48 protein-coding genes and 1 pseudogene (1 of these 49 running past the window's edge) are annotated in these 57,671 nt (G+C 70.9%); 27 read left to right on the top strand and 22 right to left on the bottom strand.

Annotation, left to right across the window (positions count from 1 at the left end; translation table 11 throughout):
* The 9 genes from AB0M03_RS25820 to AB0M03_RS25780 all read right to left on the bottom strand — a co-directional run.
* Positions 1–920 carry the 5' portion of a condensation domain-containing protein gene (locus tag AB0M03_RS25820; protein WP_363494783.1) on the bottom strand. It extends 727 nt beyond the left edge of the window, so the window shows 920 of its 1,647 coding nt (coding positions 1–920); it begins with the start codon at positions 918–920; its stop codon lies off the left edge, out of view.
* Positions 917–1,462, bottom strand: coding sequence for a flavin reductase family protein (locus tag AB0M03_RS25815; protein WP_363494781.1), 546 nt, complete (start codon positions 1,460–1,462; stop codon positions 917–919). The genes AB0M03_RS25820 and AB0M03_RS25815 overlap by 4 nt, the downstream gene beginning before the upstream one ends.
* A gap of 19 nt (positions 1,463–1,481) precedes the next feature.
* On the bottom strand, positions 1,482–1,937 hold the full coding sequence (locus AB0M03_RS25810; RefSeq protein ID WP_363494779.1) for an SRPBCC family protein: 456 nt from the start codon (positions 1,935–1,937) through the stop codon (positions 1,482–1,484).
* Positions 1,934–3,172 carry an aminotransferase class III-fold pyridoxal phosphate-dependent enzyme gene (locus AB0M03_RS25805; protein ID WP_363494777.1) on the bottom strand — a complete coding sequence of 413 codons (1,239 nt, stop codon included), beginning with the start codon at positions 3,170–3,172 and terminating at the stop codon, positions 1,934–1,936. The genes AB0M03_RS25810 and AB0M03_RS25805 overlap by 4 nt, the downstream gene beginning before the upstream one ends.
* Complete coding sequence (locus AB0M03_RS25800; protein WP_363494775.1) at positions 3,169–4,215, bottom strand: SDR family oxidoreductase; 1,047 nt, start codon at positions 4,213–4,215, stop codon at positions 3,169–3,171. The genes AB0M03_RS25805 and AB0M03_RS25800 overlap by 4 nt, the downstream gene beginning before the upstream one ends.
* 11 nt (positions 4,216–4,226) lie before the next feature.
* Positions 4,227–5,354, bottom strand: a complete 1,128-nt coding sequence (locus AB0M03_RS25795) for an acyl-CoA dehydrogenase family protein (RefSeq protein WP_363494773.1) — start codon at positions 5,352–5,354, stop codon at positions 4,227–4,229.
* A 56-nt stretch (positions 5,355–5,410) separates the two neighbouring features.
* Entirely contained in the window at positions 5,411–9,334 is a 3,924-nt protein-coding gene (locus AB0M03_RS25790) for an amino acid adenylation domain-containing protein (protein ID WP_363494771.1), read from the bottom strand.
* Positions 9,335–9,381: 47 nt separating this feature from the next.
* On the bottom strand, positions 9,382–12,987 hold the full coding sequence (locus tag AB0M03_RS25785; RefSeq protein WP_363494769.1) for an amino acid adenylation domain-containing protein: 3,606 nt from the start codon (positions 12,985–12,987) through the stop codon (positions 9,382–9,384).
* 132 nt (positions 12,988–13,119) lie between these two features.
* Positions 13,120–15,369: an MMPL family transporter gene (locus tag AB0M03_RS25780; protein ID WP_363494767.1), complete on the bottom strand. Its 2,250-nt coding sequence runs from the start codon at positions 15,367–15,369 to the stop codon at positions 13,120–13,122.
* 357 nt (positions 15,370–15,726) lie between these two features.
* Between AB0M03_RS25780 and AB0M03_RS25775 the strand changes: the two genes are divergently transcribed.
* The 4 genes from AB0M03_RS25775 (at position 15,727) to AB0M03_RS25760 (ending at position 19,147) form a co-directional block, all read left to right on the top strand.
* Entirely contained in the window at positions 15,727–17,145 is a 1,419-nt protein-coding gene (locus AB0M03_RS25775) for an MFS transporter (RefSeq protein ID WP_363494765.1), read from the top strand.
* 32 nt (positions 17,146–17,177) lie between these two features.
* Entirely contained in the window at positions 17,178–17,804 is a 627-nt protein-coding gene (locus tag AB0M03_RS25770) for a TetR/AcrR family transcriptional regulator (RefSeq protein ID WP_363494763.1), read from the top strand.
* 84 nt (positions 17,805–17,888) lie between these two features.
* On the top strand, positions 17,889–18,680 hold the full coding sequence (locus tag AB0M03_RS25765; RefSeq protein ID WP_363494761.1) for an SURF1 family protein: 792 nt from the start codon (positions 17,889–17,891) through the stop codon (positions 18,678–18,680).
* A 293-nt stretch (positions 18,681–18,973) separates the two neighbouring features.
* Complete coding sequence (locus AB0M03_RS25760; RefSeq protein WP_363494759.1) at positions 18,974–19,147, top strand: helix-turn-helix domain-containing protein; 174 nt, start codon at positions 18,974–18,976, stop codon at positions 19,145–19,147.
* A gap of 50 nt (positions 19,148–19,197) precedes the next feature.
* On the opposite strand, the gene AB0M03_RS25755 is transcribed toward AB0M03_RS25760, so the two are convergent.
* A complete protein-coding gene (locus AB0M03_RS25755) occupies positions 19,198–19,563 on the bottom strand; it encodes a hypothetical protein (RefSeq protein ID WP_363494757.1) in 366 nt (121 codons plus the stop codon).
* Positions 19,560–20,081, bottom strand: a complete 522-nt coding sequence (locus AB0M03_RS25750) for a hypothetical protein (RefSeq protein WP_363494755.1) — start codon at positions 20,079–20,081, stop codon at positions 19,560–19,562. Before AB0M03_RS25750 ends, AB0M03_RS25755 begins: the two co-directional genes overlap by 4 nt.
* Positions 20,082–20,324: 243 nt before the next feature.
* Here AB0M03_RS25750 and sigK point away from each other — a divergent pair, with 243 nt between their 5' ends.
* Together sigK and AB0M03_RS25740 are read left to right on the top strand one after the other, a co-directional pair.
* A complete protein-coding gene (gene sigK / locus AB0M03_RS25745; RefSeq protein ID WP_363494753.1) occupies positions 20,325–20,939 on the top strand; it encodes an ECF RNA polymerase sigma factor SigK in 615 nt (204 codons plus the stop codon).
* Between the two features lie 337 nt (positions 20,940–21,276).
* Entirely contained in the window at positions 21,277–22,317 is a 1,041-nt protein-coding gene (locus AB0M03_RS25740; RefSeq protein WP_363494751.1) for a MerR family transcriptional regulator, read from the top strand.
* A 254-nt stretch (positions 22,318–22,571) separates the two neighbouring features.
* Here the strand turns inward: AB0M03_RS25740 and AB0M03_RS25735 are convergent, their stop codons facing one another.
* Entirely contained in the window at positions 22,572–23,162 is a 591-nt protein-coding gene (locus AB0M03_RS25735; protein WP_363494749.1) for an NAD(P)-binding domain-containing protein, read from the bottom strand.
* Between the two features lie 23 nt (positions 23,163–23,185).
* Complete coding sequence (locus AB0M03_RS25730; protein WP_363494747.1) at positions 23,186–23,968, bottom strand: type 1 glutamine amidotransferase domain-containing protein; 783 nt, start codon at positions 23,966–23,968, stop codon at positions 23,186–23,188.
* 92 nt (positions 23,969–24,060) lie between these two features.
* Between AB0M03_RS25730 and AB0M03_RS25725 the strand changes: the two genes are divergently transcribed.
* The 4 genes from AB0M03_RS25725 (at position 24,061) to AB0M03_RS25710 (ending at position 27,781) form a co-directional block, all read left to right on the top strand.
* Positions 24,061–24,879 carry a MarR family transcriptional regulator gene (locus AB0M03_RS25725; RefSeq protein WP_363494745.1) on the top strand — a complete coding sequence of 273 codons (819 nt, stop codon included), beginning with the start codon at positions 24,061–24,063 and terminating at the stop codon, positions 24,877–24,879.
* Entirely contained in the window at positions 24,876–25,541 is a 666-nt protein-coding gene (locus AB0M03_RS25720; RefSeq protein ID WP_363494743.1) for a TMEM175 family protein, read from the top strand. The genes AB0M03_RS25725 and AB0M03_RS25720 overlap by 4 nt, the downstream gene beginning before the upstream one ends.
* A 133-nt stretch (positions 25,542–25,674) precedes the next feature.
* On the top strand, positions 25,675–27,360 hold the full coding sequence (locus AB0M03_RS25715; RefSeq protein ID WP_363494741.1) for a glycosyltransferase family 4 protein: 1,686 nt from the start codon (positions 25,675–25,677) through the stop codon (positions 27,358–27,360).
* A gap of 181 nt (positions 27,361–27,541) precedes the next feature.
* The gene (locus AB0M03_RS25710; protein ID WP_363494739.1) at positions 27,542–27,781 is read left to right on the top strand and encodes a hypothetical protein; all 240 of its coding nucleotides are present in this window, start codon (positions 27,542–27,544) and stop codon (positions 27,779–27,781) included.
* A gap of 606 nt (positions 27,782–28,387) precedes the next feature.
* Here the strand turns inward: AB0M03_RS25710 and AB0M03_RS25705 are convergent.
* Positions 28,388–28,633 carry a hypothetical protein gene (locus AB0M03_RS25705; protein ID WP_363494737.1) on the bottom strand — a complete coding sequence of 82 codons (246 nt, stop codon included), beginning with the start codon at positions 28,631–28,633 and terminating at the stop codon, positions 28,388–28,390.
* 571 nt (positions 28,634–29,204) lie between these two features.
* Here AB0M03_RS25705 and AB0M03_RS25700 point away from each other — a divergent pair.
* The 3 genes from AB0M03_RS25700 to AB0M03_RS25690 all read left to right on the top strand — a co-directional run bounded on the left by AB0M03_RS25700 (position 29,205) and on the right by AB0M03_RS25690 (position 33,232).
* Positions 29,205–29,591 carry a hypothetical protein gene (locus tag AB0M03_RS25700; protein WP_363494735.1) on the top strand — a complete coding sequence of 129 codons (387 nt, stop codon included), beginning with the start codon at positions 29,205–29,207 and terminating at the stop codon, positions 29,589–29,591.
* Positions 29,592–29,732: 141 nt separating this feature from the next.
* Positions 29,733–31,166 carry a glycoside hydrolase family 43 protein gene (locus AB0M03_RS25695; RefSeq protein ID WP_363494733.1) on the top strand — a complete coding sequence of 478 codons (1,434 nt, stop codon included), beginning with the start codon at positions 29,733–29,735 and terminating at the stop codon, positions 31,164–31,166.
* 77 nt (positions 31,167–31,243) lie between these two features.
* Positions 31,244–33,232 (top strand): autotransporter-associated beta strand repeat-containing protein, encoded by a 1,989-nt coding sequence (locus AB0M03_RS25690; RefSeq protein ID WP_363494731.1) that lies wholly within the window; start codon positions 31,244–31,246, stop codon positions 33,230–33,232.
* 892 nt (positions 33,233–34,124) lie between these two features.
* Here the strand turns inward: AB0M03_RS25690 and AB0M03_RS25685 are convergent.
* Complete coding sequence (locus AB0M03_RS25685) at positions 34,125–34,925, bottom strand: endonuclease (protein WP_363494817.1); 801 nt, start codon at positions 34,923–34,925, stop codon at positions 34,125–34,127.
* Positions 34,926–35,201: 276 nt separating this feature from the next.
* Here AB0M03_RS25685 and AB0M03_RS25680 point away from each other — a divergent pair, with 276 nt between their 5' ends.
* From AB0M03_RS25680 to AB0M03_RS25670, 3 genes are all read left to right on the top strand, one after another.
* Positions 35,202–35,768: a hypothetical protein gene (locus AB0M03_RS25680; protein ID WP_363494729.1), complete on the top strand. Its 567-nt coding sequence runs from the start codon at positions 35,202–35,204 to the stop codon at positions 35,766–35,768.
* Positions 35,769–36,016: 248 nt separating this feature from the next.
* Positions 36,017–36,703, top strand: coding sequence for a DUF488 family protein (locus tag AB0M03_RS25675; protein ID WP_363494727.1), 687 nt, complete (start codon positions 36,017–36,019; stop codon positions 36,701–36,703).
* Between the two features lie 90 nt (positions 36,704–36,793).
* Complete coding sequence (locus tag AB0M03_RS25670) at positions 36,794–37,609, top strand: hypothetical protein (protein ID WP_363494725.1); 816 nt, start codon at positions 36,794–36,796, stop codon at positions 37,607–37,609.
* A gap of 318 nt (positions 37,610–37,927) precedes the next feature.
* Here the strand turns inward: AB0M03_RS25670 and AB0M03_RS25665 are convergent, their stop codons facing one another.
* Positions 37,928–39,715 (bottom strand): cation:proton antiporter, encoded by a 1,788-nt coding sequence (locus AB0M03_RS25665; RefSeq protein ID WP_363494723.1) that lies wholly within the window; start codon positions 39,713–39,715, stop codon positions 37,928–37,930.
* A 569-nt stretch (positions 39,716–40,284) separates the two neighbouring features.
* On the opposite strand from AB0M03_RS25665, the gene AB0M03_RS25660 reads away from it, so the two are divergent.
* The 3 genes and pseudogenes from AB0M03_RS25660 to AB0M03_RS25650 form a co-directional block, all read left to right on the top strand.
* Entirely contained in the window at positions 40,285–41,121 is an 837-nt protein-coding gene (locus AB0M03_RS25660; RefSeq protein WP_363494721.1) for a class II glutamine amidotransferase, read from the top strand.
* Positions 41,122–41,685: 564 nt separating this feature from the next.
* Positions 41,686–42,273 carry a GNAT family protein gene (locus AB0M03_RS25655; RefSeq protein ID WP_363494719.1) on the top strand — a complete coding sequence of 196 codons (588 nt, stop codon included), beginning with the start codon at positions 41,686–41,688 and terminating at the stop codon, positions 42,271–42,273.
* Between the two features lie 58 nt (positions 42,274–42,331).
* A pseudogene (locus AB0M03_RS25650) lies at positions 42,332–42,561 on the top strand (IS5/IS1182 family transposase); the annotation flags it as partial.
* A gap of 5 nt (positions 42,562–42,566) precedes the next feature.
* Here the strand turns inward: AB0M03_RS25650 and AB0M03_RS25645 are convergent.
* From AB0M03_RS25645 to AB0M03_RS25630, 4 genes are all read right to left on the bottom strand, one after another.
* Entirely contained in the window at positions 42,567–43,004 is a 438-nt protein-coding gene (locus AB0M03_RS25645) for a hypothetical protein (protein WP_363494819.1), read from the bottom strand.
* Positions 43,005–43,373: 369 nt separating this feature from the next.
* Entirely contained in the window at positions 43,374–43,979 is a 606-nt protein-coding gene (locus AB0M03_RS25640; protein WP_363494717.1) for a hypothetical protein, read from the bottom strand.
* 346 nt (positions 43,980–44,325) lie between these two features.
* Complete coding sequence (locus AB0M03_RS25635) at positions 44,326–45,183, bottom strand: thermonuclease family protein (protein ID WP_363494715.1); 858 nt, start codon at positions 45,181–45,183, stop codon at positions 44,326–44,328.
* Positions 45,184–45,720: 537 nt separating this feature from the next.
* Positions 45,721–46,074, bottom strand: coding sequence for a hypothetical protein (locus AB0M03_RS25630; RefSeq protein WP_363494713.1), 354 nt, complete (start codon positions 46,072–46,074; stop codon positions 45,721–45,723).
* Between the two features lie 864 nt (positions 46,075–46,938).
* On the opposite strand from AB0M03_RS25630, the gene AB0M03_RS25625 reads away from it, so the two are divergent.
* The 3 genes from AB0M03_RS25625 (at position 46,939) to AB0M03_RS25615 (ending at position 49,294) form a co-directional block, all read left to right on the top strand.
* On the top strand, positions 46,939–47,643 hold the full coding sequence (locus tag AB0M03_RS25625) for a transglycosylase family protein (protein WP_363494711.1): 705 nt from the start codon (positions 46,939–46,941) through the stop codon (positions 47,641–47,643).
* A gap of 195 nt (positions 47,644–47,838) precedes the next feature.
* The gene (locus AB0M03_RS25620) at positions 47,839–48,408 is read left to right on the top strand and encodes an SAM-dependent methyltransferase (protein ID WP_363494709.1); all 570 of its coding nucleotides are present in this window, start codon (positions 47,839–47,841) and stop codon (positions 48,406–48,408) included.
* A 121-nt stretch (positions 48,409–48,529) separates the two neighbouring features.
* A complete protein-coding gene (locus tag AB0M03_RS25615) occupies positions 48,530–49,294 on the top strand; it encodes an SDR family oxidoreductase (RefSeq protein WP_363494815.1) in 765 nt (254 codons plus the stop codon).
* Positions 49,295–49,895: 601 nt separating this feature from the next.
* On the opposite strand, the gene AB0M03_RS25610 is transcribed toward AB0M03_RS25615, so the two are convergent.
* Together AB0M03_RS25610 and AB0M03_RS25605 are read right to left on the bottom strand one after the other, a co-directional pair.
* Complete coding sequence (locus tag AB0M03_RS25610) at positions 49,896–51,197, bottom strand: glycoside hydrolase family 6 protein (RefSeq protein ID WP_363494707.1); 1,302 nt, start codon at positions 51,195–51,197, stop codon at positions 49,896–49,898.
* A gap of 74 nt (positions 51,198–51,271) precedes the next feature.
* Positions 51,272–52,249, bottom strand: coding sequence for a glycoside hydrolase family 6 protein (locus AB0M03_RS25605; RefSeq protein ID WP_363494705.1), 978 nt, complete (start codon positions 52,247–52,249; stop codon positions 51,272–51,274).
* 212 nt (positions 52,250–52,461) lie between these two features.
* On the opposite strand from AB0M03_RS25605, the gene AB0M03_RS25600 reads away from it, so the two are divergent.
* The 5 genes from AB0M03_RS25600 to AB0M03_RS25580 form a co-directional block, all read left to right on the top strand.
* Complete coding sequence (locus AB0M03_RS25600; RefSeq protein ID WP_363494703.1) at positions 52,462–53,475, top strand: LacI family DNA-binding transcriptional regulator; 1,014 nt, start codon at positions 52,462–52,464, stop codon at positions 53,473–53,475.
* A gap of 256 nt (positions 53,476–53,731) precedes the next feature.
* A complete protein-coding gene (locus AB0M03_RS25595) occupies positions 53,732–55,033 on the top strand; it encodes an extracellular solute-binding protein (protein ID WP_363494701.1) in 1,302 nt (433 codons plus the stop codon).
* Between the two features lie 240 nt (positions 55,034–55,273).
* Positions 55,274–56,188, top strand: a complete 915-nt coding sequence (locus AB0M03_RS25590) for a sugar ABC transporter permease (RefSeq protein WP_363494813.1) — start codon at positions 55,274–55,276, stop codon at positions 56,186–56,188.
* Positions 56,189–56,204: 16 nt separating this feature from the next.
* The gene (locus AB0M03_RS25585) at positions 56,205–57,119 is read left to right on the top strand and encodes a carbohydrate ABC transporter permease (protein WP_363494699.1); all 915 of its coding nucleotides are present in this window, start codon (positions 56,205–56,207) and stop codon (positions 57,117–57,119) included.
* 55 nt (positions 57,120–57,174) lie between these two features.
* The coding region (locus tag AB0M03_RS25580; protein ID WP_363494697.1) for a family 1 glycosylhydrolase at positions 57,175–57,671 on the top strand (497 nt) is incomplete at its 3' end.

Genomic DNA, 57,671 nt, shown 5'->3' with positions numbered 1-57,671 from the left:
AGGGGGAGGCCGGGGATCCGGTCCTTCCAGTAGTCCTTGGCCTCGGTGAGCGGGCTGCCCGTCGTACCGGGGGTCTCGCTCCAGGCCCGGTAGTCCGCCAGGTACTGCGCGAAGCCGTAGCCGGGCGCCGGGGCCTGGCGCCCGGGTTCCCGGTATGCCTCGGCGAGATCGGTCAGCAGGACCTCGATGCTGGCGACGTCCGCCACCAGGAGGTCGACGTTGGCGTGGATCCGGGTCCGGCCGCCCGGGAGCAGCGACAGCTGCACGTCGAGCACTTCGGCGTTGGCGACGTCCAGTCGCCTGTGCGACAGCCGGTCCCGTACGGTCTCGAGCATCCGCTCGGCCGTCGGGGCGTCGACCGCGGTGAGGTCGTGGACGGTGAGGCCCTTCCAGGGGCTCCGCTCGGCGATCTGCTGGCGCCCGTCGTCGAGGAACCTCGCACGCAGCATCTCGTGGCGCTCGAGTACCTGGCGTACGGCTTCCTCCAGGCGGCGCGGGTCGACGGTGCTGCCGTCGAATTCCATGTAGGCGTGGCACCCCACGCCGCCGAGGGTCATCTCGTCGCCGCGGCCGATCCAGTAGGCGCGCTGCACCGGGGTGAGGTCGAACGCGGCGCCGGAGTCGACGGTGCGAAGGGCGGTGCCGGCACTCGCGGTGCTCGGCGCGGAGCGGGTCGTGAGCAGCTCGTGCCAGCGTTCCACGGTGGGCTGCTCGGCCAGGTCCTGGAAGGTGACGTCCGCGCCGGCGCGGCGCCAGCCGCCCGCCAGTCTCATCATCCTGATGGAGTCCATGCCGTGGCGGATCAGGTTGTCGCCGTCGGGTATCGAGTCGGCGGGGACCTCGAGCAGGTCGGCCACCGTGTTTCGGATGTCCTCCCTGGAGAGTTCTGCGGCGGGGCGTGCGGATCGGGTTCTGGTCATGGGCGGTCCATCGTGTGGGCGGTGTCGAGGGGAAGGGACGTTTCGGGGAGGGCGTGGTGTGCGGTGCGGTGGTATCCGTACCGGCCGTGGTGCCACACGAGGGACTGGCCGTCGGCCCGGGACAGGTCGAGCACTTCTCCCAGCACGATCGTGTGATCGCCGCCGGGCACCGTCGAGTGCACCCGGCAGGTGAGCCAGCCCAGTGCATGACGGAGCACGGGAGATCCGTCGACGAGGTGGTGGTCGGTGTCGGCGAACTTCTCCTCGGCGGGCCGGTCGGTGGCGAACACGCCGGCGGTCCGTTCGTGGGCTTCGTGCAGGAGGTTGACGGCGAACCGGTTGTTGCGGCGGATGGCGTGCAGCGTCCCGGATCCGTTGCCGATGCACACCAGCAGCAGGAGGGGTTGCAGCGACAGCGAGCAGACGCTGCTCGCCGTCATGCCGGCACGACCGGCCGGGCCGTCCGTCGTGATGACGCAGACGCCCGCCGGCATGCTGCCCAGGAGGTCTCGGAAGGCCCGTCGGCTGTCCACGTCGGTCACCGGCGCCTGCTCCGCCCTGTCACGGTCGCTCCCCGAAGGTCGTCGACGGCCCGTTGAGGCCGGACAGGATCCGCTGGAGGTTCTCGACCAGCGCACGCTCGGCGATCGGGTCGAGGATGGCGGCGAGGCTGGCCATGCCGAGGTCGAATTCGGCGTCGAACCGGATGGTCACGTGGTCCGGGTGGTCCTCGACCTTCCAGGTGCCGTCGAAGGACGCGAAGTCCCCCGTCGTCTGGGCGAAGGTGATGGAACGCGATTCCTGGTCGATGATCTCGTTCTCGGTCCAACGGAGGATTCCGTTGCGGAAGTTGACCGCCCACTGGGAGTCGATCACGCCGTCGTCGCGGTGGGTGACCTGCACCTCGCGGACGGCGTCGGTGAACTCGGGGTAGCGCTCGAAGTCGGACAGCCGGGTGAAGACCGTGTCGGCGTCGGCGTCGTGGACGAATGCCTCGAGGGTGACCTGGCGCGTCACAGGGTTCCTTCCAGGGTGCTGGCGGCGGCGTCGAAGGCGGTGAGCAGCCAGTCGACGTCGCTCGGGGTGAGTACGGCGGGCGGGGTGAAGCGCAGGACCTTGTGCGCGTTGAGGCTGTGGTTGACGAGGACGCCGTGGTCGTGGAGTTCCATGACGAAGGCGCCGGCCGTGTGCTCGTCCTTGAACTCCATGCCGATGAGCAGGCCCGGGCCACGGATCTCCGTGACCAGTTCCGGGCAGCGTTCGGCGACGATCCGGGCCAGCTCGCCGGTGAGGGTGCGGCCCAGTGCGGCAGCGCGCTCGACCATGCCCTCGCCCGCGATGGTCTCGACGGCGGCGCGGGCCGCGGCCATGGCGATGGGCGACGCCGCGAAGGTCGAGGTGTGCAGGAACGGATCGCGGTTGAACGGTTCGTAGGCGGCGTCGGTGGCCACCATGGCCGCGACGGGCACGACGCCTCCGCTCAGGCCCTTGCCGACGAGCAGCACGTCGGGGGTGACGTGCTCGCGGTCGGCGCCCCACCAGGTGCCCAGCCGGCCGAGGCCGGTCTGGATCTCGTCCAGGACCAGCAGGGCTCCGCGTTCCCGGCAGATCCGCTGTGCCTCGGTGAGGTAGCCGTCCGGTGGGACGACCACGCCTCCTTCTCCCTGGACCGGTTCGAGGACCAGGCAGGTGTCGGCGGTGACGGAGTCGGCGAGCGCCTGCACGTCGCCGTAGGGGACGTGCGCGACCTGCGGCAGCAGCGGTCGGAAGGGGGCCTGGTAGAGCTCCTTCGCGGTGAGGGAGAGTGCTCCCATCGTCTTGCCGTGGAAGCCTCCGCCCGCCGAGACGAGCCGGTCCTTGCCGTGTGCGCGGGCCAGCTTGATGGCCGCCTCGACGGCCTCGGCGCCGGAGTTCACGAAGTGCACGCGCTCCAGCCCCGGGGGTGTGACGGCGGCCAGCGCCTCGGCGGCGCGCGCCGCCGTCGGCTCCAGCAGCAGCCGGGTCGACATCGGATGCGTCCGGGCCTGCGCCACCACCGCGTCCACGACGGCCGGATGGGTGTGCCCCACCAGGAACACCCCGTATCCGCCGCAGTCGAGGAAGCGCCTGCCGTCGGCGCCGAAGACGTGCGCGGCGTGCGACGAGACCTCCTGGTCGCCGCCGGTCAGTTCGGCGAGACTGGCACGGCCCTTGCTGAGATGCCGGCGGTAGAGGTCGACGACGGCGGCATGCGTCTGCTCCGTTGCGGTCATGCGGCCACCTCGCTGGGGCGGACCAGGCGCTTGGCCTGGGCGTAGTGGCGCATGGAGGCGGTGAAGGCGTCCTCCAGGTTCTGCGCGGAGAACGGGGTGACGCCGGGGACGTGTCCGTAGGTGCTGGGGAACGGCTCGACGGCGTTGAACAGGGCGGTCATGGCCAGCATGTCGTCGAAGCGACGGCGCTGGGCCCGGGGCAGCGCGTCGATGAACACCGGGCGGATCAGCCGGTCGACCATGTCGTGGGAGACGAAGCGCGGTGTGTCCGGGCTCAGGCCGAGGCTTCGGCCCAGCGCCAGACCCAGCTCGACGATCCGGCCGGCGGTCGGCGCGGCCCGGCCGCCCGTCACCCAGTACTCGCCCCCGGTCGTCCCCGTGCGCACCAGATGGGCGATGACGTCGGCGACGAGGTCCTGCGGGACGAAGTCGATCCTGGAGGCCGGCTCCAGCGGGAGCATCGGAAGCGTGTTCTTCAGCAGGGCTCCGGCGATGGTGTGCAGTCCCTGGAACTGCGAGATCCGGCCGGTGACGGAGTTACCGATCACCACGGAGGGGCGGACGATGTTGACGGGAACACCCGACGCCAGGACCGCCTGCTCGGCGACGCGCTTGCTGTCCAGGTAGACCTCCGGACGGGCACTGCCGTACCCGGCCACGGCGAGGTCCCGACGGGCCACGAAGGCGGTGCTGACGTGCTGCAGTGGTGCCTGCGCCTGCCGGGCGAAGGCCAGGACGTTCTCGGTACCGCGGACGTTCAGCTCGTGGGTCTGTTCCGCGTCGATGCTGAAGCCGGTGACTGCGGCGCAGTGCACGACGACGTCGATCCGGTCGGCCAGCTCCTGGTAGGACGACCGGTCGAGGCCGAAGAACGGGCGGGTCAGGTCGCCGCGGACGCGGACCGTCCGGTGGCCGGGGACCGGCGTGTTGTGGGTGAGGCAGACGACGGTGTGCTCGGTCATCCGGGCCAGCACCGCCTGGCCGACGACGCCGCTGGCTCCGGTGAGAAGAATGGTCGGAGCGGGCTTCTGGTTCTCTGACATGTGGGTTCGCCTCAGCCGATGCGCAGCGGTCGGCCTGCGAAGTAGTCGCACAGCTGGTCGGACATGTGGGTGCGGGACGGCGGATGGAACATCAGGCCCGCACAGGCGGCGGACATGTACGCCGCGTCGCCGGATCCGATGAAGGACGTGCCGCCGAGCAGTTCGACCGCACGGCGGTTGATCCGGCCGATGGCGTCCTGCACCGCGTAGCGGACGCACAGGACCTTGGCGAGCATCTCCTCGCCCTGTTCTCCGGCGTCCTTCGCGCGGGCCACGCCTTCGAGCATGGTCATGGCGGCCTCGGCCTCCGTGACCAGCGCCGCCCGCTCGACGGCGGCGGCTCTGCCCGCCGACAGGACGCCTTCGACCAGGGCGCTCGCAGCGCCGAGGTAGGAGGCGGCCGCCAGCAGTTCGAACCAGATGAAGCCGCTGGTCTGCAGCTTGTCGGGCTGCTGGTTCTCGGTGCTGTCCGTCATGACGACCAGGCGTGGGGGCACCTCGACGTCCTTGAGGACGACCTCGTCGCTCTCGGCGCCGGCCAGCGCGAAGTTGTTCCAGAACGGCCGGATCTCCAGCCCGGGGCTGTCGGCCGGGATGACCGCGACGGCCATCCGCTCGCGTCCGTCGTCGTCGGTCACGGCGACGGAGGCGGTGAGGAGGTCCATCGAACGTGACAGCGAGCAGGGCTTCTTGGAGCCGGTGACGATCAGGTTGTCGCCGCGCGGCACGGCGCGCAGCGTCGGGGACAGGATGGCTGCGGCGCTGCGGCCTTCCGCGAAGCCGGAGGCGACGAGGAGCTGGCCGGCCGCGATGCCTTCGAGGAGCATCCACTCGAAGCCGTCCCCGAGGCTCGCTTCGGCGAGGCTGGCGACCGAGAAGTGGTGCATGGTGGAGGCGACCCCGAGGGAGGGCGACCTGGCGCCGATCGCGCGCTGTACCCGGGTCGCTTCCAGCGCGCTGGCGCCGTTGCCGCCCTGTGCGGTCGGAATCAGCATGCTCGGGCCGCCTGCGGCCTTGAGCATGGACAGCCCCGGGCTGCCCGGACTCTCCAGTTCTGCGAGGGGGATCCGGGCGAGATCCTCGTCGAGACCGGGCATGAATCGCTGCAGCGCAGCGCGTTCGGTTTCCAAGAAGTGCATGGCGGTTTCCCCCGTTGGTGTGTGGATCGAGATGGTCGGGCCGGTCGTGCGATGCGCTACGACTGGACGTGCCGGCTCCCCAGCCAGGCCGCGACCCGATCGGCGAGGGCCGCAGGCCGGTCGCCGGTGACGATGGAGTAGTGGTCCTCGGGCAGAACCTCCGCGTGGAGGTCGGGGCACAGGTCGCGCCATGCCGGGACGGGGTCCTCGCGGTCGACCTCGCCGGCCACGAAGAGGAGTGCGGACATCTCTGCCTTGCCGGCCTGATAGGAGGTCAGGACTGCCAGGTTGTGCGCGTGGATGCGCATCAGCAGGTCGTACTGCTGCGCTCCGGTACCCGGGGGCAGCCATCCGTGCCTGACCGCCACGTCGAGCGCCGTTCGGGCAAGGGTTTCGCGGGGTGCGTCGAGGACGGCAGTACGTGCCGCGTCGGGCACTCGTCCTTCGGCGAGGTCCCGGAGGAACTCGAGGTGGCGCGCGGGTTCCGTGTCGGTTTCCCGCTGCCGGCCGAGATCGCTGTCGATCATGAAGACGTCGACCTCGTGCCCCTGCTCGGCGAGTTGGCATCCCACCTCGTACGCCAGGAGGCCACCCATCGACCAGCCGCCCAGGAGGTACGGGCCCTCGGCGGTCACCTGCTGCAGCTCCTCGCGGTAGGCCGTCGCCATGGCCACGAGGTCGGGGGCGAGCGCCGCCGTCGTGCCCTGGGCGAGGGCCCGGCTCTGGAAGGCATGGACGGGGCCGGCCCAGGAGCGGGCGAGAGCGGTGTAGCTGCTGACCGAACCGCCGACGGGGTGGAAGAGGAAGAGCTCCCTGCCGGGGGTGCTCGCAGTGCTCCCGTCCGACAGCCTGACCAAGCTGCCGGCAACCCGGTCGTGGTCCGCGATGCGTCCCGCCATGGCCCGTGCGGTGGGGGTCTCGAAGACCTGGCCGAACGGCAGCTCGATGCCCAGTCGGGAGCGGACGAGGTTGATCAGTCTGAGCGCGAGCAGCGAGTTGCCGCCCAGTGCGAAGAAGTCGCCGTCCGGTTCGACGGAGGGGAGTTCGAGCAGGTCGGCCCAGATCCCGCACAGCTGCCGCACGAGTTCGCCGTCGGCTCCCGGTGCGGCGCCGACTTCGACCGGCGGCCGCGCGGCAACGGCGGCGAGCGCGGACGCGAGGTCCACCTTGCCGTTGGAGGTCAGGGGAAGCCGGTCCAGCACGTGGATCTGCGCGGGTATCAGGTAGTGCGGCAGTCGCGACTGGAGGTACGCGCGGACCGCCGCGCTGTCGATGCCCGCGCTTTCCGCGGGCACCACGAGTGACACCAAACGCGGACCTCCCGGCGTCGCCGTGGCGGTGACGACACACTCCCGGACTCCCGGGAACTCGCGGATCGCCGCCTCCACCTCGCCGGGCTCGACCCGGAACCCTTGGATCTTGAGCTGGCGGTCCTCACGGCCCAGGAACTCGATGGTGCCGTCAGGTCGGTAGCAGCCCAGGTCGCCCGTCGCGTACAGGCGCTCGCCTGTCGCGGGATGCCGGATGAAGCGCTCGCCGGTGCGGTCGGCGTCCTGCCAGTAACCCCGGCTGAGTCCCGCACCGCCGATGTAGATGCCGCCGACCGCCCACGGCGGGCGGAGCTCCAGGTGGTGGTCCAGGATCTTCATGGTCTGGTTGCGCAGCGGAACGCCGTAGGGAATGCTCCGCCAGGCAGGGTCCACCTGGTCGATCTCATGGATGTTCGACCAGATGGAGGCCTCGGTCGCACCACCCATCGCGATGATCCGCGCATCCGGCCAGTGGGCCCGCAGGCGGTCGGGCAGGTCGATCGGGATCCAGTCGCCGCTCATCAGGAAGGCTCTCACCGGCGGGCGATCGGCGTGCGGCCGCTGCTCGACGACCTCTGCCAGCATCTGCACCAGCGCCGGCACCGAGTTCCACACCGTCGCGCCGTGCCTGACTGCACTGTCCGCCCACCCCTGCGGATCGGGCCGGTGCGTCGCGTCCGGCAGCACCAGGGCGGCACCGGCAGCCAGGGTGCCGAAGACGTCCCAGACGGAGAGGTCGAAGCTGAGCGACGAGATGCCGAACACCCGGTCCTCGCGGGTGAGAACGACGCGCTCGTTGATGTCCTGGACGGTGTTGACCGCGGCCTGGTGCTCGATCATCACGCCCTTGGGCCGACCGGTCGACCCGGAGGTGTAGATGATGTACGCGAGGTCGGCGGGGTCACCCACACGTGCGCAGGTCTGACCGGCGGCAGGCTCGAGTCCGTCCACGCGGACCAGCGGAAGCGGGCCGAGGGAGCCGACGCGGGACTCCGCGGACGACTGGATCAGGGCGACGCGTGCGGAGCACTCCTGGAGCAGATGGGCGATGCGCTCGGCGGGAAGGTCCGCGTCGACGGGGCAATAGGCAGCGCCGGCACGCAGCACCCCGAGGACGGCGACCACCTGCTCCCATCCCTTGCTCATGACCACGGGCACCACGTCGCCGCGGCCGATGCCCTCGGCGCCCAGCCTGCAGGCCACGGCTCGGGAACGGGCCTCCACCTCGCCGTAGGTCAGTGTCCGCTGCGAGGTCACCACCGCGATGCCTTCGGGCCGCAGTGCGGCCTGGCGGAGGAAACCGTCCTCGAGTCGTTCTGCCGGCGGCGCCTGGACCGGACCGTTGAGCTCGGCGATCAGACGGCGGTGCGGGGCCGGGACCGGATCCGGTAGCGCCTCGGACCCCGACGGCTCGGCCAGCAGGTCCAGCATCCGCCCGTACGCCTCGAACATCAGGTCGGGAAGGCCGGGCGGGAAGGCTTCGTCGACGACGTCCCAGATGCAGTCGACGCCGCCGTCGGGACCGTCGTGGAGCTGGTTGTCGATCAGCACCTGGGGTGTGCGCAGGTCACTGGCCACCTCACGGCAGGCCGTCCGTGTCCGGCTGCCTCCCGCCGGAACCGACTCGGCCGCCCCGCCCGCCTTCAACGTGCTGGTGAAGACGTAGGGAAGTGCGGCGCGTGACGTCCAGCCCCGGCGCGCGGCCAGCTCGCGGGTGATCCTCACGCCTGCCACATCGGCGTTCTGCAGGTCCTTCCAGACCTGGCGTTGCAGGTGTCGGGCGCGTTCCCAGAAGTCCCCGGAGCTGCGGAGGTCGACTTCGAGCGGAAGGGTCGCCCCGAACTGGCCCACCACTCCGGCCATGTGAGGACGGGTGGAGGCCCAGTTCTGGTGCAGCAGGTTCAGGCTGAAGTGCGGGGCCGCGGCCCATGCCCCGAGCGTCTCGGCGAAGACGTGACACAGCGCGGTGGTCGGCAGGATCCGGTGGTGGCGGAACGTGGTGGACAACTGCTGCCACTGCTGACGCGTCAGCCTGTGGACCCTGCGGGTGAACCGGACGGACTCGATGGCGGCGGGCTGCACGGCCAGCGGCAGCTGGGGGGCGTCCGGAAGCCGCTCGATGCGGTCCTCCCAGTAGCTCCACTGCTCCTGGTACTGCGGCGTGTTCTCGTGGGCGAGGAGTTCGAGCCGGCAGTCGCGGTAGGTCAGTTCCGGCGACGGGAGCCGGACGGTCGGATCGTCGTAGTACGCCCGCCACTCGTCCATGACCTGGCGGATTCCGCGGCCGTCGAGCAGCAGCAGGCTCATCGAGAGGTGCACCCTGAACCGGTGCGGCCGCAGACGGTGGATCTCGACATCGAACAGGGGCCAGCCGGTCGGGTCCACGCCCTCGCGGCACATGCGCTCCCTGGTACGGAGGATCGCCGCCTGCCTGCCGGCCTCTTCGAGGTCGGCGAGGTCGGTGACGGCGAGCCTCGGCGAAGGCGTCCTCTCACCGGTCAGGACGCGCTGGGTGCCGGCGGCGTCGATCACGGTCCTCAAGTGGTCGTGGCGGCGCAGTACCTGGTCGAGTGCCTGCTGGGCACGGGACAGGTCCAGGTCGACCATGTCCAGTTCCACGTAGTAGCTCGGCAGGAAGCCGCCGAGCTCGACCAGGTCGGAGGAACCCACCAGATAGGCCTCCTGCAAGGCCGTCAGTGGGAACGGTTCGTTGTGGGTCACCGTCCGGCCTCCGGCTGGGCCTCGAGCGCCGCGGCGAGCTCCGCAATGGTCGGGGCCTGGAAGAGCATGTCGACGGCCTCGTCGCCGGCCTGCTGGATGCCTAGCTCGGTGCGGAGCTTGGCGATGATGCGCACCGCGTGCAACGAGTCGCCGCCGAGGTCGAAGAAGTTGTCCTCGATGCCGAAATCATCGCGTCCCAGCGCCTCGGCCCAGATGTCGAAGAGCCGCTGTTCCAGTGCCGTTCGCGGGGTCGTCCACTCCGTCGGCTCCGGCTCGCGCCAGGGCATGGGCAGTGCCGAGCGGTCGACCTTGCCGTTGGCGCTGAGCGGCAGCGCGTCCAGGACCAGGTAGTGGTGGGGAACCATGTAGTCGGGCAGCAGCGCTGCCAGCGCCTTGTTCAGGGCCGCGGGGTCGAGGGACTCCGCTCCGGAAGGGGCTCCGGCCACCAGGACGTGCTGCACCAGGGCGTCGACCGCCGGCCCGCCGTCCGGGACGGAGGCGAAGCGGGTGAATCCGGCTCGCTCCAGCTGCTCCTGCCACTGCGGGACCGACAGCAGGGTGGCCTCACGCTGGTCCTGGTAGTTCCCGAAGCCTTCGAGGAAGGCAAAGCTGATCATGTTGAGCGGGGAGTTGACGGTGCCTTCGATGAGCACCAGGACGCCCCCGGGGGCGAGGAGCCCTCGGACCATCTCCAGGGTTCCACCGAGGTCCTTGGCGTCGTGGAGGACGTTGGCCCCGATGATGACGTCGGCAGAGCCGGGTGCCAGGCCCTGCGTGGCCGGGTCGGCGTCGATGTTGAACAGGCCGTAGCTGACGAAGGGGTAGGCGTCCTGGTAGCGCTCCTTCGCAAGGGTGGTGAAGGCGGTCGATATGTCGGTGAAGTGGTAGCGGACCCGTTCGGCGGGCAGGGCCGGCAGGATGCGGTCGCACGTCGCTCCGGTGCCGGCACCCAGTTCGAGGATCCGGACCTGGCGGTCTGCGGGGAACTGTTCCACGTAGGAGCGCACCACCGAGGCGGCGGTCCGGTTCTGCAGCTCGGCGGCCGGGTTGCTCGCGTACAGGGCCCGGGTCACCCTCCAGTCGCCATCGGGCAGGAGGAGCTGGAGCGGGCGGATCTCTCCCCGGAGCAGGGCGATCTGCTGATCGATGCATTCGGTGAAGTAGTCCAGGAGGACGCGGTCCGAGCCGGTCACCGTGAAGGCGGACAGCGCTGCCTTGATCGAACCGTCGAGCGCGTTCGCGTCCAGGTCCCGCTCGGCGCGGTACTCCCCCGGGCGTCCGGTGGCGCTCAGCAGTCCTTCGGCGGCCAGGACGGACATCCACTGGGCGAGGAGCCCGCGGTACAGGGGTCGGACACCGCACCGGTCGACGATCTCGTCCGCGGTGGTGGTGTCACCCTCGGCTTCCAGGGCACCGAGTCGGGCGAGGCTGCGGGCCATGACGGACGGGGCGAGGGCCTCGAGCCGGTGCCAGAGGTCACGGAAGGTCGTGATGGCGGGGGCGAGATCGCCGGCGGCCTGCCGGAGTTCACGCGCGCCGGATTCGAGGGTCTCGGCCCAGACGGAGGCGGTGTCCGTGACCGGTGCTGCCGCCGCCTGCTCGTCGGGAAGGACGTGCGCGACGAGTTGTCCCCGGCCCGTCGTGGGGTTGGTGCCGACGGTGAGGATCGCCTCGCCCACGCCGGGCTGGCGGCGCAGCACGGCGGCGATTTCGTCGAGTTCGATGCGGAAGCCGTTGAGCTTGACCTGGGTGTCCTCCCGGCCGAGGAACTCGATGTCGCCGCCGGGGAGGTAGCGGCCGAGGTCGCCGGTCCGGTAGAGGTACTCACCCGAGACGGGGTGCACGATGAACCGCTCGGCCGTCCGGGTGGGGTCGGCCCAGTAGCCCTTCGCCACGCCGACGCCGCCGATGTAGATCTCCCCCGTGCTCCAGACCGGGCGCGGCTCGAGCCGGTGGTCGAGGACGTGGAGGGTCTGGTTCGCGAGCGGCTTGCCGTAGGGGATGCGGCTCCAGTGCGGCGGGACGTCGGCGATGGGGTAGGCGACCGACCAGATGGAGGCTTCGGTGGCACCGCCGAGGCTGATCACCTGTGCGTTCGGGTGGGTCGATCGGATCGCGTCCGGCAGCGTGACGGGTATCCAGTCGCCGCTGAGCATGACCACCCGCAGCGAGGGTGCGGGGGCGATGGCGGGAGCGTCCAGCCACAGGCGCATCAGGGCGGGGACGGAGTTCCAGACGGTCACGCCGTGGTCCGACACGAGGGCGGACCAGTGTTCGGGATCGTGGGCCCGGTTGGGGGTGGGCGTGATCACGGTGGCACCGGCGGCCAGGGTGCCGAAGACGTCGTAGACCGAGAGGTCGAAGCTCAGGGAGGAGAGCGCGAGCACGCGGTCGTCCGGCCCGATGCGGAAACGCTGGTTGATGTCCTGGACGGTGTTGGCGGCGCCTCGGTGGTCGATCATCACCCCCTTCGGCTGGCCCGTGGAGCCGGAGGTGAAGATGACGTAGGCGAGGTCCTCGGGAGCAGGACCGGTGGGAAGCGGTTCGGCGCTCTCCTCGTGCACATCGGCGTCGTCCAGGGTCACCAGCCGGATGCCGGCGGGCCAGGCTTCCCCGTCCCGCAGCCGGGAGGTGGTGACGACGGTGTGGACACCGCCCTGTGCCAGGATCTGCGCGCGCCGTGCGGTGGGCCATTGCGGATCGACCGGCAGGTAGGCGGCTCCGGAGAGGGTCACACCGAGCAGGGCGGGCACCTGGGCGAGGCCCCTGTCCACGACGACGCCGACGAGGCTGCCGGGGGTCGCTCCGAGCGCGATCAGCCGACGGGCCAGGCGGCGGGCTGCGGTCACGGTCTCGAGGTAGGTGAGCCGTCCGTCCTCTGCGATCACCGCGACGGCGTCCGGACGTTCGGCGGCGCGGGTCTCGACGAGTTGGCAGAGGGTGGTGACGGGCAGATCGGCGGCAGTGCTGTTGGCGCTCTCCCGTTCCTCACGCTGCCAGTTCGGCAGGTCGGTGAGGCGCTTCTCGAGGTCCCAGGCGCCGATGTCGTTCGCGAGGCGGTGGAGGACTGCGAGGCAGGCCGCGACCAGATCGCCGGTCAGACCGTCCGGGAACTCCGTCTCCTGGACGTCCCAGACGAGGGCAAGCCCGCCTTCTTCTTCCGCGATGTGATGGTTGAGACGACATCGGGCCGACTGCCGTGTCTCCTGCCGGCCTTCGGCGGCCCGCGCGAGCTGCTGGTGAAGCTGCTCGGCGCGGGCCGCGAAGGAACGACCGGGGAGGTTGTCGACGGCGAGGTCGAGTGCCGCTTCCCGGCCGGGGGCAGCCAGGTCGAGGGTGAAGTCGGCCTGCTTGGACCACAGGCTCAGCACGTCGGCGTAGGCGGTGACGAGCACGGCCACCGGGGAGATCCCTCGGCGCTGCGCTTCCTGCCGGACGGCCGTCCAGACCTTCCGGTCGACCGCCCCTCGGCGGGTGGTGCGCCCGACGGGGGCCGACTCCTCGCCCCCGTACGGAGCCAGTGGCAGTTCAGGTGCGGACCGAACGTCCGGGAGGCGCAGCTCGATCCCGCCCGCCTGGATTCTCAAAAGGTCGTTCAGCATTTCGAAATCTCCCCGTTCTGACACTTTCGAAATCTCCCCAGTTCGATTCCAGGCGGACACGACAGCCTCGATTCGACATCGACCGCGACACTATAAGTCAGTCAGGTCGGCGTCAAACCATTTCGACTGCCGTTAATTTAGCGGGTTCGCCATCTCGACACTCCGGTCGGATGCAGCCGGCGCGACGGACACCCCCGGCCGGCCCTCCGAGTGCTCACTCAGACCGAATCGGTCGTGCAGTCGCCTCAACAGGGGGGGCGCCCACCAGTTTGCCCTCCCCGCCAGCCGCATGAATGCAGGTACGAGCAGGCCCCGCACCAGCGTTGCGTCGACCACGACGGCCAGGGCCAGGCCCACACCGAGCAGTTTGAGCAAGGTGAGCCCGGATGACGCGAACGTGATAAACACGGTTCCGATCAGCAGCGCTCCCGCACTCATGACCCGCCCGGTCTTCTCGAGACCGAGCGCAACCGAATACGTGTTGTCGCCGCTGCGAACGTATTCCTCTCGGATCCTGGAAAGCAGGAACACCTCGTAGTCCATGGACAGTCCGAAGGCAATGCAGAACATGAGGACCGGCATCGTCGCATCAATCATGCCAGTCGTCACGAAATCACCCACAAGCCATTTAAGGTGACCGTCCTGGAACACGTACACCATGGATCCGAACGTGGCTGTGAGGCTGAGCAGGTTCAGCACGATCGCCTTCACCGGGATGAGGACGCTGCCGGTGAAGAGGAAGAGCAGAACGGCTGTCGCCACCGCGATGATGAGCAGCGCCGCGGGCAGCCTTCCGCCGGTGGCGTGTGTGGTGTCGACCAGCTGAGCAGCCTGCCCGCCGACCTTCACCGCCGCAGGCGCCCCGCCCGTGGCACGGACGGCCGCCACGAGCTCGCGGCCTTCGGGTGAATAGGGTTCCACCGATGACACGAGCGACAGCCAACTCCCCGCTTCGCCGGTGAACCGGCCGGAGGCAGCTGCCGGCGGTGCGACCAGCCGGCCGTCGGCGTAGGAGCCGGTGAGGGTGTCCACCCGCCGGATTCCCTCGAGCGTCGAGAGCTTCATCGCGTACGGCGGCAGGGTCTGCAGGGCTCCGGCACCGGTCACACCGGGGACGACGACGGGAATGGGGTTGGTCTCCCCGACGTCGAAGTTCTCCCTGAGGTACTGCGCGGCCTGGCGGGCCGGGGAGGATGCGGGCAGGACCCGGTCGTCGGCGAGACTGAACGACGCCGACAGGAACGGGCTGCCCAGCAGCAGCAGGAGAGCGCTGATCACGGTCATGACCGGAATCGGACGCCGCATCACCCCCAGCGCGAGGCGCTGCCAGAATCCGCTCGGCGTACGGCGCCGGAACCGTCCGAACACGTCAAGACGGTTCACCCGGTGGCCGAGGAGGGCCAGCAGTGCCGGCAGTGCGACGACCGAGACCAGGGCCGCCACGAGCACGACCGCGATGCCCCCGTAGGCGATCGAGCGGAAGAAGTACATGGGGAAGACCAGGAGCGCCGAGAGCGAGAGGGCCACGGTGACGCCCGAGAACAGGACGGTCATTCCGGCGGTTCGGACCGTCGTCCGCACCGCCGCGCCGACGTCCGGGTCGGCGGCCAGCTCGTCCCGGAACCTGCTGATCACAAAGAGGCTGTAGTCGATGGCGAGGCCCAGGCCCAGGGCGGTGGTGACGTTGAGCGCGAAGACGGAGACCGAGGTGGCCTCCGTGAGCAGCCGGAGAACCGCAGTGGTGGTGACCACGGAGATCCCGCCGACCGCCAGCGGCACCAGAGCGGCAGCGAGGCTGCCGAAGACGAGCACCAGGAGGACCAGTGTGATCGGGGCGACGATCAACTCGGCCCGCAGCAGGTCGTCCGCCGACACCCGCTCGACCTCGACATAGGTCTGCGCGATTCCGGTGAACCGCAGCTCCAGCCGGTCGTCGTGGATCTGCGGGACGACCCGCTTCGCGGTGGCCTGGTAGGTGCCCTCGTTCCCGCCGAGCCGGACGAGCAGCAGGCCGCTGGAACCGTCCTTGGAACGCAGCGATGCAGGCCTGCCTGCCGTCCAGTAGGAGTCCGCCGAGACCACCCCGTCGAAGGTACGGATCCGGCCGACCAGCCCATCGGCGGCTTCGGCGACCTCGGGGGCCTCCAAGGTCCGGCCGCCCCTCCCGGAGACGATCACCACGAGGTTGGGCGCTCCTGTGGCGAAGTCGCCGGCCAGCGCGTCGTCGACCTGCATCGACTCCGACGACGGGTCCTGAAAGCCGCCGTTGGCCAGGTGTTCCTGCACACCTGCGCCGTAGAACGCCGCCAGCGAGGCGACGAACACGGTCAGAGCCAGGATCAGGCCCCTTCTGGCCACAGCCAGTTGAGCAATGACGTTCACGAAGCTCCTTCATGAGGGGCGCCACCGCGATCGCGACGGCACTCTGCTCGGGCCCGGGCCGGGAGTGCGCCCGGACAACGGAGAGTCCTCAAGGGCTCTGCGAGAAAGGCAATCTGCGGTCGCCTCAGATACGCAGGCATGACTGACTGCACATCAAGTCGAACACGTTGTCCAACTTAACTACTAGGCAGCTTAGGGTCAAGGCTTGACTTCGCAGCCGACGGGCGCTTCGACCTGCCCGAACGCCCTCAGGGCGGACTCTCCGGAAGGAGAGTAACTCATACACGACTGTTCAACTTAGCTGTTTTGCGGTATCCCTATCCCGTACACATCTGTACGAGATAGGAGACTTCTCCCATGGCGCACGCCACGCATGCCGCCACCGGCACCCATCCCGAGCCGACCGCCGACCCACGACGGTGGACACTGCTCACGCTGCTGTGCCTCTCCCAGTTCATGCTGATCGTGGACGTCACCGTGATCAACGTGGCGCTTCCCAGCATCGGGGCCGATCTTCAACTGACCCGCGAAACCCTCACCTGGGCCGTCACGGCCTACACGCTCTGCTTCGGCGGGCTGATGCTCCTCGGCGGCCGCCTGGCCGACGCCTTCGGCGCACGGCGCCTCCTGATCACGGGCCTCGTCCTCTTCACGACCGCCTCGCTGGTGACCGGCCTGGCCGGGAACGCCCCCGTCCTGATCGGCGGCCGGCTCGCCCAGGGCATCGGCGCGGCGCTGCTGTCACCGGCCGCGCTCGCCACCATCACCCGCACGTTCCACGGTCCGGAGCGGAACAAGGCGCTGGGCATCTGGGCCATGCTCGGCGGCATCGGCTTCGCGGTCGGAGCGATGCTCGGCGGCGTGCTCACCGCAGGCCCCGGCTGGAGCTGGGTGTTCTTCATCAACGTCCCGGTGGGCCTGGGCATCCTCATTGCCCTCCCCCGGCTGCTTCCCGCGTCGGCCTCGCACGGCGGCCGCCGGATCGACCTGCCCGGCGCCGTCCTGGTCACGGCCGCCACCGGGTCCCTCATCTACGGCCTTATCAAGGCCGGTGACGCGGGCTGGAGTTCGACGTCCACGCTGGTGCCCCTGATCAGCTCCGCCGTCCTCTACGCCGCCTTCACCGTCGTCGAAAGCAAGACCTCCGCGCCTCTCATGGACCTGCGCATCCTCGCCAAGCGCCCGGTCGCCGCAGGGTCGTTCCTGATGCTGATCGCCACGGGCCTGCTGCTCGGATTCGTCTTCCTCGGTTCGCTGTACCTCCAGGGCGTGCAGGAGCTCTCCGCCCTGGCCACCGGAGCACTCCTTCTTCCTGTCGCCGTCGCCACGGCGATCGGCGCCCACCTCGCCGGACACCTCATCGCCCACGCCGGCACCCGGCTCGTCGCGGCCGGAGGCCTGGTCGTCTCGGGATGCGGCAGCCTCGTGCTGGCCACGTCCAACAGCACTGGCGGCACCATCGTCGGCCTGGCCGTCGGAGCGGTGGGCATCATCCCGGTCTTCGTGTCCGCGACCACCACGGCGCTGGGCTTCGTCTCCCACCAGGAGGCAGGCATCGCCTCCGGGGTGGTGAACACCTTCCACGAGGTCGGCGGCGCCGTCGGGGTGGCCGTCGTCTCGACCGTCGCCGCCACCGGCATCGCCCGGCACTCGGCGGCCGGTTTCCCCGCCGCCTACACCACCCTGGCCATCGCCGCGGCAGTGGCGTCGGTCATCGCCCTGGCCGTGATCCCCCGGGGGAAGCCCGACCTCCCCGAGGGCGTGCACGTCCACTGAGACCGACTGCCGACGATCCCTAGACTCCGTTCATGGACTCCGAACAGCAGAACGGCGCCGCAAAGGCCCGGCGGGGCAGCTCCGCCCACCACCCCCGTCGGGCCGATGCCGAGCGCAACATCAGTGCGATCCTCGCCGCAGCCACCACGTGCTTCGGCAGGAACCCCAACGCCAGCATGACCGAGATCGCCGCAGCAGCCGGGATCGGCCGAGTCACCCTGTACGGCCACTTCTCCTCCCGGGAGGCGCTTCTCAGCGAGCTGATGGAGCGTGCCCTGGCCGACGTCGCCACCGTGCTGAACGCCACCGACCTCGACGAGGGCCCCGCCGACGAGAGGCTCCGGACCCTCATCCGATCCTCCTGGCAACTGCTCGACCGCAACCTGCGCATGCTGCACGCCGCCCGCAGGGCCTTGCCTGCGGAAGCGGTCCACGACCACCACGTCGGCATCCTGTCGACGATGGAACGCCTCATCACCCGGGGGCGGCAGGAAGGAGCATTCCGGGATGACCTCCCCTCCCACTGGCTCGTCGGCACCGTCTACGCCCTGGTCCAGGCCGCCGGCGACCAGGTCGAAGCCGGTCAGTTCACCTCCGAGGAAGCCCTCGAAGCCCTCGACGCCACCCTCGCCTCCGCCCTCCGGCCCCCGACTCCCTGAAAACGGCCCGGCCGCCGCGCTCACGCACACCAGCCCGGCAGACCGGGCGACCCCGGCGCGGTCGGCGCACGACGAACGGCCACGGTGACATCCTTGTACCGCTTCCTCCTCACCCCTCGCTGGCTGGCCGGCACCATCCTCGCGCTGGCGGCCATCGCCGTCTGCCTCTGGCTCGGCTCGTGGCAGCTCGGCCGCTTCAAGGAGAAGGCCGCAGCCCAGCACGCAGCGCCCCTTCCAGCCGCCCCGGCGGTCCCGCTCGATCAGCTCCTCACGCCACGGCAACCGTGGGTGGGCACCGACACGGCCGGGCGTGCGGTCACGGCCAGCGGCACGTACGACGCCGCGAACCAACTGCTCGTACCCAACCGCACCGTGGAAGGCGTGAAGGGCTTCTACGTCCTCACCCCCCTCCGCACCACAGACGGACGGGCCGTGACCGTCGTCCGGGGCTGGGCGGCAGGCCCGGCGACCCATGCCCGGCCGCCTGCCCCGCCGAGTGGACACGTGACCGTCACCGGGCGCCTCCATCCGTCCGAGAACAGCGGCATGAACGGCGCCATCGCCGGCGGCCTGCCCCCGGGCCAACTGGGCACGATCGCCCCGGCCACGCTGGTGAACATCCTTCCGTACGACGTGTACGACGGCTGGGTCGCAGCGGACACCGCGCCGAACGGCCTTGTGTCCGTGGCATCCCTTCGGCCCCGGAGCGGCAGCGGCCTGAACCTGCGGGCGTTCCAGAGCCTCGGCTACACGCTGGAATGGTTCGTCTTCGCGGGCTTCGTCGTCTTCATGTGCTTCCGCCTGGCACGCCACGAGGCGGAGGCAGCCGCGGACCGCGCCCTGGGCATCGACCCGGTTCACAGCACTTCGCGTTAGCTCGGCTCTGTCGGGGATCGTGTGGGCCGTGGTGTCAGCCGGCGGCTCGTCAGAGGCACAGGCTCGAAATATCCCTGGCCGCGGTGCCCCTGGAGGGCTGTCGGTGTTCGCGGGGCCGGCACTGAGACAGGGCCGGTGGGCCCCGAAGGACTCACATCGTTGCCTGACATGCCGCAATCCGGCTACCAGGAGATTCCGGCTCGTCCAAACTCCGAGGCGTGGGAGACCGTTTCCGGCGAAATCGAGTGGCAAGCCACCTGTACCCGCCCGGAGGCGTTGTGTCGTCACAGTTCATGGATGCCAAGCAGACTGCGGAGTATCTGAACATGTCGGTGCCGTGGGTGTACCGGGAAGCCGCTCGAGTGGGGCTTGTCCCGTACAGGTTCGGGCGAGGCCGAAACGCGAAGCCACAGTTCAAGGTCGTCGAGGTGCAGGCCTGGATCAAGCAGCAGCGCTCCTCGGGATGAAGCAGGGTACGCCCTGTCCGACAGGCGACTGCCGGACAGGGCTTCCGTCGTCAGGCGGCGAGACCGAGGTCGATCTCCTGTGCGGCGTGGCCTATGGAGCCCGGCATGAGGTGGCGGTAGGTCTTGAAGGTGACGTCGACGCTTCGGTGGCCCATCCATTCGGCGACGTCCGTGATGGGGAGGTTGCGGGCGAGGCAGTTCGAGGCGAAGAAGTGCCGGCAACCGTAGAGGACCATCCCCTCGGGACTGTCGGCCGCGTTCGCGCGCTTGATGCGCTGCCACCGGTTGTTGACGCAGTAGTCCAGGAACGGCCTCGTGATGTCCTGCGGGTGGCGCAGGAGGTAGCCGTCCACAGTGCCGTACGTGTCGGCGTACCACTCGATGGCGTGCCGGGTGCGGGACGTCCCGGTAGTCACCGGCGGCCCGATGCTTGAGCGGCGCGTAGTGCTTGGTGGTCCGGTTGACCTGCTCGGTGACGCGGTAGACGTCGTCGGCGACGATGTTGTTGACGTTGACGGCGTACGCTTCGCCGTTGCGCAGGCCGCAGCCGCTCATGAGGTCGACCCACCAGCCGGAAGGCGTGGTCGCCGGCCGTGTTGAGAGTCCGGAGCTGGGCCGGGGACGGGATGACGGCCCGCTTCGGGTCGTACTGCGGCGGCTTGACCCCGTCGAAGGGGTTCTCGTCGTACAGGCCGAGGCGGTGCGCGTCGAGCAGGATCGCCTTCAGCTTGTCGAAGGCGTTGGCCTGCGTCGCGAGGCCGACCCCGTTGCGTTCCATGCTCTGGACGAACGCGTCGACCACCTTGTGATCGAAAGTACCCATCCGCCGGCTACGGAACGCCGGGTACAGGTGCTGCTCCAGCAGCGAGTCGAGATGCCGGATCGAGGCGGTACCCAGGTCCCGCCGACCGGCCTCCCGAAGGGCCGGCGGCACCCGGGCAGGCCGTCACGAACCTCACTCGGGACCGGGCAGGGACGGAGCCCTGCCGCTGCACGCACGCGATCGCGTCGGGACGGAATCGCACATCGGCAGCTCGCGGACAGCCCCTGCAAGGCGCGTGCATGCGAGGCCACGACCCCAGGAGTCGCAGATCGCCTCGACGTGGAAACACCTTGCCGAAACGGTGCGGTATCAATGCGAGTGGGCCCAGGTGTCAAATCATTGCAGCTTGAATGCGTGACAGCGCTTGCAACGCCCCGACCTCCGACGACGTCCTCCCGCCGATCGGCTCCTGGGAACGCCGAGGACCTGTGCGACCTGGTGTCGGCCGTCGCATCCGGCAGCGAGGCGGCCTTCGCGTCGTTGTACACCGCACTGGCGGGCCCGGTGCACGGCATTTCGCTGCGCGTCCTGCGCAATCCCGCACACGCCGAGGAGGTGACGCAGGAGGTGCTGCTCGAGGTGTGGCGGACCGCCGCCGCGTACCGGCGCGAGCGCGGTTCAGTGATGACCTGGGTACTCACCATCGCGCACCGGCGTGCCGTGGACCGCGTCAGGGCGGTGCAGGCGGCTGCCGATCGCGACCTGCGGGCCATCGCCGAACGGGCGGTGCCGCCGGGTTGGGACTCGGTCGAGGGGACGGTCGAACTGGCCCTGGACAGCGAGCGGGTGCGGACCGCCTTGGCCGGCCTGAGTGCCGTCCAGCGGGAATCAGTGGTGCTGGCCTACTACGGCGGTTACTCACAGCGCGAGATCTCGGAGGCCCTCTCGCTGCCCCTGGGTACGGTCAAGACCCGTATCCGGGACGGCCTCATCCGGCTGAGGGCCGCGTTCGACGGCGGTGCGGGGTGAGCGGCATGAAGGCGCGGCCGCGACGTACCGGTGCGACCGCGGGGCAACCGGGCCCCACGATCTACGCTTCCCGGAGCGGTGGCACCGCCCGAAGAGGCACCGCCCATACGGAACATGACGACGGAACACGGAAGAACGCCTTGGCTCCGACGCTCCCGCACAGCGGTCCTCCGGCCTTCACACCGGCCACCGGAACGACCCCGTACAGAGCCTCGACTCGCGTCAGCGCGTCCGACCGCGAGCCGACCGGCCCGACTCCGACGCCGTACGGCCGGTGCGCCCTGCCGGGCTCCACCGTGGTGGCGAGCCCGCCGGGCTCCGTGGAACGGATCGCGCGATGGTGACCTCCGTGCACGCGGACGAGCCGCCCGACCGCGAATCCGACCGGTCCGGACCGGTCCGACCGTCCATGCCCGTCGATGCCGGGATGCCCACCGGAAGTGTCGCCAGGCACCTGGGCGTGTCGCCCACCACGGTCCGCTCGTGGGAACGCCGCTACGGCATCGGCCCTTCGAACCGCGAGCCGGGGCATCACCGACGCTGGAGTCCCCACGACGTCGCCGTCCTCGAGGCCATGTGCCGTCTGACGGCACGCGGTGTACCTCCGGGCGAAGCCGCCCGGGCAGTCCTGAGCAAGGACGGGCCCGAGCGGCGGGACGCCCCGCCTCCCGCTGACGGGCCGAGCCGGGCCGACACCGGCGACGATCGCCGCCCGGGTGGCAGCCGTGCCCTCCGGGTCGGCGCGGTCCGGCCCGAGTGCCGCGGGCTCGCCCGGGCCGCCGTCCGTCTCGACGCGCCCGAAGTGGCCAGGATCCTGCGCGAATCGATGGACGCCCTCGGAGTCGTCGGCGCCTGGACGGAAATCATGATGCCCGCGCTGCGCGCGGCCGGACGCAAATGGGCCGCATCGGGAGAGCAGTACGTCGAGGTGGAGCACCTGCTGTCGTGGCACGTCTCCGCGGTTCTGCGCGACGCGGCCGTACGGCCCACCGCCAGACCGGTACTGCCCGTCGTCCTGGCCGCGATGCCGACCGAGCTGCACACCCTCCCGCTGGACGCCGTCGCGGCGGGGCTGGCCGAACGCGCCCTGCCCTTCCGGATGCTGGGCGCGGCCGTCCCGCCGCGGGCGCTGCTCGACGCGGTGCACCGGACCGGACCGGGCGCCGTCATGCTCTGGTCCCAGGACCGGCACACCGCCGACCATGCCCTGGTGCAGCGGATCGGGCAGAGCGTGTGGGGTGCCGCCGGCTCGCGCAGCCGGGCGCTGGTGCTGGCGGCGGGTCCGGGCTGGAGCCGCGCCCGCCCCCCAGCGGGTGCGGCCCGCCCGCGCGACCTCGCGAGCGCGCTCGACCTGATGGAACAGGCCTTGACCTTCTGAGCCGCCCCGGACGCAGCCCCGGTACCGGGGCGGCCGTCTCCGGCCGACCGGACGGGTCGGGGCCGCGGACCCTTCGGGAGCGACGACCGCCCGGCTCCCACCGGCCCCGATGCGGGACGTCCCGCCCACCGCGTCGATCACTCCCTCCTCCCTCTGCACCGAAACGCGCGCCGACAGCAGTGCGCCCGCCGCCCTCGAACGGGCCGGCGGGCGCGAAGCCGTCAGGCGGGCGACAAACGCACCCGCGGCCCTCGTCAGCGTTCGAGGGTGTGGAAGGCGAGGTGCCGGCCGCGGCCCTGGCCGACGGCGAGGGCGAACCACAGGCGCAGGACGCCGTCGACGGTGTCCTGTTGCCCTTCGCCGAGGTACTGCGGGCGCAGGCCGACGGCGGTGATGAGGGCGTCGAGCACGGCCCGGTCGGATTCGGGGGCGGAGTAGAACATGTCGGCGGGTGTGCCGTTGAAGTCGGGGTCGGCGAGGTTCTCGCCGCCGAGGGTGTTGAAGGCACGGGCATAGCGGGCCTTCGGGGCGTGGCGGGCGACGAGGTCGGCGTGGTGGGCGACGGGGCCGGTGATGTTGTTGGCGGCGTCGACGACGAGTTTGCCGGCGAGGGCGTCGCCGTGGGCGGTGAGGAGTTCCTCGACGGCGGTGGTGGGGACGGCGAGGACGACGGTGTCGGCGTGGGCGACGGCGTCGGCGACAGTGGTGGTGGCGGCGCCGCTGTCCTGTGCGGCGGCGTCGGTTTCGGGGGTGCGGGAACCGAGGACGGTGGGGTGGCCGGCGCGGGCGAAGGCCCGGCCTAGGGTGCCGCCGATGAACCCGGTTCCGATGACCGCGACGTTCACGGGTGTTCTCCTTCGGGTGCGGGTCAGGCGCCGATGGCGGCGATGACCGCCTGGGCGACCTTCCGGCCGGAGTACTGCTGCTGGCCGGTGATCAGGCGGCCGTCGCGGACGGCGAAGGCCTTGAACAGGCCGGCGCTGATGTAGTTGGCGCCGCGTTCGCGCAGGGCGTCCTCGACGCGCCAGGGCATGATCCGGACGCCTGCGGCCCGGTCGCCGTAGTCCTCCTCGATGTTGGAGAAGCCGGTGACGGTGCGGCCGGCGACGAGGGGGGCGCCGTCGGCCAGGTCGCAGTCGACCAGGGCGGCGACGCCGTGGCAGTAGGCGGCGACGACCTTTTCGGCCTCCCAGAAGGCGCGGACGGCCCGGTGCAGGGTCTTGTCGTCGCGGAAGGTGAACATCGGGGACTGCCCGCCCGCGATCAGCAGGGCTTCGTAGCGGTCCGGGGCGAGGGCGCCCAGGGCGGGCGTGTCCTCCAGGAGAGCGGCGAGTTCGGGGGTGTGGACGAAGCCCATGGTGATCAGGTCCTCGGCGGCCCACTTCGAGGGGTCGCGGGGGTCGGACAGGGCGTCCATCTCCACTTTCCCGCCGGCCGGGGAGGCGATGGTGACCCGGAAACCGGCCTCGGTCAGCTCGTAGTACGGGTGGGTGAGTTCGGCGCCCCAGAAGCCCACGGGCCAATTGTTGTTGCTGCTGACGGTCGGGTTGGCCACGACGATCAGGACTTCGCGCGGCAGGTCGGTGCGGGAGTCCACCCGCATGTGGTGGTCGGGCGAGGTGGTGGCGACGTCGGCCTCGGTGTCGGACATGGCGAGAACCTCCGGACGGAGCGGGTCTCCGCAATCGTCTTGCTTGAGTCCAAGCAATCGGCCCGACGGAAGAATTCCCCTAATCTGGAGCCATGGCGGAAAGAGGCGGCGAATTCCGGGACAGCGTCGACGTCGTCCTCGAGCAGTGGCGGCAGGAGCGCCCCGACCTGCAGGTGGCGCCGGTGGGGGTGATCACCCGACTGGCCCGTGTGCGGACCCATCTGGACACCGCCCTGGCCCAGGTCTTCGCCGGGTTCGACCTCACCCCGGCCGACTTCCAGGTCCTCGTCAACCTGCGCCGCACCGGCACCCCCTACCGACTCGGCCAAGCGCGGCTCATGGACGCCCTGGGCCTGACTTCCGGGACCGTGAGCGTGCGCCTGGCCCGCCTCGAACAGCGCGGCATCGTGATCCGCGAACCGGACCCGGACGACAGGCGCAGCCACACCGTCCGCCTGACCGGCAAGGGTCTGGAGCTGTTCGACCGCATCGCCCCCCTGCACCTGGCGAGCGAGGACCTCCTGCTGTCCGCCCTCACCCCGGACGAGCAGGCCCGGCTCGCCGCACTGCTGCGCAAACTCCTTGCCTCCTTCGAACACACCGGGCCCCGCGCCCCCCACGTGTGGGGCATGACCCTCGAACCCGCCCGCGTCGCCCGCCGACGCCGCACCGCCGTCGGCCTGAGCGACCGCAGCGGCCTCCTCGTCGCCGCCGTCGCCCCCGACGGCCCGGCCGCACGCGCCGGGATCCGGCCCGGCGACCTGCTCACCCACCGCGACACCGTCGAAGTGCGCACGTGGGAAGACCTGGCCCCCACCCGCACCGGCCCCGTGAACCTGCGGCTGCTGCGCGCGGAGCAGCCCCTCGACATCGTCCTCGCCCCGGCCGAACCCGCTTCGGAGACCCCATGACCAGCGAAGACCCGTCCGCGACCGACGGCACGGCGCACGCAGCGTACTTCAGCACCAACCGCCTCGAAGCGTTCAGCGACGGCGTCTTCGCCATCGCCATCACGCTCCTGGTCCTGGACCTGAACGTGCCCGAACCCGACACCCTCCACGACGAGTCCCTGATCGCCGCCCTCGCCCACCAGTGGCCCGCCTACTTCGCCTACCTGGTCAGCTTCCTCGTCATCGGCATCATCTGGATCAACCACCACGCCATGTGCGCGCTCGCCCGCCGGGTCGACCGGCGCACCCTGTTCGTCAACCTCCTCCTGCTGCTGACCGTGTCGGTCATTCCCTTCCCCACCCGGCTGCTCGCCACCTACCTCACCGCCGACAACAGCGACGCACACACCGCGGCCGCGATCTACGCCGCCACCATGGTCGCCATGGGCATCGCCTTCTCCCTGCTCTTCCTCGCCTTCACCCGCGACGCCCGCCTGCTCCACGAACCCGTCCCGCCCGAGGCGCTGCGCGCCGCGATGCGCCGCTTCAGCATCGGCGGCCTGTGCTATCTCGCCACCGTCGGCCTGGCCTACCTCAGCCCAGTCGCCATGCTCGCCACCCACGCACTCCTCGCCCTCTACTACTGCTTCGACCAACTCGCTCCCGCCCGCCGCCCACGCTGACCCGGCAGCAGAGGGCCGGGTGGACGGCGGGAAGGCGTCCCAGTGGCGCCGGGCCGCCGGTCGAGTGCTTCCGTGAGGTCCGGTGGCTCGGCGAGTTGCTCCACCCGGTCGAGTGCATGCCAGGACCCGGGAGTTGCGGACGCGCCTGCTCGCCCTGCCGCCGTACGAGGAGGCGGCGTTCCTCCTCGACCTGGCGGAGGCGCACGGGCTGCAGCCGCTCCGGGCCGGCGAGGTCGCGCGGTGGACGGCCGGTGACAGGCGGGTGCGGCACGCCGCGCTGCGGTACCTGTCTGGCGTCCCGCGCGGCGCCGCCGTCCTGGCCGCGGTGCCGCCCCGTAACGGGGACGTCTACGAGGACCTGTTGTGGTCGGCGTCCTGGCACCGGCGGGATCCTTCGGCGCCGCAGGCCGCCGCCTTCCGCGATGCGGTCCGCCGACTTCCGACGGCACCCTCGGGCGGGCCGGTGGTGGCCCAGTCCATGCTGCTCGGCGGTCTGGACGAGCCCGGCGTGGGAATGAGCGGCGGGATGAGCGTGCTGCTCTCGGCGCTGGGTGACGCGCTCGCGGCCACCGGCCGCATCTCGCGGGTGCTGACCCTGGTCGCCGTCGGTCGGCCGGTCCTGCGCGACCGGTCCGCCGGTCTGGTGTCGCCCCTCGGCACCGGGCACTGGCAGGTCGGGATCCCGGTGGACGGCGACGGGCCGCCCGACCCGGCGGCCATGGCGGCGCACCGGCCCGCGGTCTCGTGGTGGGCTGCGCGCCTGCTCGCCCTGCCGGGTGCGAGGCCGCGGATCGTCCACGTGCGGTTCGCGGACGACGGCTCGCTGGCGGTCGCCGACGCCGCCCGTCGCTGCGGCGCCCGTCCGGTGTTCACCGTGACGCCCGATCCGCACCGCACGATGGCCGAGCGTCACGCGGGCCTTCCGGTCCGTGCGGAGACGGAGGCGGCCCGGGCGCTCCGCGCCGACCTGCACCGCGTCTTCGTCGCGGACCGGCTGGTCGCCCGTGCCGGTCTTCTGGTGACCATCCCCGCGCGGGCCGGCACGGGCGACCTCGCCACGCACTTCCCGCAGCTCTCCGGCGGCACGCAGGTCCGCCGCGTGGAGGTGCCGGAAGGGATCCCGCCCTTCGTTCCCCGGCCCGGCGACACCGAGCTGGCGGACGCGATGACGGCCCGGCTGTTCGCCGGCGGCGGCCGGCCGGACGGGCTCGACCCCGAAGACCGGGATCTGCGGCTGCTGCTGTGCGTGGGGCGCCTGCACCCCGTCAAGCAGCAGGACCGGCTCGTGGAGGCATGGTTGGACACCGGGCTGTACCGGTCGACGACGCTCCTGCTCGTCGGCGGGTCACCGGGCCGCGCCACGGCCGTGGAGGCCGGTGTGCGCGCCGCCGTCGCCAAGCTCCTCGCCGGACAACCGCTCGGCCGGCGGCGGGTCGCGCTGTGGCCCGCACTGCCCAACCGGCAGGTGCGCGTCCTGGAGCGGGCACTCGCGGACGGCCGGGTCGGCTCGGCCGTGTACGTGTGCCCGAGCGCCAAGGAGGAATTCGGCCTGGCCGTACTGGAGGCCATGGACGCCGGTCTCGCCGCGGCCGGGCCGGAACGCGGCGGAGTGCCGCACTACATCAGGCACGGTGTCAACGGCTTCCTCCTGGACACCGGTTCGAGCGCCGCTCTGGGCGCCGGCTTGCTGTCGGTGTGCGCCACACCGCAGCCGGAACTGGACGCCGTGGCCGCGCGCGCCCGACGGACCGTTGGACGCGGCTACTCGGTCGATGCCATGGCCGGGGTGCTGGCCCGGGCGTACACGGAAGTCGTCTGACGCCCAGTGCTCCTCCTTGTGCCGGTCCGGGCGTTGCGGGCCGTCCCGCCCGCTCACCGGGGACGCGGATCCGCCGGGCACGGAGGCATCGCTGCGACTCGGTGCAGGACCGCTGCGAGTACGGGCCGGTGGAAGAGCCGCCGATGGTGGGAGGCAAGGACTTCGCGACGAGGAGCAGATCATGTCTGTCATTCGGAAGCTTCACGAGGCCGGCCTGACCAGCGAGCACGCCTACACGGCCGCATTCGCGTCGATCGGCCTGTCGCTGCTCAGCTGGGGCGTCTCGATGAAGGCGGAACAGGCCGGCGTGGAACGGGCCGACCGCTGGGGCATCTTCATCGGCGAGTGGGCGCCGACGTTCTTCGCCCTCGGCCTGGCCCTGGCGAACCACGAGAAGCCCGCGACCACCGCGTTCGGGTAGGCCGGTTGCGGACGGCCCTGCTGCGGGTCACCGGCCGGGACCGGCTTGCTCGCCGCTCCCGGCCGTGTCATGCGCGCAGCGTGATTCCGGACGGCAGGAGCAGCGGTCACAGGTCAGGGTCTCGAGGATCGGGTGCGGGCCGCCGTCGCGGTCCGTGCAGGTGTCGATCGAGGTGAGAGCGGCTCCGCACCCCGGCGGTGAATCAGCGACCGACCGCCTCAACGGGCCGGCAGCTCCCGCCGCCCGGAATCACGCTGCGGCAACGGGATCGGCCCGGCCGCGCAGCAGGAGCGGCCGCGGGCGCCCGGGCGGGGGGGGGGACGGCTGGTGAGGTGTCGCCGGTGGGCGGTCGGAGTCGTCACCGGTCTGATCCGTTGTCCACGGCACCGCTGATCGTTCCGGCTCGGTCCCGCCGACGGACCGCGGTCGGCGTCCACGAACCCCGCCGCGCCTCAGCCGTTGTCCGCGGATGGTCCACCCACCGTCCCAGCCCGGGCCGATGAGTGCGCCGTCGAACGGCGCCATCGCGCCGGCCCGGGACGTTTCCCCGAGGGCGGGTGGTCACGAAGGACCACGCCACCGGCGGCATGGTGTGCGCCTCCCGCGTCACGGCCGACGGTCCGACGCGGGACGTGTGCCGGGCCCGCCGGGGCGCGGCCTCGTGCCGGTGAAGACCGGCCGGCCAGCGCACGTGGCCCTGCTCCGGGCGAGGTGGGGCGGCCGGCCGATGCGTCCCATCGCCTCGGCCAGCCTCTGGAGGAGGGCCTCGTCGGCGACGACCTCCAGCACCGCCAGGAGCACATCCACCATGAAGCCGTCCCCGGCGGCCACCGCCCGGAGGATCTGTTCCACCAGATCCTCCGGCCCCGAACCGTGCATACGGGCGGGAGTCATCCCCTACGCCCCGCCTTGTCAGCCGCCCCCGTCGGCCCGCCACGCACGAAACAGCACCGGGCCGCGTCCTTCTGCGGTGGACCACCGCAGTACGCCCGTCGGCCGTCCGGTCGAGGGGCGGTGGTGAGCTGCACACCGGTCATCCGGGTTCCTCCGCTGCCTCCGTCTGTCGCACATGCGGCCGTGACCCTACTGCTTCGTAGCCGAGGCGCCTGCGGATGGCGCCACGGGCCGGCCGTGCTCACGCGGCGCACGAAACGGAGGCCACACAGCGGCCGTACAGCGTCCGGCTCGGTCGGGCTGTGGGGTATCGAATGCTCCGCGGGCACATCGACCGGCCGCACCACCGCAACCTGCTCGGCGAGGTGGCCGACTCGCCCGTCGCCACTTGCTCCGACGGCATGCTGGGAGTACCTGACCGACTGGCCCTGGCACGATGATCGCGTGCCGTTCACCGAGGTCTCCGTTGTTCAACGGCTCGGGCCGGCCGGCGACACGATCCTGGCCCGGGCAGCCGGGGTTCTGCCAGTTGGAGAAGCGCGGACATGTGGTTCGCGAATGGGCCGAACTCGGCGTCAGGGAGACGCCCGAGGGCAGCGGCACCGACGTGACCTGGACCGGGGAGCTCACGATCTCCAGGCGGGCACCAACGAAGTGCTCCCGCATGGCCGCCCGCGCCAGAACTGCCGGTGTGGACGTCGCCCTGGACATCACCGCCGACGTACCCCATGTGTTCCAGTCGTTCGCCGGCCTCCTCGACGAGGCGGATCAGGCACTGGACCGCGGCCCTCTTCCTGACCCGGCCCATCCGAACCGCCGGCCAGGCGACCTGAGCCCGGTCGGCCGACCGGCCGTCAACTCGGGCCCGAACCAACGGATTCAGAAGACTTGTGCGCGACCGGTCAAGATTGGGTAACGGCCAACCCGACTTCTTGCCCACTGAATTGTTAGCGTTAACACTCTTTCAAGAACGAAACGGCGACGCCACCTCCGGTTCAGCCCGCACCGTTGCCCGACCCACCCACCCGGTGGCACTGCAGATCGACAGGAGACGTCCATGTCCGCGCTTCGCGCACGGCTGTCGGCGACAGTGCTCGCCGTCTGCCTGCTCTTCACCGGCCTGGCCTCGGCCGTCCCCCAACGGGCCGCGGCCGCCGGTCCCGGCTACCTGATGGTGCACTTCACCGGGGACGGGGCGGCCGGTCAGCAGATGTACCTCTCGCACAGCACGGACGGCGTGCACTGGAACGACCTCAACGGCGGCGGGATGGTCCTGCGCTCCACGGTCGGCACGCAGGGCGTGCGCGACCCCGCACTGGTGCGCTCTCCCGACGGGAGCCGGTACTGGATCATCGCGACCGACCTGTGCATCGGCTGTGGGCAGAACTGGGACCAGGCCGTGAACAACGCCAGCCGCAACCTGGTGGTGTGGGAGTCCGGCGATCTGGTCACCTGGTCGCAGCCGCGGCTGCTCAACGTCGCCGGCGCGATCCCCGACGGCCGCAACGCCTGGGCGCCCGAGGCGATCTGGGACCCGGCGACCAACGACTACGTCCTGTACTGGGCGACCAACGCGACCCTCAACGGCGTGCTGAAGCACCGCATCTACGCCGCCCGCACCTCGGACTTCCGTACCATCACCACCCCGCAGGTGTACATCGACCGCCCCGGTACCCAGAACGTCATCGACACCCAGATCATCGAGGTGCCGTCGGGCGTCGGCAACTTCCGCTACGTGCGGGCCTCCGGTGACGGACAGATCACCCTCGAGGGCAGCAACTCGATCCTCGGGACGTGGACCAACCTCGGCAACCTCTCCGGCATCGGCCTCACCGGCTCCCAGGTCGAGGGTCCGATGTGGATGAAGTTCAACGGCACCAACAAGTGGGCCCTCTACCTCGACCAGTACGCCAGCGGCGGCGGCTACATGCCCGTCCTGACCGCCGACCCGTCCAACCCGGCCGTCTACCAGCGGCAGGCGTCGAGCGACTACAACATGGGCGGCACGAAGAAGCGCCACGGCTGGATCCTCAACCCGACGGCCGCCGAGGAGAGCCGCGTGCTCGCCCGCTGGCCCAGCACCCCCGCCCAGCGGCTCCAGTCGTTCAACTTCCAGGACCGGTACGTGCGGCACACCGACTTCGACGTGCGCATCGACCCGAGCGTCAGCCCCGCCGACGACTCCCGGTTCCGGCTGCGGACCGGCCTGGCGGGCTCCGGCACCGTCTCCTTCGAGTCGGTGAACTTCCCCGGGTACTTCCTGCGGCACTCCAACTTCGACTTCCGGCTGGCCTACAACGACGGCAGCAGCCAGTTCGCCCAGGACGCGACCTTCCGCCAGGTCGCCGGACTCGCCGACTCCACCTGGTCGTCGTTCCAGTCCTACAACTACCCGGACCGCTACATCCGGCACTACGCGTACGAGTTGAAGCTCGACCCGATCACCACCGCGACGGGACGCGGTGACGCCACCTTCCGCGTGACCAGCTGACCCGACCGGGTGCCGGCGCCTCCGAGGAGCGCGCCGGCACCGCCTTCTTTCTCCGCCCGCACCCAGGAAGCACCCCGATGAAACGTTCATGGCATGCACTGCTGGCGTCCGCGATCGTGGCGGCGACGACCGTGCCCGTGGCCCTGGCGCCGGCCGGCGCCGTGGCGGCCGACGGTGACATCACCTCGTCGATCCTCGCCAACAGCGACGTGGTCCTCGGCGGAAACGCCGTCGTGAACGTACCGCCCGGGTCGCACACCTACTCGGGGGTGATCAGCGGGCGGGGGTCCTTGCGGGTCTCCGGCACGGGCACCTTGATCCTCACCAAGGACAGCACCTTCACCCTGCCCGGCTCCCAGCAGGGCCAGTCCGTCAGCATCCCCGGCGGGAACCACCCCTATGTGGTCGTCAACAACCCCGACCGGCCTGCGATCACCGTCGACGCCGGCGCCACCCTGCAGTACGGCAACGGCGGAACCACCGGCCTGATCGGCGCCTTCCCCTACAACTCGCCCGGCTACCAACAGAACCAGGACAACATCCGGGTCGACGGCACGCTCAACCTGTCGCTCACGCGGCTGTTCAACCTGGGCACCATCAGCGGCTCCGGGACGATCTTCCAGCCCCGCAACATGTGGGGCACGCTCCAGCTGTGCGGAAGCAGTCCCTTCTCCGGGGTGTTCGACATCGGTACCGGCGCCAACTACGGCAGCACCACCTGCGCGGCCGACCTGCCGAACGCCAAGGCCGTCCTCAACCGCGGCTCGTGGATCATCGACACCCCGCTGAACCGGACGGTCGTCCAGCGCCAGAACTTCTACAGCCGCGAGTACGGCAACGACGTCAACGTGCACTCCCGGCCCGGCAGCAAGGTGGTCCTGACGGGCACCTACAGCTACAGCGACAACACCGGCACGGCCTCGCCGGCGCTGAGCGACGGCAAGCTCAACCTGGTGACGGTCCATCACAAGCTGAACAAGCGCGGAACCAACATCGAGGGCGCCGACGTCCGGTGGGGGGACGGCACCACGCACCAGATCTTCATGCCGGGCACGGCCGAGACGGCGTACATCAACCTGCACGCCAGGTCGCAGCGCTCCCGGCTGACCTTCGACTACAACGGCCCGGTCACCCTCGGCCTGCCCATCGGCGGGGGGATGTACCACGACACCCTCGCGGCCCCAGGGGCGGGCGACATCGTCATCGCCGACACTCCCGGGAACGACGTCACCTTCGCCGCCGCGCAGTTCTACGACGGCTCCACCACCATCCAGCGGGGTGCCACGCTGCGCTTCGGATCCGGGACGGCAGGAGCGGACGGGAGTCTCTACACGAAGGGCGCTCTCGACGCGATCAACGACGAGGGCTCGCTGATCATTCAGAACGTCCGGACGCCCGTCACCCTCCCGGCGGTCTCCGGCTCCGGATCGGTCACGCAGAACGGCACCGCGACGACGACGCTGACCGCCGCCTCCTACACCGGCGCCACCACCGTGGCCAAGGGGACGCTCGCGGTGGCCGGTGCCTCGCTCGCCTCGTCCAGCGGGGTCGCCCTCACCGGTGCGTCCGCGGTCCTCGACCTCGGTGCGGCGAAATCGACGACGCTGCGCAAGCTGGAGGTCGTCACGGGCGCGAAGATCATTCTGCCCGGCGGGGTCCAGAGCTTCACCGTGGGCTCGCAGGACGCCGCGCTCTCCGGCGACACCCTCAGCGTGGGAGGAGCGGCCTTCTCGGTCGCCCGCAGGGCCGGTCACATCGAGCTGACGGCCACGACGGCGGCCACCGAATCCGCCTCCCCGTCGGCAAGCTCCACGAACGGGGCCCCGGGCCGGGCCGACCCTTCGACCCCGGCGGGGTCCGCCGACAGCACGGCCGCCCGGGCGGGCGGTACGGCCTGGGGGACGCTCGCTTCGGTCGCGGCCGCCCTGGCGGCCGCGACCGGTCTCGTCCTCCTCGCCCTCAGGATTCGGCGCAGACACGGGCCCATCGACCGCCACCGCCCGCGCGGCCACCGGCACCGGCCCACCAAAAGCACTTCGCACGGGGACGATCGAAGGCGGCGCTGAGCGCGCGGTACGTGGCCGAGCAGACAGACAGGGCGACCGCGGACCTCGTCCAGACCGGGTGGGAGCCGCTCGCCGACCACCCGGGTGTCCACCAGGGCCGGAAGGCTCTGCACGCGGTGTGCGGACAGATCCGCTACCCCCTCCTCGCCGAGATCCGGGCGAGTGAGGTGTGCTGCTCGGCGTGCAACGGGTCGGTGCGAGGCACGCCCGAAGCCGTGCCCACAACCTCCGGCCCGCTCAACGTGCCCCGGTAGCCCTGACGGGACTCAACCGGCTGTAGGAGAGACTGCGGTCAGCAGCCGCCAGTAGGTGAGCACTCTGCGGGCGGAGCCATCACGAGTTCTGGTGCGAGACCGTGCCTCTGCTGGTCGGCCGGGAGGCCTGTCTGCTGATGGGATGGCGTGCCCGCCGGGCGGGTTGGGCGTGAGCACTGAATCCATCAGGGCGCGAGCCGTGCCTTCCGCCGGCTGTGCACAGGATCGTACGACTGCGGATCCGGGCAGCCGTGACGGCGGGCCAGAACCTCTCCGGGCCCGACCCGCCGACACGGCCGTATGAACAATCCCAGGCCCGACCGGGCAGGACGCGCCGCACCCTCACCCGTGCGCCGCACCACCCGCTCCGCCCGCAAACACCACAGCCGAACCGCCGGGTCGGTCTTCCGGGCCCGTACGACCGCCGCCGGCCCCCGGGTATGGCGTGATCCTCCTGCCCCGTACCCGTTGAGGGGCGTATACGCGGTTCCCGGGACCAACCCGGCGAAGTCATTCGACCCCGGCCTCGGAGCCGCCTCCCGTACCGCAGAACGGCCGGATTTCCTCGGGTCCGGCGAAGACCCGTGCGTCGGTGACCAGGAGGCCCCACGTCGGGGAAGCCCGGCAGCGCCGTAGGGCTACCAGATCGCCTCGACCCATTCCGGGTGGTCGATGAACGGGTTGCGGTTCTTCTGGTAGACGTCGTAGATGAGTTGGTTGCGGCGCTCCTCGAAGGCACTGGGCGGGTCCTGCTCGTTCCACTGCTTCAGGACCGAGAGGCGTCCGTGGAACGGGACGCTTCCGTTGATGGAGTCGTTGGCCTCCAGGTCGGCCCAGCCGTCCCCGCCTTCGTAGCGGACGGCCATGTAGAGGATCATGCGGGCGACGTCGCCCTTGTCCGCGTCGCGCGGCTCGAAGGAGTCGGAGTCCGTGTAGCTGCCGGGCGCGCCGGTGACCGGGCTGCCGCCCCTGTCGAAGTCCTTGTTGCCGCGGATGCTGTTGACCTGGACGTCCGCGGCGCGCAGGTGGTGCAGGTCGGTGCCGGGGCCGGCCGAGGTGCCGAAGTTCCCGTGCGACTGGGCCCACACGTGCTCGCGGTTCCAGTCGCCCACGTCGCCGCCGTTGAGGCTCTTGCTGCGTGAGGTGCCGCTGTACAGCAGGATGACGTTGCTGCTGTTGTTCGGGTCCTGGTCGGTGGCCTTCAGCGCGTTCCAGACCGCGTCGTAGGAGATCCTGCTCTGGCTGCTGATGATCGTGTGCAGGGCGGACTTGAGTTCCGTGCCGCTCTTGCCGAGCGCGGTTCGGTAGTACGTGCTGTCGTATGCGGTGGTCGTGGCGCTCGCGGGGGACGTGGTGACCGCCGGAAGAGCGAGGCCGATGAGGACAGCGGCCACAGCAGCGGCTAACGTCCTCCGTCTACCTATCTGCGCAACAGACACGGGGATGCCCTTTCCCGAGGAGAGCACGCGCAGGAAGTCGCCGGCGCTGTTCAACGGCACTGCTATCTACGCGTGTTGACATCAAGTCACTGGGAGTGTGGCACGAAGAAAGAACAAACCGTGTAACCGGGAGAAGGCCTTTGCATGACGTTCTCGCATACAGCGCGTCCCGACACCGGGAACAGGTCTTCCGGCCCGGCGTCCGGGCCACGGCCTGCAGTCCTCCCCACCAGCCCGTGAGGCCGTACATCGAAAGTGGATCAGTAGGGTTTGGCCGTGACAGGCGTAGCGCCGGTGCCGGGGAGGGTCGTCGTGGTGGTGGGGTCGCGGGCCGGATTCGGTTTGGAGTTCCACGTCGAACAGGACCCGGGGTTGCTGTGTGTCGACGTCTTCGTCGGCGGGCTCCATGTGAACACGTGGGACAACGCGTTCTACCCGCCGCTACTGGTCAAGAAGCTCAAGGACGAGCTCGGTCGCTTCCGCACGCCGACTGCGCCGCCGGTGGGCTTCGTCTCGCCGTTCGAGGCGTTTCGCCTTGCCGAGGACTGGATGTGCGACGACGCTGGTGCAGGAACGGCATCCGGGGCCGGGGCGAAGCTCGCGAGGTGCCGGTTCCTGGATTGGGGGGAGTGCACCGATGACGTGCTGGCGTTCGCCTTCCCCGACGGGGACCGGGTCCACCTCGCCTGCCGGGTAGACGGTGATGCGGGTCCGCAGGCGTCAACGGTGGTATCGGTGAGCCGGACGTTGTTCGTCGAGACGCTGGAGCACGGCCTCGTCGTCGCCGAACGCGAGTGGTCTGCCCGGCTCCCGGCCATGAAGGCCCCGCAGTCACACATGTGATGGCGGGGACGTGTCCAGCGCGCGTTCTCTCCAGGTGCATCGAATGGTTGGTCACAGCGCCACGAATCAAGATCATCCAGCGACCGGGATCCACTTTCGACACACGTCCCAGGCGGATCCGGCACCCGTCCCGACCCGAGCCGCTTCATCAGCCGAACGACGATTGGTCGTCGCGGCCGTGCAGGGCCGTTACCTCTTCGGACGGTGCGTCGGCAAGCAGCACCTGATCGGTCGTTAGGATCGCTTTCATGTCCGATCGCTCCCCCGTCGAAAGCCCCGAGCTCGTTCGCGCCCACCGTCTGGCCCGGCAGCTGCGAACGCTGCGGGAGGCACGGGGCTGGACCCGTTCCCGGCTGGCCGCCGAGACCGGCGTGCCGCTGCGCACACTGACCCGCCTGGAGACCGGGGACGTCGCTCAGCCGGGCCTGTTCACGGTCGCAGCGCTGGCGGAGGCGTTGGAGGTGGCGATCGACACTCTGGTGGCGGCCGCGGGTCCGGTGCCCGGTCTGTGGTCCACAGGGTACGAGGGGCGCACGATCGACTCGTTCGTGGCCGCGCTGGTGGAGGCAGGGGTGGACGCGGTGGCGGACGTTCGGCTCACTCCGATCAGTCGGAAGCCCGGGTTCAGCAAGTCCCGGCTGAGTGCGGCCCTGGCCGAGGCGGACATCGATTACCTGCACCTGCGTTCGCTGGGCAACCCGAAGGACAACCGGGCACCGTTCTGGGACGGCCGCATCCGCGAGGGCCTGACCGCCTTCGCCGATGTCATGGCGGCCGAACCGGCCCGCCGGCAGCTGGATGAACTCGCCGAGATGGCCGTCGGACGGTCGGTGGCGGTGCTGTGCTTCGAGCAGGACGAGCGCCGCTGCCATCGCCAGGCAGTCCTGGCAGAACTACGCCGGCGCACTGCGCTACCCGTCTCCGCCCTGACCTGATCTACGTCAACTCGTGTCCGAACAGGCGCTCTTGCGCTTCCGGCACCGTGGCCGCCCAATGGTGACAGGAGTCGGACCAGGGGGGCTGGCATGTCGGCATCTGGCTGGGAACGAGCGCGCATCCTGATCACGGTCAAGACCTATCCCGACGTCTCGCACAAGTACCTGGAGACCTGCTGTGTCGCCGGCATCCGCCTCGACACCTCCCCGGTGCGGCACGTCCGGCTGTTCCCGATCCCGCACCGGTTGCTCGACGAGGAGAAGCGGTTCGGCAAGTACTCCGTTGTCGAGGTGGACGTCCGGCACCACCATGTCGACCGGAGACCGGAGAGTCTCAGGCCCAACCTGGACACCCTTCGGGTCGTCGACACGGTCGGCAGCCGGGACGGCTGGGCCGACCGCCTCGACATCGCCGGACCGCTGATCCAGCCGTCCCTGTGTGCGATCAAACGCCTCCAGGCGGCCGACGGCACCTCCCTCGGGCTCTTCCGGCCCGCCCGCATCGACTCCTTCCGGCTCGCCGACGCCCGCCCGTGGACGGCCGAGCAGCACGGCATCGTCAACCAGACCGATGTGCTGCACCCGGACCACCGGCCCCTCGAATGGGTGCCCTACGAGTTCCGCTACCGCTTCCACTGCGACGACGATGCCTGTCGGGGCCACGACATGGGCCTGCACGACTGGGAAGCCGGCCAGTCCTGGCGCAAGTTCCGCCGCAGCTACCCCGCCCACCGACTCGCCGACGTCCTGCACGAACGCTGGTGGACGAGGATGATCACTCCCGAGCGGGCCACGCACTTCTTCGTCGGCAACATCGCCGCCCGCCCTAGGACGTTCATGCTCTTGGGCGTGTTCAACCCCACGATCGCCGCCCTCACCTCCCCCCGCCAGGATGCGCTCTTCTGACCGGTTCCCCCACCACTTCGGGTGCGCTCTCCCTGAGGAAGGGCGGTCCGCTCGACTCCGGCGATCCGGTGGAGTGCCGTCCTGCTCCCACCCGGCGCGCCTCGACGTCTCCATCTCGGTGACCACGATCCCTGCCGCCTCGGACATGGCCGTCTCGATCGCCTTCGCCGACTGGCACGAAGCTCGGGGGATCGTTCTTCCAACTCCTGCTGAACGTGGTCGTGCTCGTGATCGTCGGCGTCCTCACCCTCCGCCTGCAGCGGCGCTTGTGGCGGGCGGGTGGGGCGGCGCGCCGAGCCGGAGCGCGGCTGACCGCGGTCAGCCGCGGCGGTCCGCGCCGGTGGACCGCGCGGAAGCGTGCGGTGCCGGGCCGAGGAGCACGAGGGTGTCGTCGTTCCCCGGAGTGTTGCCCTGCGCGGCCGTGACCGGTTCGAGTCGGCCGTCGGCCCGTACGACGAAGAGCAGTTCGTGACCCGGCGGGAGCGGCTCGGCGGCGGGCTGCACGACGAAACGGGCGCCCTGCTCGTGGCGGGCCTGCAGCGCGTCGCGGTCGAGGCCCGACCCGAAGAGCACCCGGCCGCCGGTGAACGGGGCGACGATGCCCTGGCCGCCCGGGGGCGGGCCGACCCGGTACACCGGGCCGTCGAGGCTGTCCTGGACGACCACCGAGGCGAGCGCGTTCAGGTCGTCGTCGTCCGTGAGCAGCAGCGCGGCCGTGACGCCCTCCAGCCGGGCCCGGGGGTCGGTGGCCGTGGCGAGGAGTTCGCCCGCGGCCAGCTCCAGCCCCGAGTCCCTGATCCGGTCCCGCTCCCCGGGGTCACCGGCCCACATGATCACCTCCAGGCCGGCCGCGCGGAGCGACTGCGCGAGGTCGATCACCCACGGGGAGCCGCCCACCAGCAGGGGCCGCGAGCGTGCCGAGGCGCCGACGCCCAGCCGGACGGCGACCGGCCGGGCGGTCAGTGCGTAGACCAGGACGGTTCCGACGATCACCAGGAAGGTGATCGGGAGGATCTTGTCGGCGCCGGACAGCCCCGCGGCGGCCAGTGAGGCGGAGAACGTCGCGGCGGTGGCGGCGGCGACGATGCCGCGGGGCGCCATCCAGCCGATGAAGGCCCGCTCCCGGGGGCCCACCTCCGTCCCGGCCGCCGCGACGACGGACACCACCGGCCGCACCACCAGGACGAGCGCCGCGACGAGCGCGAGCGAGGGAACCAGCACCGAAGCGACGGCCTTCGGCGCGACCGAGGCCGAGATGGAGATGAACAGGAGGCCGATGACCAACTGGACGACCGTCTCGAAGAACGGGCGGCGCGCCGGCATGTCGAACCCGGGCAGGTTCGCCACGGCGGTACCGGTGACGATCGCCGCGATGAGCCCGGTGTCGTCCAGGACCATGTCGCAGCCCGCGGCCACCGCGACGACCGTGGCCAGTTGCGCAAGCGTGCCGAGCGTCCCGCCGAGCCGCAGCTTGCGCAGGGTCAGCCACAGCACCGCAACGCCCACCGCGCCGCCGACCAGCCCCACGGCCATGCTCCCGAGGAAGAGCCCGAACCGGAAGCCCTCCTTGTCCTGCGACCGGACGATGATGTGGAAGACGACCGCGCCCAGGATGCCGCCGAGCGGGTCGATGAGTGTCCCCTCCCAGTTCAGGATGGAGCGCACCCGGTCGGCCGGCCCGGCATGGTCGAGCAGCGGGCCGACGACGGTCGGCCCGGAGACGACGAGGATGACACCGATCATGAACGCCACACTGATCGGGACGTCGAACAGGGCGGCGACCAACCCCAGACAGGCTCCGGCAGTGATGGGGACACCCAGCAGGATCAGTCGCGTCACGACGCTCCGGGTCTCGCCCTTCATCTGCTGCGGATCGAGACCCAGCCCCGCATCGTAAAGAATCACGGCCACCCCGAGCGACACCAGGGCCGTGAAGTCCGGTACCAGGTTGCCGGGGCGGACCACCTCGGTGAGCGCACCGGCCGTGAATCCGACGGGCAGCAGTACGATCAGCGAAGGGACGTGCAGCTTGCTCGCCAAGATCTGCGAGCCCACCGCGAGCGCGACGGTCAGACCGCAGCCCAGAAGGATCTGATCTTCGGTCACGACGGCCCCGTTCCACCCGAGTACGAAACCACGGCCGAGGCCGCGTCCTCGCGTCCGGCCGGCCGACCGCAGCCTCCGGCGGCCGCGGCGAGGACCACCGCGAACACCGCGCTGCGCGACACGCGTCTCCCGGCCCGCACACCCATGCCGGACAGCGCAGCACAGCGGCGTCGCCGACTCAACGAGGCGCGGCCGAGAGGCACCGGGCGGGTACGGCGCGCGGGCGGAGTTGGGAGAGGACAAACAGCCGGCCAACCGCGGTGAAGGGCCGGGTGGGTGGTGGCAGGCGGGGCGCGGCCGAGGCGCGTCTCCAGTCCCGTGCCAGCGCGTGAACGGCGCGCCTACAGCCTGTCACTGTCATGGATGTGCCGATATGGCTCGGTGTTGTACTGCGGCGACGGGTAGTCGGACAGATCGTCTGCGGGCGTCTCTTCTTGTGGTTCGCCCGGCGGACTCTCGCCCTGCATCGCCCCCGAGGATGATCGATAATTTCTGCAGTGACCGGCGCCGGCCGGTGTTCTTGCGCCGGAGGGATATGCCGGGTCGCTACGTCCACGAGGAGGTCGACCATGTGCCGATGGCTCGCCTACTGGGGGTCCCCTGTCCGGCTGACGGATGTGCTCTACACCCCGGTCCACTCGCTCATCGATCAGAGTCTGCATTCCAAGCTCGGAGCCGAGACGACCAACGGCGACGGCTTCGGGATCGGCTGGTACGACGACGGGACCGACGAACCGGGAGTGTTCCACAGCACCGAGCCGGCGTGGAACGACACCAACCTGCGCGAGGTCTCGGCGCACACCACCTCACCGCTGTTCTTCGCACACATCCGCGCCGCCATCGGGTCGTCCGTGCAGCAGACAAACTGCCACCCGTTCCGGCACCAGCGGTGGCTGTGGATGCACAACGGCTTCATCGACGGGCTCGGCGACATCAAGCGAGAACTCGCCTTCGAGGTCGACCCCGCCCTCTGGCTGAACATCAAGGGCACGACCGACACCGAGCTGATGTTCTACCTGGCGCTCACCTACGGGCTCGAGGACGACCCTCCGGGCGCTGTCGCGCGCATGATCGGGTTCGTCGAGGCGCGCGGCCGCGCGCATGGGCACCAGTTCCCCTTCCAGGGAACGATCGCGACCAGCGACGGCGATTCACTGTGGGCGTTCCGGTATTCGAGCGCGGGCCGGACCCGATCGCTGTACTTCAACCGGAGCGTCCCACAGCTCAGGAAGATGTATCCCGATCGGGCCGTCCTGCGTGAGGCGGCCGACGATGCGCGCCTGGTGGTTTCCGAACCGATCGGGGACCTGCCCGGCGCGTGGGTCGAGGTTCCGGAGGCCACCTACGGCGTGGTCGGCAAGGACCGGGAGGAACTACTCTCCTTCGCTCCCCGGACTCCTGCTTGACGGGGAGGTCGGAGGGCCGGTCCGGGGGACAGTGCACCGGCAGCCGCCCTTTCCCGCCGGGAACTGCTCCCGCTGGTCGGATCCTGGCACCGGCCCCGCGGGAACGGAACGAAGACGGCCGAGCGCGGCAACCGGCCCCAGCCGATCCGCGCCCGACCCACCACCGCCGGGCCGGTCCGTCTCCCTGCGGCGGGCGGTGGTTCGCCGACGGCGCTGGTCGTGGCGGAGGCGACACCGGAGCGCCACAGTTCGTGCCTGGCGGGCGCGACCGCTGCGGGTCCCGCAGGGACGTGACCGGTTCGCCCGGGAGCACACCCGGCCGAGGCACTGCGGCGTCCGGCGACACAACCCGGGCCCGGCGGTGCCGGCGGCCGTCACCGGGCCGGCGGGAGTCGGCAAGTCGGCGCTGGCGCTGCACTGGGCCCACCTCGCCCGCGAGCGGTTCCCGGACGGGTGCTCGTACCGGTTCGCGGGGCCCGGTGGGCCGCGCCTTGGTCGTGAGGACCGGACCGGGATCGGATATTCGGTGTTCTGCCCGCCCCCGGAGAACGCAACATGGTGCGCATGACTCTGGCCACTCCCGTACTGCACACCGCTCGCTTGCGCCTGCGTCCCTTCACCGACGCCGACGCGGATGCCCTCTTCGCGCTGCACAGCAGCACCTACGTGATGCGCTACTGGGATTCCCCGCCGTGGAACGAACGGGCTCGCGCCGATCGCTTCATTGCGATGTGCCGGAAGATGGCGGACGAAGGTACCGGGGCGCGCGTGGCCATCGACCGTGCTTCTGACGGGGCCTTCGTCGGCTGGTGCGTTCTGACCGGATGGAACCCGGACTACCGCAGCGCGTCGTTGGGCTACTGCCTCGACGATGCGATGTGGGGCCACGGCTTCGCGACGGAGGCCGCGCGCGCCTTGTTGCAGTGGGCATTCGACACACTGGACCTGAATCGGGTTCAGGCCGAGACCGATACGCGCAACGTGGCATCTGCCCGGGTTCTGGAGAAGCTCGGATTCGTGCGGGAAGGGACGTTGCGGGAAGACTGCGTCGTGAACGGCGAGGTATCCGATTCGTGGGTGTTCGGGTTGATCAGGCGAGAGTGGCGGTCGGTGGCCGTGCCGATCCCGGCCGGCCAACGAGCTGGTGCGTGATTGCGGCGGGTTGGGCTTGCCCGGCCTGGGGGCGGCATGATCTTCCATTGTGACGATCATGGTGAATCGTGCGGTCACGGCCATCGGGTGCTGACCGGCTTCTCGCGCGGGTACCTGGCGGAGTTGGTCGTCTGACTCGCCTCACCGTGGCAGGCGGTGGTCGAGGGCGGGCGAGACGCGGTCCGGGGCGGCGTGCGGCGCCGGGCCGCGGGTGCGGGTGCCAAGCACCGGTTGATATTCACCGACCGGGTGGTCGCGACGCTGATCCATCTGCGGCGCGACCTGCCGCAGTGTCACCGCGCCCCACCACAGGGCGTCACCGAAGGATGCGAACTCCGGGTTGACCGGACGTTCGGCGTGGTAGGCGACCGCCGAGGCGAGCAGCACCATGCCGGCTGCGACCACGGCAACCCGTCCCAGCCGTGCGAACAGACGCCGCGCCCCCTGGTCACCAGCAGCAGCCGGGCCAGTCGTGCCCCGCGTAGAAGAAGGACGAACCGGCCCGCGTCGGCGCCGGGCAGCAGGAACCCCGGGGCCGTGGCGATGACGACGAAGGGGTCGAAGCGGCCGAGCGGCGAGCTCGCGTACCGCTCGAGATGACGGACGTGCATCACGTAGTCGGCAAGGAACACCGACCAGGCCGCGACATTGACGGTGATGCTGAGCCACTCGCCGGACTCGGGGATGATGACCAGTGGAAGGATCGCCGAGGCGAACATCGGCAGGCGCATCCGCGCCTCGAACCGCTTGAGCAGGACGCTGTCGCCCCCGGCCCCGGCCCGCCCGGTACGTGCCGACGACCAGGAGTCACACCCATGATCCGATCCTGGTCACCCTTCCCGCTCCCGGACGGCCAACAGCGTGCATTCGAGGAGCACCCACCGCTGGGCGCTGTCCTGGCGATCACGATCCGTTCGGTGGCGTTGGGCTTGGGCGGAGCATCCGGGCGGACGGCGACCGGACACCCCGCCGACGGCGACCGTCTGTGCCGGGGCTTGTTGCCGGAGCCCGGTTCAAATGCTCGTACTTGGCGTCAGCCGTTGAGGACGTGTTCCTTCTGGGCCTGGAACTCGATTCCGTCCGTCGGGGACGACTGGTTACTAGACTTCTTCGGTCATGGGCGATGACCGCGGCGCGTTGGCGAGGCGGGTGAAGAGTCCGTAAGCGCCGCTGTGAGGGTCTTCATGACGCGCTGCCAGGGGGATCCCGGCCCCGAACAATGTGCGCGGATCCAGGCCACGCTGTTCCATGGCGGTGAATACCTGATACATCGACCATTGAAATTCGCGGCTTCCTGCCCGGAGGTCGTAGATCGCCGTGAGGGTGAGCGCCACGTCGAGGTCGTCGCGGGCCAGGCTCTGGAGAAAACGGTCGAAATAGTCATCGATTGCGCCGATAAACTGCCATACGACCGGAGAATGCGAGGCCAGGACCATCCGCACACGTTGGCGGCCCGCCTCGTCGAGTCGGTGGCGGTAGGTGTCTGCCATCTCGCGCGCCAACGGGTGCAGCAGGTCAGTACGCTTGCGCATCTCGGCTTTCCAAGCTTCGCCGACCGGCCTTCCCGGAGCGGTTCCGGGAACCAGGGGCTCAGGTCGTGGCGCCGCATACGCTGCATCCAGCGCATCCATCTCGTCGCTCCAGCGTGCGAAGAGAACTTCGACATCGACCTGCTGCGCATCCCCGGGTATGCGCTTCACCTGCATCACAGCTCCTGTCGTTTCCAAGTCCGTGCGGCGCCCCGGCCCACTGCTGTTTCGATTCCGAGTCGGCGGGGGTGCGGGGTCGACTATAGACCGCAGGACAAAACGACGATTCACATGAAGCCGCGTGGTCGAGTGCGCTGACCGGCGGAAACGCGACGAACACCGGCAGCCGGCGGAGCGGAGATCGTCGATCCCTCCGAACCCGGACCCCGGCTCGTTCGAGGACGGCGCCGGGATCCCGGTTCGGAGCAAGTCCAGCTGTACCCGGCCGTCACAGTCCGACTGCAGCACTTGCTCTTCGATGCCCCGTCAAGTCGGTGGCGTCGGTACTGGTCGGGGCTCCTGCTCAGCCCTCGGCAAAGACGGTGTCCTCGGGCTGCGCGGTCATCCGGACGGCTGCGCCGTCGATGATCTGGACCAAGGGCGCAAGGCTCAGCTGCTTCGTCCTCGTCGACAGGACCTCGACGTTGTCCTCCTTGCCCGCCAGGTATGCGGGGAAGCAGGTCAGGGACTGCTCGACCAGGTTGAAGTGGTCGACCAACCGCCGGAACAGCTTCGGGAGGATGACCGCCTCGGTGAGGGAGGGCATCCCGGTGATCGGCGCTCCACCCGGGGCCGTGGTGGCGTCGAACGGCCACAGACCCAGGCCGGCCTCGCGCGCCTGGCGGGTGACGGCGGCCAGTTCCTCCCGGAGGTTGCGGAACAGCTTGTCGTAGAAGCCGGGGTAGACCAGGCCCGTTTTGAGCAAGTGGTGGTTGACGGTGGTCTGCAGCAGCGGGACGTCCACCTGCACCTCGGTACCGTCGGCGCCGGGAGGGGTGCCGGTGCCGAGCAGGGCGACGCAGCGCTTGAACGGGTCCCCGCCCTGGGTGAGGACCCACGCGGGGGTCTGTGGCGGGTTGGCCGAGACGACCTTCTGTCCGCTCCGTTGGACGTCGCTGAACCCGAGGAAGGTCAGGAGTTCCTGCGCAGCCCTGTCGCCGAACTCGGCAGGTTGGCGAATCCTCGGCCCGGTCCGGTCGTAGTGGGTCTCCAGGGCGTCGATGCCTTCGAGCCTGAGTCTGGCGGTGCCGTTCTTGACCTCGACCGGGGCGTCCTTGAGCTTGTCGAAGGCCAGCGGGTTGGTGGGGACAAAGTGGATGGTGTCGCCGTCCGGCTCGGTACCGATGATCCGGCACTCGCCGAGAACAAGCAGCATGGACATGACATCCCCTTGAATGGGAGGGCGGGCGCCACATGCGTGCTCCATCGGCGTCCGCCGGTTCGTGCGGTGAAATTCACCATGAGCGTTCACTTCGTCACGGAGGGACGAAGGCGTCGCCACTGTACGTTCGCATCCGACCGACCTCAATGACCGCCGCGCCGTCAGCGGACCGCAGAGCCGGATGGGCTCGACCCCGACGGCGCGGGCCGGGAGGGGTCGCCGACCGGGCCGACCGATCCGGGTGAACCACTGCGGAAGCTCGAGGTCTTCACCGGAGAGCTGCCGGGGTTCAATCCGACAACGGAACCTGGCAGCCCGGGCTGTGGCTGGTGATGTGCAAGATGCAGGCGATGCCACAGAGGTGGTGATGCCGTGGCCTTGTCGGCGCTCCTCCTGTTTCATTCCAGGACGCCGCATTGTGCGCCCTGCGCTTCGGGCGCCGGTGTGCGCGCCCGATCTCGGAGGCTTCGCTGTCGGTCTCGGGCCGCTGCCGGACGTCGATGAAGACGGTCAGAGATCCGCGCATCCGCGCGCAGCTCACGAGGATCCCCCTGTCGGGGCCGTCCATACCGTGATTGTCGCGGCGGACGCCGGAAATGGGCAGCGGGCTCCGAACCCGCGGGGCACGGTGTCCGGCATGACGTTCGAGGTGGAGACCCTGGTGGTGCGCGGGGTGAGCGCGGCGTGCGCGGTCGCCTTCGTCGGCATCCCGTACGCGGCGCCGGCGACGGTGCGGGGGGCGCGGCTGTCGGAGGCGCTCGCCGGGTGGGAGCCGTGGACGCGGGCGGTTGCGGCGCTCCTGCCGGCGGTGGTCGCGGTGCGCGGACTGTCGGGGCTGCGGCGGCCGGTGACCTCGGGGGTGCCGGCGGCCGTACCCGGCGGGGTCGGCACCGCGGCTGACGGAGGGGCGGGACGGGGTCCGGCGGGGGCTCGGGGCGAGGCGTCGCGGGGACGTTCCTGCGGTTCAGGGGCCTGACGATGGTCAACCCGACGACGGCGCCGTGCTTCGCCGCGCCGCTGACGGGAGGGGGCGGCCCCGGTGGTGCGGCGGCGGGCCGCGTTCGTGTCCGGGGCGTGCGTGGCCTCGCTGACGTGGCAGCAGTTCCTGGCGGTGGTGGGGGTGTCGATGGGGCGCGCGCCTCTCGCCGAAGGCGCGGCGTCCGACCTACTGCGCCGGGGACGGGCCAGTGGACTATTACGCTGCGCGACTGCTCCGGGCGTGATGGGTGACGGTTGTGGCTGGCGCCACCAAGACAGGCGACGGAAGCGGGAACTCCGCTCGATACGGTGACGGAACGTCATATGACGATCGCTTCGGGTGGAGCTCGCGGGCGGCTTCGCCGAGGCATTGGTGTGATCGGGGGCGCATTGGCGGCCTTTTCGATCACGAAAATCCCCTCAAAAGCTGTCATTTCCGGCGCGATTTCTTGATCCTTACCGCTGGTAACAGTCAACTGACCTGCACCGTAAGGGAATTGCTTGATGACCGACCGCAACCGCCCGTAGCTTCTTGGGCGGTGCAACGAGCACCACCCGGGTTCACCCCGATGCACGGCCCGCCGGCTGACCCCCGGCGCGAGGGCCGTGCCCGCCGACCGGCCGAGCTCGGAACGGGCCGGCGGCGAGCGGGGGAGGCCAGGGCGGCACGGCACGTCGGACACGTGCCCGGCCGCCCGTCGAGTGAGGTGAGCGCGACGTGGGCCCCACCGGGGCCTGGTTCCGCATGCCTGCCCGGGGCTTGTCGAGAGGATGTTCATGACTTCCGGTCACGAGACCACCGCTGCCACCACCTCCACCAAGGCCACCACCAAGCGCAACCGAGTCCGCGTGGCCGTCGTGGCCGGCGCCGCCGTCGCGGCGCTGCCGGTGGCCGGACTCGTCTCGGCCCCCTCGGCCTCGGCCGCCTCCGCCTCGACCTGGGACGCCGTCGCCCGGTGCGAGAGCGGTGGCAACTGGTCGATCAACACCGGCAACGGCTTCTACGGCGGCCTGCAGTTCACCGCCAGCACCTGGCGGGCGTACGGCGGCACCGCGTACGCGCCGCAGGCGAACCGGGCCAGCAGGGCGCAGCAGATCGCCGTCGCCGAGAAGGTGCTCGCCTCGCAGGGCCCCGGCGCCTGGCCGGTCTGCTCCAAGAAGGCCGGTCTGACCAGGGGCGGCGCGCCGGCCCAGGTCGACACCGCCACCAAGTCCAAGCCCAAGCCGACCGCACCCAAGTCCAAGCCCGACCGCAGCTCCACCGACGCCACGCGATCGGCGCGGACGCCGACCCCGTCGGCCCCGGTCAACTCCCCGAGGAACGGCGCCCCCACCGGCACCTACACCGTCAAGAGCGGCGACACCCTGAGCGAGATCGCGGTCAAGTTCGGCACCGACGTGCGGAGCCTGTACGCGAAGAACATCCGGACCATCGGCGGCGACCCGGACCTGATCTTCCCGGACCAGGTGCTGGACCTCTGACCCCTGGTCGGACCACGGCCGGCCACCCCTCCGAGGGGTGGCCGGCTCCGGCGCGTGGGCCCCGGTGTCCGGCGCGTGGGCCCCGGTGTCCGGCGCGTGGGCCCCGGTGTCCGGCGCCGTGCGTGGACCCGTGCGCGGCCCTCGGCGTGCGACCGGGCTGGATCGCCCGGGTGTCCGCGTCAGTAGGCTCGCGAGGTGCCGAAGCTGATCAGTGACCGCGAGTTGACCGGTTCCCCCGTCGTCGCCAACAACACCATGAACCGCGAGCGCGGGCTGAGCGGCGTCAACAGCTACGCCCGCGAACTGGGCGTCGACCTGGTCGGCCCGCTCGCCACCCCGCCCGACCTGGCCGCGCTGCCGGCGCTGCGCCTGGTGACCGCGGCGCTCGCGGACTGGGAGCCGCGGCGCCGGTACCACCTGATCACCTGTGTGCACGGCCTGCACTACCTGGGGGACCAGCTCGCCGCGATCACCCGGGCCGCCTCCTGGCTCACTCCGGACGGGCTGTTCGCGGCGCACCTGGACCCCGACTCGTTGCGGTGGGCGGACGGTTCCGGCGCCGCCCGGCCCGTGCTGGCGGCGCTGCGGGCAGCCGGGTTCTCGTACCGGGCGCGGCGTCACCTGCTGACGCTGGAGGGCGGACGCGAGGTACGGCTGCCGTTCGACTATCTCGGGGCGGACCCGGCGGCCGGCCCCAACTGGACGGGCCAGCCGGCCGTGGCCTCGTACTACCGGGACGCGTCGCACCACCGGGAATCGTCGTGAGGAGCCGGCGTCCGATCAATTGTTGAACGTTGAACGCGATGTCCGAATGCCGCCGGACTCGTGATCGCCGACGTCCGATGATCGAGTCATGTCCGAGAACACGACAGCGAGTTCGGGGGAGATGACGATGAGCACGACCATGGCGGCCGCACGGCTGGCGGGCAAGGTGGCGCTGGTGACCGGCGGCAGCCGGGGGATCGGCGCGGCGGTCGCGCTGCGGCTGGCCGAGGAGGGTGCCGACGTGGCGCTCACCCACCGGGACAGCGCCGAGCGTGCCGAGGCGGTCGCGGCCAAGATCGAGGGAGTGGGCCGCCGCGCCTGGGCCGTACGGGCGGACAGCGCCGACCCCCGGGCGATCCGGGAGGCCGTGGACGCGGTGGCGACGCGGTTCGGCCGGCTCGACATCCTGGTGAACAACGCGGGCGTCGGCGTGGTCGGCCCGATCGAGGAGATCGACGAGGCCGACATCGACCGGGTGCTGGACGTCAACGTCCGGGGGCCGCTGCTGGCCTCCAAGGCGGCCATCGCCCACCTGGGCGAGGGCGGGCGGATCGTCACCGTCGGCAGCTGCATGGCCGAGCGGGTCGCCTTCCCCGGCGGCTCGGTGTACGCGACCAGCAAGGCGGCCCTGTCCGGGCTCACCAAGGCGCTGGCGCGGGAGCTCGGGCCGCGCGGCATCACCGCCAACCTGGTGCACCCCGGTCCGACCGACACCGACATGAACCCGGCCGACGGGCCGAGCGCCGGCTTCCAGGCCGGCTTCACCGCGCTGGGCTCGTTCGGCACCCCGGCGGACGTGGCCGGCACCATCGCCCACCTGGTGGGCCCGGAGGGCCGGTACATCACCGGTGCCGCGATCGCGGTGGACGGCGGGTTCGCGGTCTGAGACCGGCGGGCCCTTCGGAAGCGCGGCCCCACCCGGGTGGTGAACCGCCATCCGGTCAGGGCTGCGCGCCGGTCCGCGCTCGGCGCACGCCCGCGGGTCATCGTCGGCGGGGGTGCCGGGAGCGACCCGGGGATCCGAGCGGGGCGAGCAGGGGAGACGGCGGACGGCCACCTCGCGGATCGGGCACGTGCTGACCGACCACCACATCTGGAAGCAGCTGCTCGACGCCGACCCGCTCCACCGCGAGCGCTCCGGCGTGCGCGGGTACCGTGCCCCGCGAGGTGCCGGCGTCCACGGTGATGCCGAGGGCCGGCGCGGCGCCCGCGGTGAGTGCGAAGGCGCCGGCCCCGGCGGAGGCGACGGGTCCGCCACCGCGGAGAGCGTGCGGCGGCGGACCCGGCTGCGGCGGTGCGTGCGACCCCGGGGTCGGCCGGTCGGCGGTGGTCGGGCGTCGGGTGGCACGTGGTGCCCCTCGTGGAGTGTCCGGAGGTGGTTGTGGCGCCGCTGTGCGCGAACCGCGACGTCGCCGCCCCTGGAGTTGCCACCCGGCACCGAAAGGTCGCCGCTGACGGCCGACGAAACCTCGGAGCCCGGTCCCCGGTCAGCCCCGCGGTCGGGCGAACGGGCCGAAGGTCAGCGGGGGGTTGGCGTTGCGTACCAGGGTCATGGCCTGCTCGGGCCACCAGGCGCCGGCCGCCGGATCGACGATGCCGTACTCCGGATCGACGGTGCCGCCGGGGACGTTGCGGTTGCACTCGCCGTCGGACTGGCCGACGGTCTTGATCCACAGGTAGGCGTCGACCAGCGGGGTGCCGGTGGCGGCGGTCGGTCGGTCACCGATGCCGCGCCCGGGCGGGTTGCACCAGGTCTGCGGGTCGCCGGCGTACTTGCCGGGCGGCGGGGTCCAGGCGCCCTGCCCGTTGCGGCCGGTGTCGACGACGAAGTGAGTGAGCTCGTTCGTCGGCGGGGTACCGACGTTCTGCTGGAACCACTGGTCGGTCCAGTGCCAGGTGCTGGGGTCGTCGGCGTTGACCGAGTTCCCCGGTTGCCCGTCGTTGGGGGCGGCCGGGGAGTAGTACTGGCTCGCGCACCAGTCGGTGTGGCCGCGCGCGTACTCCGGGCCCTTGGTGGCGAACCACAGGCAGTTGGACACCCAGGTGCCGTAACGGTCGGACGGGCCGGTGGCGAAGAAGTTGGAGACGTTCAGCGAGAAGCCCTGGGCCCGCTCGACGCCCGCGTCGAGCAGGCGCTTCGCGGCGTTGCCGACGCTCTGCCAGTGGCTGTTGCCGGCGTCGAGGTAGACGACGGTGTTGGGCTGCTGCTCCAGTGCGTCGATTCCGTGGCGCAGGTCGGCGATCCGTCCGGCCGTGAGCGCGCCGGTGGGGTCGGTGTCCGGGGAACAGTCGGAGGGCAGGTTGGCGAGGGCGTCCGGTTCGAGGACGATCACGGCCTTGCCCTTGCCGATGCCGCGGGCCAGTGCCGAGATCCAGGCCCGGTACTCGGTGTCGGACTGTGCTCCTCCGCTGGAGTACTGGGAGCAGTCCCGCAGCGGGACGTTGTAGGCGACGATGACCGGGACGGTGCCGGTGCGGGCCGCGCGGCGGACCAGGGTGCGGGCCCGGGCCTCCACCTCGGCGGGGGTGCCGCCGGTGAACCAGTCGGCTTCCGGCCAGCTGGCGAGCTTGGCCATGGCGGTGGCGCCCGCGAGGTCGTGCTCCAGCAGGTAGCGGACGGCCTGCTTGGCGGCGTCGCTGTCGGGGTCGACGTAGAAACGGGTGTCGGCGGGCAGCGTGTGGCCGGTGGCGGGCCGGTCCTGCGCCTGGGCCTGGCCCGGTACGGCGAGCCCGGTCAACAGCGCGGCCAGCGCGACCGGGACCAACGGGCGGGGGATGCGGGGTCTCATCGGTTTCCTCTTCTGGGCCGCTCGGGCCGGCACGGCGGCCCGACCCCGAGCGGGTGCGGAGTGTTGGTCCGGCGTCAGTAGCCGTAGATCAGCTTGTAGGCGACCTCGGGCAGGAACTGCCCGGCGGTCGATCCGGCGCCGGTGCCGCAGTTGCCGTCGGACTCGCCGGGCGACTTCACCCACAGCAGCATCTCGGGGCCGCCGCCGGTGCGGGTGGTGGGCGTCCCGATCCGGCGCCCCGGCGGGTTGCACCAGGTGCCGTCGGACCCGTTGCCGTTGCGGCTGGTGTCGACCACGTACGACTTGGTGTACCCGTACGAGGACTTCAGCGCCGCGTTGACGGCGTTGCCGTAGGTGGTGTTCTGACCGGTGGTGTAGAAGTTCGACACGTTCAGCGAGAACCCGTGGGCTCCGCCCACTCCCGCATCGGCCAGGAGCTTGGCCATGGTGGTGGCGCTCAGCCAGCCGGGGTTTCCGGCGTCCAGGTAGACCCAGGTGTTCGGGGCCTTGGCGGTGAACTGGGCGATGGCGTTGCGCAGCATGGTGTTGCGCTCGGAGATCTGGGCCGGCGTCATGCAGCTCTCGTGCCCGAGCGCGTCCGGTTCGAGGACGACCAGGGCGGGCCGGTTGCCGATGCCGCTGGCGAAGGCGGCGATCCAGGCGTTGTAGTCGGCGGCGGAGCCCGCTCCGCCGCCGGACTGTCCGGCGCAGATGTCCCGGTTGGGGATGTTGTACGCCACCAGGATCGGCAGCTTCCCGCCGGCCGCGGCCGCGCCGACGTACGCGCCGGTCGCGGTGCCGATGGTGCCGCTCCAGTTCCCGAACCAGCGGGCCGCCGGCACGTTGGCGATCGACGCCTGAACGGCGGGGGCCCGGCCGTCCCCGCGGTGGGAGTTGACCCACTGCTGGGTGCTGGAGTTGGGGTCGACGTAGAAGCCGCTGGTCATGCCGGTGGGGTCGGCGGCGTACGCGGTCCCCGGGTCGACCGCGAACAGGAGGGCGGTCAGCGCTGGTGCGATGAGCAGGGCCGTGCTGCGGCGCGAGCGGCGCATGTGGCTTCCTTCGCTGTGGGTGGGGGCAGGAGTGGAAGCGCTTCCAGTTGCCAGATGATTGAGGGTCTCCCGATGCCATGTCAAGACTCTGGCCTGACTTTCCACTGGCCTCCGACCGCTGTACAGTCCCCAAAACTGGAAGCGCTTCCAGTCCGTTTCGGACGGGCGGCGCGGTACGCTGTGCACCGGCATCACAACCGAGGTGAACCACCATGACGGAGCAACCGACGCGCCGAAGGCCGACCCTGGACGAGGTCGCCGAGCGCGCCGGCGTGTCCCGCACGGCGGCGTCCAGGGCGCTCAACAACGCCCCGAACGTGAGCCGCGACAAACGCGAGGCCGTGCTACGCGCGATCAAGGAGCTCGGGTACGTCCCGAATCCGACGGCCCGCGCGCTGGCGACGCAGCAGGCCGGGGCGGTGGCCCTGATCATCTCCGGAGAGGATCCGGCGGTGCTGGCCGACCCGTTCTACGGGCAGGTCATCGCGGGCGCCTCGACCGTGCTGGAGGAGACCGACCTGCACCTGGTGCTGTGTCTGGCCACCTCCGCCCGGGGGCAGATCCGGGTCAAGCAGCTGCTGCGGACGCGCGCGGTGGACGGGGTGATGCTGATGTCCCTGCGCGGGGACGATCCGCTCACCTCGCTGGCCCTGGCCGCCGGCGTGCCCGCCGTGTTCGGCGGAAAGCCGCTGCACGGGCAGGTCCCGTACTACGTGGACGTGGACAACGTGCTCGGCGCCCGGCAGGCGACGGAGCACCTGATCTCCCGCGGACGCACCCGGATCGCCACCCTCACCGGACCGCTGGACACCGACGTCGGCCGGGCCCGCCGGCGCGGCCACCTGGAGGCGCTGACCCTGGCGGGCCTTCCGTACCGGGCGGAGGAGGCCGGCGACTTCACCGAGCGCGGCGGGATGGCCGCGATGGAGGCGCTGCTGGCCCGCCATCCGGACCTGGACGCCGTGTTCGCCGCCAACGACAACATGGCGGCCGGAGCACTGCGGGTGCTCGGCCGCGCGGGCCGGGCCGTTCCCGCGGACGTCGCCGTGATCGGCTTCGACGGCCTGGCGGTGTCCGAGATCACCGAGCCGCCGCTGACCACGGTCCACCAGCCGATACGGAACATCGGCCGGGAGATGACCCGCATGCTGCTCGCACTGATGGCGGGCGAGCGGCCGAGTCCGCTGATCCTGCCCACCACGCTGGTCCAACGCGACTCCACCTGACCGACCGCCGGCCCGTCGACCGCGCCCGCACCGGCCTGCGGCGCGGCGGTCAGCCCTGCCCCCGACCCGGCGGAACGCCACCGACGATCCGCCAAGATCGCCTCTTGACAGCCGCCCACCACCGGAGCAAGGTTCACTCCACCGCCTGGGAGCGCTCCCATCCATCGCGCTCCGCAGCCCTTCCCGGCTACGTCCCTCCGGGCGGCCCCTCCCCTCGCGCCCCGCGCACTTCCCACCCCACCGACCCGGAGGATCCATGTCCCCGCACCGCCGTTCCCGCAGAACCGCCGCCCTCGTCTCCGCCGCCGCCGTCACCGCACTGCTGGCGACCGGCTGCTCCTCCACCGGGTCCGGCTCGGACGACCCGAACGCGAAGATCACGCTCAGCGTCGGCGACTTCGGCACCTTCGGCTACAAGGAGGCCGGGCTCTTCGACGAGTACATGAAGGCCCACCCGAACGTCACCATCACGGAGAACACCACCACCCAGGAGGGCGACTACTGGACCGCCCTGCAGACCCGGCTGTCGGGCGGCGGGCTCGACGACATCCAGGCGCTGGAGGTGAGCCGGATCGCCCTGGCCACCTCCGACCAGCTCAGCAGCGCATTCATCGACATGTCGAAGGCCGAGGGTGTCGACAAGGACGCCTACCTGCCGTGGAAGTGGCAGCAGGCGACCACCCCCGACGGCAGGACCATCGGCCTCGGCACGGACGTCGGCCCGATGGCGATCTGCTACCGCCAGGACCTCTTCGCCGCCGCCGGCCTGCCCACCGACCCCGCCCAGGTCAGCGCCCTGTGGGCGGGCGACTGGGCGAAGTACGTGGAGGCGGGCCGCCAGTACCAGGCCAAGGCGCCCAAGGGCACCTTCTTCATGGACACCGCCTCCGGCCTGTACAACGGCGTGGTCTCCTCCAGCCCCGAGCAGTACTACCGGAAGGGCAAGATCGCCTACCAGGACTCCGCCGGTGTCCGGAAGGGCTGGGAGCTGGCCGCCGAGGCGGTCCGGGCCGGGACCACCCAGGGCCTCAAGGAGTTCGACACCCCCTGGCAGACGGCCTTCTCCAACTCCACGTTCGCCACCACTGTCTGCCCGTCCTGGCAGCAGGCCAACATCGAGAAGTTCTCCGGCCCCGGCAACGCCGGCAAGTGGAACATCGCGCAGGCCCCCGCCGCCGGCAACTGGGGCGGCTCCTTCCTCGCGGTGCCGGCCTCCGGCAAGCACGTCGCGCAGGCCCAGGCGCTGGCCGTCTGGTTGACCGCGCCCGAGCAGCAGGCCAAGGTCTTCCGGAAGGTCGGCAACATCCCGGCCAACCAGAAGGCGTACACGCTGCCCGGCGTCACCGACTTCACCAACCCCTACATCGGCCCGAAGGCCCCCACCGGCCAGATCTTCTCCACCGCCGCGAAGGCCATCACGCCGGCCGAGACCGGCCCGCACCACGGCGACCTGCACGGGGCCTTCAGCAACGGCGTGCTGTTGATGGAGCAGAACCACAAGAGCGCCGACGAGGCCTGGGCCGCCACCCTCAAGCAGGTGGCGAGCACCGTCCAGTAGCCGAGAGCGCGCCGCGCCGTACGGGCCCCGCCCGCCCGAGGCCCGTACGGCGGGGCGCCGCCGTGGGCAGCCCGGACCGGCTGCCCGCCCCACGCCCCTTTCACGAACGACGCGTCGACCCGCCCAGCGGTCGACACGGCATGGAGGAACCCTGTGGCCCCCCCCACCCGCACGGACCGGAGCGACCCGGCCGGTCCACCGCCCACCACCCCGCAGGCCCGCCGCCGGGAGCCGACGGGCCTGCGCAGCCGGCTCCACCGCTGGGACCACCTCGTCTCGCCCTACCTGTTCGTCGCACCCTTCTTCCTGGTGTTCGCCGCCTTCGGCCTCTTCCCGCTGCTCTACACCGGCTGGCTGTCACTGCACCGGGTCAGCCTCTACAACGTGGACCGGGCGGACTGGGTGGGGCTGCAGAACTACTCGGACCTGCTGTTCGGCCCGCCGAGCCACTTCTTCTGGAACGCCCTGGGCAACACCGTCACCCTCGGCGTGCTGTCCACCGTCCCGCAGCTGCTGGCCGCGCTCGGCCTCGCGCACCTGCTCAACTACCAGCTCCCGGTGCGCGGTTTCTTCCGCACCGCGCTGCTCGCGCCGTACGCGACCTCGGTGGCCGCCGCGACCCTGGTGTTCGCGCTGATCTTCAGCCCCGAGGGCGGCATGGCCAACTGGCTGCTCGGCCTGGTGGGGGCGGGCCCGGTCCGCTGGGAGGCCGGCCCGTGGAGCTCGCAGATCGCCGTCTCGGTGATCGTCATCTGGCGGTGGACCGGCTACAACGCGCTGATCTACCTCGCCGCGATGCAGGCGATCCCCCGCGAACTGTACGAGGCCGCCGCCATCGACGGCGCCGGTCGTTGGCAGCAGTTCCGCAACGTCACCATCCCCGAACTGCGCCCCACCATCCTGTTCACCGTCGTGGTCTCCTCCATCGGGGCCACCCAACTCTTCGGCGAGCCCTACCTGTTCGGCGGCCAGAGCGGTCATCAGGGCGGCGCGGACCACCAGTACGAGACCCTCGGCATCCTCATGTACGACCAGGGCTTCCACAGCAGCATGCTCGGCCGCGCCTCCGCCATCGCCTGGATCATGTTCGGCCTGCTCCTGCTGGTCGGCCTGGCCAACACCCTGATCGCCCGCCGCCTGCGCTCCGCCAAGTGAGCGGGAAGGAATGCACATGACCACCGTCCCCGCCCTCGACTCCCCCGCCCACCGCCTCCGCGCCGGGCGCCGGCTCCGGCTGCGCGCGCCGGGCGCGGGCGGCCGGCACCGGGCCGGACCGCTCGCGCTGGCGACGCTGGTGCTGGTCGCACTCGCCTCGCTGTTCCCGCTGTACTGGACGCTGGTGGCGGCCTCCACCGACAGCCACCGGGTGATCTCCACGCCGCCGCCGCTGCTGCCCGGCGGGAACCTGTTCCACAACATCGGCTACGTCTGGCACAACGCCGGGGCGCGCGGCATGGGCGTCGCGCTGCTCAACTCGACACTGGTCGCCGGCACCGTCGCGCTCAGCACCGTGGCGTTCTCCGTGCTGGCCGGGTTCGCGTTCGCCAAGCTCCGCTTCCCCGGCCGCGGCGCGCTGCTCGCCCTGGTGGTCGCCACCATGGCGGTGCCCGCCCAGGTCAGCATCGTCCCGCTGTTCATCCTGATGAAGCACCTGGGACTGGGCAACCAGCTCGGCGCCCTGATCCTGCCCACCCTGGTGACCGCCTTCGGCGTGTTCTTCATGCGCCAGTACCTCACCCAGGCCCTGCCCACCGAACTGCTGGAAGCCGTCCGGGTCGACGGCGCGAACTCGCTGCGGGTCGTCTGGCACGTCGTCGTCCCGGTCGCCCGGCCGGCGATGGCGGTGCTGGGGATGCTCGCCTTCGTGCAGTCCTGGAACGACTTCCTGTGGCCGATCATCGCGATGAACGGCGCCACCAACCCCACCGTTCAGGTCGCCCTGGCCGGACTGGGCACCGGCTGGTCCACCGACTGGTCGGTCATCACCGCCGGTGCGCTCGTCGGCACCCTGCCCCTGCTGCTGGTGTTCACCGTCTTCGGCCGGCAGATCGTCGGCGGCATCACCCAGGGCGCGCTGAAGGGCTGACCGACCGCCGGTCCTGCCCCGCACACCTCACCACACCTTTTGGAGCGCGAACGCCATGACCATGGCATCCCCGTCCAACCGTTCCGCCCACTGCGCGTTCCCTGCGGACTTCGCGTTCGGCGCGGCCACCGCCGCGTACCAGATCGAGGGCGCCGTCACCGAGCACGGCCGCACCGCCTCGATCTGGGACACCTTCAGCCACACCCCCGGCAAGGTGGTCGGCAGCGACACCGGCGACATCGCGGTCGACCACTACCACCGGTTCCGCGAGGACGTCCGGATGATGGCCGAGCTCGGCCTCACCTCCTACCGCTTCTCGCTCGCCTGGCCGCGAATCCAGCCCACCGGGCGCGGTCCCGCCGTCGAGCGCGGCCTGGACTTCTACCGCGATCTGGTCGACGAACTGCTCGCCCACGGCATCACCCCCGTCGCCACCCTCTACCACTGGGACCTTCCCCAGGAGTTGGAGGACGCCGGCGGCTGGCCGCACCGGGAGACCGCGTACCGCTTCGCCGAGTACGCCTCGCTCGCCGCCGAGGCGCTCGGCGACCG

The organism is Kitasatospora sp. NPDC051914, from assembly GCF_040680995.1.
In the GTDB taxonomy this organism is placed as follows: Bacteria; Actinomycetota; Actinomycetes; order Streptomycetales; family Streptomycetaceae; genus Kitasatospora.
Note: the sequence above shows the minus strand (reverse complement) of the source record. Positions and strands in the feature narration are given on the sequence as shown.

Bases quoted from the DNA above. Each gene is read 5' to 3' on its own strand.
- AB0M03_RS25805 (WP_363494777.1), bottom strand. From the start codon at position 3,172: ATGACCGCAACGGAGCAGACGCATGCCGCCGTCGTCGACCTCTACCGC.
- AB0M03_RS25800 (WP_363494775.1), bottom strand. From the start codon at position 4,215: ATGTCAGAGAACCAGAAGCCCGCTCCGACCATTCTTCTCACCGGAGCC.
- AB0M03_RS25795 (WP_363494773.1), bottom strand. From the start codon at position 5,354: ATGCACTTCTTGGAAACCGAACGCGCTGCGCTGCAGCGATTCATGCCC.
- AB0M03_RS25785 (WP_363494769.1), bottom strand. From the start codon at position 12,987: ATGCTGAACGACCTTTTGAGAATCCAGGCGGGCGGGATCGAGCTGCGC.
- AB0M03_RS25775 (WP_363494765.1), top strand. From the start codon at position 15,727: ATGGCGCACGCCACGCATGCCGCCACCGGCACCCATCCCGAGCCGACC.
- AB0M03_RS25770 (WP_363494763.1), top strand. From the start codon at position 17,178: ATGGACTCCGAACAGCAGAACGGCGCCGCAAAGGCCCGGCGGGGCAGC.
- AB0M03_RS25760 (WP_363494759.1), top strand. From the start codon at position 18,974: ATGGATGCCAAGCAGACTGCGGAGTATCTGAACATGTCGGTGCCGTGG.
- AB0M03_RS25740 (WP_363494751.1), top strand. From the start codon at position 21,277: ATGGTGACCTCCGTGCACGCGGACGAGCCGCCCGACCGCGAATCCGAC.
- AB0M03_RS25730 (WP_363494747.1), bottom strand. From the start codon at position 23,968: ATGTCCGACACCGAGGCCGACGTCGCCACCACCTCGCCCGACCACCAC.
- AB0M03_RS25725 (WP_363494745.1), top strand. From the start codon at position 24,061: ATGGCGGAAAGAGGCGGCGAATTCCGGGACAGCGTCGACGTCGTCCTC.
- AB0M03_RS25720 (WP_363494743.1), top strand. From the start codon at position 24,876: ATGACCAGCGAAGACCCGTCCGCGACCGACGGCACGGCGCACGCAGCG.
- AB0M03_RS25710 (WP_363494739.1), top strand. From the start codon at position 27,542: ATGTCTGTCATTCGGAAGCTTCACGAGGCCGGCCTGACCAGCGAGCAC.
- AB0M03_RS25695 (WP_363494733.1), top strand. From the start codon at position 29,733: ATGTCCGCGCTTCGCGCACGGCTGTCGGCGACAGTGCTCGCCGTCTGC.
- AB0M03_RS25690 (WP_363494731.1), top strand. From the start codon at position 31,244: ATGAAACGTTCATGGCATGCACTGCTGGCGTCCGCGATCGTGGCGGCG.
- AB0M03_RS25675 (WP_363494727.1), top strand. From the start codon at position 36,017: ATGTCCGATCGCTCCCCCGTCGAAAGCCCCGAGCTCGTTCGCGCCCAC.
- AB0M03_RS25670 (WP_363494725.1), top strand. From the start codon at position 36,794: ATGTCGGCATCTGGCTGGGAACGAGCGCGCATCCTGATCACGGTCAAG.
- AB0M03_RS25660 (WP_363494721.1), top strand. From the start codon at position 40,285: ATGTGCCGATGGCTCGCCTACTGGGGGTCCCCTGTCCGGCTGACGGAT.
- AB0M03_RS25655 (WP_363494719.1), top strand. From the start codon at position 41,686: ATGACTCTGGCCACTCCCGTACTGCACACCGCTCGCTTGCGCCTGCGT.
- AB0M03_RS25645 (WP_363494819.1), bottom strand. From the start codon at position 43,004: ATGCGCCTGCCGATGTTCGCCTCGGCGATCCTTCCACTGGTCATCATC.
- AB0M03_RS25640 (WP_363494717.1), bottom strand. From the start codon at position 43,979: ATGCAGGTGAAGCGCATACCCGGGGATGCGCAGCAGGTCGATGTCGAA.
- AB0M03_RS25635 (WP_363494715.1), bottom strand. From the start codon at position 45,183: ATGTCCATGCTGCTTGTTCTCGGCGAGTGCCGGATCATCGGTACCGAG.
- AB0M03_RS25625 (WP_363494711.1), top strand. From the start codon at position 46,939: ATGACTTCCGGTCACGAGACCACCGCTGCCACCACCTCCACCAAGGCC.
- AB0M03_RS25615 (WP_363494815.1), top strand. From the start codon at position 48,530: ATGACGATGAGCACGACCATGGCGGCCGCACGGCTGGCGGGCAAGGTG.
- AB0M03_RS25610 (WP_363494707.1), bottom strand. From the start codon at position 51,197: ATGAGACCCCGCATCCCCCGCCCGTTGGTCCCGGTCGCGCTGGCCGCG.
- AB0M03_RS25605 (WP_363494705.1), bottom strand. From the start codon at position 52,249: ATGCGCCGCTCGCGCCGCAGCACGGCCCTGCTCATCGCACCAGCGCTG.
- AB0M03_RS25600 (WP_363494703.1), top strand. From the start codon at position 52,462: ATGACGGAGCAACCGACGCGCCGAAGGCCGACCCTGGACGAGGTCGCC.
- AB0M03_RS25595 (WP_363494701.1), top strand. From the start codon at position 53,732: ATGTCCCCGCACCGCCGTTCCCGCAGAACCGCCGCCCTCGTCTCCGCC.
- AB0M03_RS25585 (WP_363494699.1), top strand. From the start codon at position 56,205: ATGACCACCGTCCCCGCCCTCGACTCCCCCGCCCACCGCCTCCGCGCC.